This is a genomic window from Ignavibacterium sp. (genome assembly GCA_032027145.1).
GTDB lineage: Bacteria > Bacteroidota > Ignavibacteria > Ignavibacteriales > Ignavibacteriaceae > IGN3.
Window position 1 is genome coordinate 2,397,144 of the sequence record JAVSMP010000001.1, and the last position, 57,671, is coordinate 2,454,814.

Sequence of the window (57,671 nt, forward strand, 5' to 3'; positions counted from 1 at the left end):
TGAAAAAATGGTCTCTTCCACTTTTAGCAAAATTTTTTCGATAGGTCAATGGCGAATAACAAAACTTGCAACCAAAGCTACAGCCCATTGTGGGATTAAGGGTAAATGGAAAGCCATAGGGATAGATACTAGAAGGGGTTTGGGCGTTTAAAGCATTAACTGCACCTGATCTTATTGATGTTTTATGTAATGGGGGCATTAAATATTTTTTAATTTAAAGAGGAGGTCGCACCTGAGTATTCCAAAGATGGTGCATGCTCAATCTTCAACAGATTAAAGGTGCATAATTCCACCGACACTCATCTGGATTGTAATAAATTACAACCATTCATCGCCATTTCTGACAGATACGAACCTCCCTACATTATTTTAGTCTTTCGTCTAATCCTAACTCTTAACGGATTCTGATAGAACTCAACAATTTTAGCACGTCGGATTGTAGTTATTCTTTCCTCTCCAGTAATTTTATTATAGACATGCTTCACCAACCAAGCAATAACCTTATCCCTATGCTTTCTATCTTCAATAAGAAAAACCTCAACTTTATCTACAAACCCATATTTTTTTGAATTCCAGCTCTTTTTCTGATAAATTCTTTTTGCATCTCTATGATACCATCTTAAATCGATGTTTGCATTTGTTACTCGGTAAATATCTAAGTCAAAATTAAATTCAAATTTCTTAATCATATAAAATAGTCTATTGAATAAACTATACTCAAAATATTTTGGGTATCTATTACAAAAATACAATACTAATACATAACGATTGTATTAAATAATTTTGCTCATTAAATATTTTTTCATCAGCACTTGACAGCATGGTCGATAATTAATATATTATAGACAGGACAGGTCTATTGATTTTGTTCTTTCTGAAAACAGAGAAATTTACCAAAATACCACTTCTAAAACTTACCACCTGAAAAATTAAAAACAAATTATTTATAGGAATGCTCTTTCAATGAGAGGGCATTCCACCAATTCAAAGACAACTATCAGAGGTAATGAAAATGTATAAAACGAAAGATTTTTATTTGGCAGCCGTGCTGGTTTTGTATGGTTACAAAATCAAGTATCACGTAAATGAACAGAATAAGTCCGTCTTCTATTTTGAAGAAGATGAAGGACTCCGTGAATTAGTGCAGGACTACTTTTACGATAAGCTTAAAGTATCTCCTCATCAGTTTCAAAGTTCAGTCAAGACTGTGAAAGCACTGATTTACAATTAACCTCCAAATCTTTAGGAGGCACCCAAAATGAAAGATGATAAAATAAATGAAGAAGCATATAAAAAATTAAAATATTCCTATCATCCCGAAATAACATTCGAACTAACAAAAGAGGAAGGGGGAAAGAAAAATAAAGGCTGGTTACTCACCGAGACTAACTGGAAAGAAGAATCTCTCAAGGAAATGGTTAAAACTGTTTCTTACCTGCCGTCAAAACTTAAACACGGTCATAAAATAAAGAAGAATGTCGAAGAAGTATATTTTCTGACATTGGACTTTGACAAGAATGATCCTACTATAGAAGAGTTTAAGAAAAATTGGGAGAAGACACAGTTCTCCTGGTTCCTGCATACAACCGTAAATCACCAGAAAACAATTAGCGACGAAGGCGAAAGCATTCGGGCAATTGATAAATTCAGAGTTATCGTTCCGCTATCAAGACCTATTTCACTTAAAGAGCTGGATAAAATGGAAGAGTTCTGGGAAGAGAAATTTCCATTAATTGATACAACTTGTTTTGATGGTAATCGTTATTTCAAGATGAGTCCGAATGCGATTACAGAGCTGCATAATTTTTATGATATTGATGGTAATGTTGTTTTTCTGAATCCCGATGATGAACAATTACAGGTAAAGAAGAAAAAGTCCGGCAAATCCAAAAAAGAAGAGATAACAATATCCCTGGACGATGAAATATTACTCGAGGATGAGACTACAAAAATTAAAGTTCGTGATATAACTCAGAAGACAAGGATTTTTTGTCCGTTCTGTGACCATTCAACTAGAACACATCCTCATACTCAAAACGCATTCATCGATATCAATAATGCAGGACAATATTACATTTTCTGTTCAACTGAGGATACAACATACTGGCAGAAAAACACGGAAATAGATGCGGCTCGAAGTAAGTTGTTCTGGAATACATCTATTGGAGCTCCCTCTATGATTGGATTTAAATCCGCTAACGGTGATGGCTCGTTATATCTGTTCAAGAATGCGGCTGATTTTGATAATTATTGTATTCAGAATCATATTAACCCGAATATTCGGGATTATCTGCCTCGCAGGGAAATAATATTCAATCCTCAAAGACCAGAGGGCTTGAATGATGAGTTCTATAATCTGTTTGAGGATAGTGAGTATTTGAAAAAAGATTATTCTACCTTACTACCCTTACCCCTTAATCAGGTCATCGAGGAACTTCAGTTACGATGCAAGGTTATTTACGAAATACTTATAAACATATTCGGTGAGAAGAAATTTCTTGAGAGGTTCTTAAACTGGGTCGCTTACATTCTTCAGGAAAGAGAAAAAGCATATACAGCCTGGTTAATTACTTCTAAGATACAGGGAACCGGGAAGGACTTGATGTTCATTCGGATCCTGATGCCGTTGTTCGGAGAAAAACAGTCTCAATTGATGAATGGAAGTCGTATTGCAAAGAACTTTAATAAAATAGATATGAATTGTTTTCTTCGTGGATATAATGAGGTATTCAGCGCAGGTAATGTAAAAGAAAACCTTCATCGCAAGGAGATGTTAAAGGATCTGATTACGGCTCCTTATCAGAGCATAGAAATAAAAGGAGTTGATACATTTCAGACATTCAACTTTATGAACTTCATTTTATTTTCTAATTCGCAGCATCCAATAATCATTGATGATGAAGACAGAAGATTCAACGTAATCAGAAATGAAGAGGCAAAAAAAGTTAGTCAACTGGACATTTACAGAGGCCTGGAATATCTGGAACCTGACATTGAAAAAGAGCTTCCTGAATTTGCCAATATCATTTTCACTCTTGACTTTGATACAGAGCTGGCTAACATTCCGATTGAATCAGATGCGAAGGATAGGTTAAAATCATTATCCAAGGATGAGTATGAGGAATTTGCTGAGAGATTAAAAGCAATGGATGCGGATTACTTTCTTCTGGATGAGATATTTCCAGTTACAGAAAAGGAGAAATTACTTGATCAGTCAAGATCAGAAATAGCTCAGATGGTAATTGATACGATAACTTCTGATGGAGTAATTCCTGCAAGGTATATGAGCAGGATATGCAAATATCATTTTAGCCACCATCACTACAAGTCAATACTTGAGAGGTTGAAATTGAAGGGTATAGAAGAGACAACTAAGAGAATACTAACAGGACCTACGAAAGTATATGAATGTAAGTAATTACATAATCTACCACGCACAGTCAGAGATGGCTGTGCTGGTTTTGTTACCTTTGTTACCTCTGTGTTACCTTTTTGTTACCTCTGGATTGTGGGAATTTGAGCTGAAATTGAAGAAAACAGGGGTTTGTAACTTTGTAACCTGTTTTTAGAAGTCCAGAAAATAAATAAATAATAAATTTTTTTTAAGGAGAGACAAGAAAAAAAATAATTTAATTAATTTCTTTGAGCGACTTGAAAAATGAGGTTACAGAGGTTACAAGGTAACAAATTGCAAATTTAAACTAAAAACATAAGATCGTGTTACCTTTCTGTTACCTTTGTAACTTTTAGCGAGGTCTAGTACAAAGAGATATAAAAAGAATGATTAAAGCGTGGTAGGGACGTTTAATTAAACCACCAAAATACTACCGAAAAATGGAGGACTTAAGAAAATGAGGGACACTAGTTATAGTATGACACAAAAACTAATAAAAACTTTAGGAATTGCTGAAGTAGAAAAAGCCTGGATTGGCAAAGGAATGAATGCCTGGAGAGAACTAAGCGAAAGAATGAATGAGTATGTCAGTCCGTATGTTCTCAGGTATATGAGCAATAAGTATTCGTGGAAACGGATGTGCAATCCAAGATCTGCAATATATAAGGCTGTGGTTATTAAAAAGACAATGCCAGCAGCCTACTATAAACATTTAATATTCCCAACGGAGGAATTAAGAGATGGAAAAAGAAACAATTCAGAACTATCTGAATAATTATCCTGAAATAGTCTACGATGGAATAAATAGAGATTTTAGTAACCCAAATTATGAAAGAGATAGAGAACTATTATTCAATGCAACTGATGAAATTGAAAAATGTATTTATTGGTTGGTTGAGTTCTACAAGCCAAGTAAAACAATGAAAAAACCAAGCAGCACTCTGCAATTGAAATTCTATGTTGAGAAGTTCTTTGGCAAATATATTTCTAATGGTTCTTTTATTTCGGCTGTAAAAATTCTAGGATATGAGTATCACGAATTGCCGGATGATAACAGTATTTATCTATCGTTTGATAAACAGCAGAGAAAAAAATACAGAGAAAAGTTCTTTAAAGCATAGATGAGTTTTTACAAATCAATTAACCAAATCCTGGAGGTGAGCAAATGAACCAAAAAATTAAAGACAAATCAATGGACGATATCCTGAGGGATACACAGCATAACTCAAAAGCACAGGAAGTCTTTCTTAAGCTTCTTGCTAAACAGAAGAAACCAGCTAATCCTTTTGACAAGGTAAGGTCTGAGACCTGGAATCCATCAGGTGAAATTAAACCAGGGCCTGATTATGCTTAAATATATTTATACATTAGCTACACTGCTTGATTCTAAATCAAAGATCAGAAAACATTACAGCCCAGAAACTGTAATTTCTGATTTATTTGATGAAGATCTGGATGAAATAGATTTTATTAAGTCTCTATCAGAACTTGAATTGATTTATGGATTTGAAATCCCAGAGGATCTATACGATAAAACAGATTTAACTCTTGGTGAGTTTGCGGATGAGCTTTCACATATACCAGTAATCCCTGATGAACTTTATCCTGAATTCTTTGATATAAAATTTACATCAATGAAGCTGACTAAAAGATATATTGAACTGGAAAATAAAACAGATGCATATTCAGTTCGTGAAAAGAATGAGATTAGTAAAAAGTTTGATGAACTAACACTTGAGTTGAATATGCTAATGGAATATGAGAATAAGATTTATTTGATGAATTAGATCCTTAATTCCCATTTGCACAAATTATTTTATCAACTAGTAATTTCTAAAATGGAAATATCATTCACCTAAATTTTATTATTGTAAAGATTGAACTTCTACTAAGCTTAGATAAAAAATACCATTTCCATTAATCCGGATTCCAACACCCCCTGATTCAGGTTCGGTTCCATGCCCGTGAACTACCATTTTATTGTTAATATAACCTCTGAAATGAGTTCCTTCGCTTACAACTTTTATTTCAAGCCAGTCTTTATTAGTGAATTTCTCTTTTTCAAAGATTTTAATTTCGCCATTGCTTTTCCTCGATAGAGAAATTTCTCCATCTTTTAGACCGAGAAAATCATAATTGTTTTTATCCACAAAGTGATGAATCAATTCTAACTCACCAGTAAAATCATCAATATTAATTTTCGCTGTAACCTGAACACCTTTTAATTTATTATCATAAATGAAAATTGATTCAGGTACCTTATGAAACATTAAAACAGATTCAGCAGGATCAAACATTGGACTGAGTCCATCCAATGAACCTTCTATCCATTTGAATTTTTCTGATAGTACTTTAATTATTCCATTATCCGCAATTAGTTTCCAGGAACCATTTCCATTTATAGTAAAGGTTGAATCAGATATATGTTCTTTTTCTGTGGTATCATTTTTTTGTTTTTCTTGTTTGATAAGGTTTCCAGTCCCTACACCATATCCGAATACCATCTGTGCGCCGTGATCGCCTGTTTGATATAAGAAATAAATACCTAAAATACCGATAAGAACAATTGGTATAATGAAAATCTTTTTCAAAGATTTAAAAAAGATTCCGATTGACAATCTTATAATTGTGTAAATGCTAAAAAACCATAATGTAGTTTCAGCCCAATCGGCGTGTTCATTTATTGCTGAGAATGCATTAGCGGGAATTTCAATACTATCGGAAGCGGCATTGCCTGTAATAAACGCAATTACTGCCGCTATTGTTCCTAAAATATAAAGCAGAAATGCTGACTTTCTAATCCAATCGGATTTTGACAATAGCAATCCGGTAAGATCTAGCAATACTGCAAGGATTAAAAGCACAATCGGAAAATGAATAATCATCGGATGAATATTCGGTGCCCAATCAGGTAGTAATTTCATAACAACCTCCTTATTAATTTTATGACTGAAAAATAATTGCGAAATTATAAACTGAAATTTATACCTGCGCTCAAACTAAAGTCCGGACTGTAATTACTTAAACCTTTAGAACCAATTAAAGATAAAACCATTGTATAGTTTAATTTAAAATTAAATCCAAGAGATAATCGTCTCGGCGGTTCATAATTATCGAGTATAGATGTATAGGAAAGAAAATAAAGCAAAACAGAATTTCCGTTTTCAGAAATAAATTTTCCCAATCCAATTCCATAAGTAAATGGATTTTTATAATCTATTCCATCAGGATCTCCGAATTTTATAAATCCGACTTCAGCTAAAAGCACAAAAGATTCAATTGATCGTCTCACATTTGCCGAAAGACTATAATCAAATTTTCCTGTACCAATTGTTGTGCTTGCGGAAGCAGTTGGAAATTTTATACCCGGAGTAATATAAAGGTCTATAGGATTATTAATTTCATTAAGAAACTGGTATGATCCGTATATATAAAAATCACCTAAAGATATTTGCGAATTCATCATAGAACTTTGATTAACAGAATTATTCCCACCGTGCATATTACCACCTTCATTTATCATTCCTCCGTTGCTTTCACCTTCTCTGCCTGTTGGAATAATCATCATCCCGGATTGTGTAAACCCGGGACGATTTTGTGCTATCACTGGAATATAGCTGTATAAGGAGAAGTTTTCATTTTGATAACTAATTCCTCCATAAAGAAAATAAAGAGTGTTGTATTCATTATAAAAATAATTTCCGCCTGTAACCTGGAATGATGTTGATAAAATCCACCCGGAACTTCTTTCAGAGAGGTATGATTGACCATTCACTTCAACAGGTAGAATTATGACAGAAAATATTACTATAAACAATCTGGCTACGGCTTGGCGCTTCGCCAGGACGAGAGAGGTTACTAAAAAAGAATTAATAAGAGTTCTCATCTTTAATTTATTTTTCTTCCATAAGTTTTTGAGTTTCTTCCATATTACTCATCATATCTTCAAAGTTGCCCATCATCTCATCCATATTATCCATCATTTCATCCATCTTGTTTTGGAATTTTTTATTGTTCATCATTTCTTTGTTTCCCATCATATTTTGCATATGCTGAGTCACTCCTTTCATATTCACAGACATTTGATTCATAGATTCCATCATAGGCATCATATTTTCGTTCATCATACTTTGCATATGCTGTTGCTGCATATTCATCTGCATATTCTGATGCTGCTGATGCATTTCATTCATATTCTTCATCATTACGTTCATTCGTGAGGATATGTCATTCATCCTGTTCATCATATTTTGCATATTCTGCATTTGCATATTCATTCCCTGCTGCTGTCCGCCGTGCATCCCGTGATCGTGCTGAGCGATTACGTTAAGGTTAAGAACCGCCATTAACATTACAGTTGTTAAGATTATTAACTTCATTTTAATTCTCCTTAAAGTTTTAAGATTATGTTTTATTTTATATTAAGAAGAGAATAAACCATTATTTTAGAATTATTCTCATTTAGTTGTTTCGCTTTTACAAGATATAGTCGTGACTCTGATTCATCACCAATAATTTTATATAAATCGCTTAACATATAATATGCATCCGCTTCCTGTGGATAGTTTTTAATTTCAAGAAGTGCATATTTAATAGCCGTTTTTATTTTACCTTCCAGATATTGCTGGCTTGCCTTCAAAATATTTAAATGCTGTAAGTCTGGTGAGATTGCTTCTAATCCATTCAAATATTCTAACGATTTTTTAAGTCTGTTCTGATTCTGATAAATAATAACTAATCCTTTTCTTGCTTCGATTAGATTATTATCTAATCTCAACGCTTCAAAAAAATATTTTTCAGCATCGGTGTATAGATTTTGAGATAAATAAAATAATCCGAGAGTTTGGTAATTTTCACTGTTGTAAGGATTGATAGCGATTAATTTTTTCAGAGTGTTTACAGCTTTTGGAAACTCACCAATTGTTCCGTATAAAACACTCAAATTGTAAAGTGCTTGCTCATTATCAGGTTGTATATTTACCGCTTTCGCAAGAAGACTTTCTGCTTTATCAAAATTCCCGTCATTAAGATTTATAACGCCAAGACTTATTAGTGCGTCTTCATCATTTGAATCCAATTCCAATACTCTTTCATAGTAGTATTGAATCATTTGTATATTTTGTTTTGCTATAGAAATTTCAGCAAGATACTTTAATGTATTTATATCATCCGGCTTATTATTTAGTGCTAATTGAAAGTAATCTTCTGCTTTAGGAATATTTCCTTCAAAAAAATATTTAACTCCTTTATCATAAGATTGGTTGAATTCTTTTTCGGCTGCTGACTCTGAACTGTCTTGTGCTTTTATAAAAATAAAAGATAAAAGCACTTCAACGAGTATTAAAATTCTTTTCATATCATACCTCAGCATTGGTGGAATTTCTTCAATGTAATATTATTCGTTTGATTGTTCATTCTTATTAACCTTAGCGTGTATTGCTGCAAAATATTTTTCGGGATCAGCTTCAAATTTTTCTTTGCAAGGATATGAGCAAAAGTATAATATTTTGCCCTTGTAGAAATCTAAATCAGCAGCGTATTCCGGGTCTATATGAATTCCGCAAACCGGGTCACGAACAAGGAAATCTTTCTTACTTATTTTTAGCATACCAATTTTCCATCAGATAGATTAATATTTCTGGATGAGTATTTTTTAAAATCTGCATTATGAGTAACCATAATTATGCTCTTACCAGCTTGATTTAGGTGTAAAAAAATGTTCATAATATCTTCACTGGTTTTGCTGTCAAGATTGCCGGTTGGTTCATCTGTTAAAAGTATAAGCGGATCATTGATAAGTGCACGTGCGATTGCTACTCTTTGCTGTTCACCACCGCTTAATTCATTAATCAACCTCTTTCTTTTACTCTCAAGGTGAACTTTGTTTAAAATTGATGATGCAAGTTCAGCTTGCAGTTTTTTGGAGTGACCGTTTGTTGCAAGAGGAAGCTGAACATTTTCTATAACTGTTAAATATGGTATTAGCTGAAAAGATTGGAACACAATCCCGATATACTCTCTTCTAAAATCGGCAAGACTATTTGGAGAAAGATTGTAAATATCAATTTCATCAATAATAATATTGCCGTTAGTAGGTTTATTTAGTCCGCCAATCATTGTAAGCAAAGTGCTTTTGCCGGAACCGGATTCACCCATTAAAGAAATGAATTCACCTTGTTTTATTTCTAATGAAATATTGTTTACAGCCGTAACTTTTTCGTTACCGCTTTTGTATTCTTTTGTAAGATTATTTATTTGTATTAAGCTCATATCATTTCCTCACAAACTTCTGAATGCAACAGTAGGATCGAGCCTGGCTGCTTTAAGTGCGGGGAGAACACTTGCAAGCAGCCCGGCAGTTACAGCCAGTCCGGCTGATATGAATAATAAAGTATAGCTGAAATTAATTTTTATGCTGTTATCCATACTTAAAATCGGAGTAATAATTTTTGCCCCGGCAATACCGATGAAGAAACCAAAAACACCAGCAATAAAACTTGCTATTAAAACTTCAAGTAAAATGATTTTAATAATGTGCCACCTTCTGAACCCTACCGACATAAAAATTCCAATCTCTTTTGTTCTTTCATTAACTGAGGCATTAACATTTGTGAAAACTATTAAAAGGGAGATAATAAGAATTACCCCAGAGATACCAAGTGAAAAATGTTCAAAGCGATGTATCGCTGTCATTTTGGATTCGATTGATTGCTTAATGGCGGTTACTTTGGCTCTAGGTAATTTGCCGGAAGTTTGTCTTACAATTTCTTCGATTGGGCAATCGTAGCAGCGAGCAGCTATTTCAATTAAGCTTAACTCATTCTTTTTATTAAAAAGATCTTGAGATTTTTTTAGGTCAAGAAATATAAGAGCATCATCCTGCGAGCCCGTTTCCTCTAAAATTCCAGAGATTAAAAATTCTTCTCCATTAAGATTTATTTTCTGATTTAATTTTGTTCCTAAAAGTTTTGAAACTTCATTGCCAACTAAAATTTCATTCTCCTGCGAAGGATACTTGCCTTTTATTCTCCACCATTTCTTCAATCTTATTTCATCTTTAAAATTGATACCTGCAGCAACCATATTTTTTTCATTGGTTCCATTTAAAGTTATAATCTTTACAGAGTTGAAAAGCTTCGGTGCAATTACGCTTAGGTTATCTTTATTTTTTATTGTTTTAATTTTTTCTATGTCTTCCTGATTAAGATTGTTGTTTTCAAATGTTAGTCCTGTTATGGATATACCACCATAGTTAAGATTCAAACCATCACTTTGAGGTGTAATAAGCATATTAGCGCCGAATTCATCAAGATTTTCTGCAACACTTTTATTTACATTTTCTGAAACAACATACAGTGTTACAAATGATGCAACAGCCAGCAGCAACCCAATTACAAGGAAAGCCGTTCTTGATTTCCTTCTTCTTAAACTCTGCAGAGAAATGTTATATAGTTTCATCTATTTAAACTCCATTGAAGGGTACAAGGTAAAAAGTATTTCTCCTGACTTCCCATTTTTCCTCCAAAAGCGGATTTCGCTTCGCTTAACATTTCTCATTTTAATTCCTTCTGGTCCAGCTTGTTACAGCGTATTCATCTATCTGAATTTCATTTCCAACAACTTTACTTGGAACAGGGTCTGGTGGATATTTACCACACGAACCGCTTATTGCATCAAGATTATTTAAATCCCAGGTAGTACCGCAGGAGTTGCAAATTAAATTACTTCCCTGAATGTGAAAATCTTTTGAGTCGCAAGGCTCGCATAAGCTTATTGCAGTTACTACTTTACCGTCCTCTGTAAGATAAGCCAGAAGCGGAATGGAGGAGTTTGTGCCCTGGTAATCAAACTTTACAAACTTCTTTTCTTTTACAACATCAAGAGGCAAGATAATTTTCCCATTCTGTTCAAATGCAATTGAATAGAAATGATCGAACCGGGTAAACGGATAGTTTACAGCATTTGTAATTTTGGGCTGCTGGTTGATTACCGCTTCTTCCTTTGAGGGCTTTGCATTGATATAAAAAATTATTGCACTAACAAATAAAACTATTACTCCTGCCGTTATAAAACCTTTCTTATTACTACCGCTTCTTTGATTAAGAACTTTTTCTCTCTTTGAATTATCTCTATTATAAGCTACAGACGGTTTATTGTAAATTTTATGACCGCAGGAAGGGCAGAATATTACCTTTCCGTTTATTTTTTCACCGCATTGTGGACAGTAATTAATTTCATGCATATTATCACCTATATTCAAATTAGTTTAACAAATCTTTTTTCTTTTCTTCAAACTCTTGTTTATCAATTTCTCCTTTAGCATAACGCTTCTTTAACAGATCCAGCGGTGTTTCGCTGGATATATTTGGCATACTGCCACGCGAATTATTTGAATAAACAAGAATGATTACTACAGCAATTATTATTATCAGCCATAACCACCACATTCCCATAAAGCTCATATCGTGAAACATTTTTTTCTCCTTTCTTCAATCATTCTTTCTATATTTTTTTACCGCCGTATTTTTTATCTACAAAGTCAATTATATCATTCACTGAATATTTATTTTCATTAATCTTTTCATCAATAAATTTCTTTACTTCTTTAGCTCCATTCGGATGAGGGCAGTTGCAATCCTTCAGTTCGTCAATTCTGCATTGACCACATGGACAGTTAAATGCAGAGTAAATCGTATACCTGTCTGAAATCGTAGCTTTGTTATTTGACGTTGCAGGTGCTGGCGAAATAGGAGGAATTATATTATTGGAAATTTGCAATTGGTTGGGATTCCAAACCTTTGAAGCATCTACATTAAAAGCAGATGCAAACTCTGCCTTAAGCCAGCCATATTTATTTGCAACTGCCACAACTATATCCTCTGATTTCTGATTTTGTTCTAAGTAATCACGGATAAATTGTCTTTCTTCCACAGCACGACCACAAGTACATACTTCAAGCGATTCCTCATTACAGGTTCCACAGGAACAAACGAACTTTGAAGCTATCTCAAATACTTTTGCTTCAACAACAGGATTACTGCTTTTTATTTCAACGGGAATATCTTTTGTCTGAGGACGAAATATCAAATCAAATGAGGTTGCAAGTATAACTGAACCTAAAACAACTCCCACAGTTATCCACAATAATTTTAGATTTTTTAGGCCGGAAAATTTTCTTGCCTGTTTTCTTTTAAAACTGCCTTTCGATTCCCGGTGCAACTGCTTTTTGCTTTTCCCTTTTTTACCCGTGCTGGTAACAGCTTTGCTTTGTTCAGCAAAGTTTTTTCTTTGTCCAGCATTTTTATTTAATTGATGACCGCAGGAAATGCAAAACTTATTTTCTTCATCGTTTTCTGCTCCGCAATTGGGGCAGTCATTCCCGGAAGTATTTTCTGCCACTATCAATTCATCACCGCAATTTATACAGAATTTATTTTCTTCTTTATTATTTACGCCGCAGCTATTACAAATCATTTTATCATCTCACTTTAATCTCACCCCCATCTTCTCTCCGTATCAAGGAGAGGAGGGGGGAGTGATGGAAAGGTTTATTCTTTTACTTTGAAATTATGTTTAACAAGATTTTCTTTTGCTTTTTCGATAGTAACCTCTTTTAGTTTCATTCCGCAAAGCGGGCATTCACCAGCTTCATCTGATATGACATTCCAGTCCATCATATCCTGAAAAACTTTGCCATCTTTATTTTTATCAATTGCTTTAAGGTCTATTTCACCTTCTCTTACCCAGGATTCTTTATTTGTTTTGCTGGAATCCATCTTCATATTTTTATGATCTTTCATATCCATATGTTTATGACCTGATTTAGTGCTGTCCATTTCCATATGTGCTATTGTCATCGTTTCTGATTCATGACCTGAACAGCATCCCTTTGCACACTCTTTCTTTTCTTGTTTATCAGTTTGTTCCTGTGCAAGCATGAATGCACTAAAGAAAGAAACAAGTGCGATTGTGATTAAGAGTTGTTTTGACATTGTGTTACTCCTTTTGTTGATTGTGAATTATTTAATTTATTACTTTCTTGTCATCCCGAACTTGTTTCGGAATCTTCTTCTGTCATAAAGATGCTGAAACGAATAACGCCACAGCAAAGATTTTTGTTAGTTGTTTCATTGTACTTTCTTCATTATTAATGTATATGTTATTTTTTGAATTAATTATTTTAATGTACTGGATTTCTCCTTTTTAATCACATTTCCTGTAATAGCAAGTTTTATTATGCTGTTATCAGGATCATTTGTACTAACGGTAATAGTTTTATTCTGCTTGCCTGTTCTTCCTTTTGAATCAAATGATACTTCAATTTCTGTTGACTCACCGGGTTTTAGTTCGTGCTCACCAACGACTACTGCGGTGCATCCGCAAGAAGCTTTAACATCCTTTATTTTAAGGATATCATTACCTTCATTAGTAATTACAAATATTGTTGTTACAACCGAGTCCTGAACAATATTGCCATAATCATAACTCATTGGATGAATCACTGCCTTCGGTTCGAACTGCGCCCATACAAAACTTGAAGAGGCAGATATTATAATAATGAGCAAAAATATTTTTAGTGAACTGAGTTTCATAACCTATTCCTTTTTAGCTGACAAATTTTTTAATTCTAAAAATCAAAGCGCTTCAGCACCGTGCTGTTTGGTTCTAATGCTTATAGCGTCTGTAATATCGGAAACGAAAATTTTTCCGTCTCCTTTTCTACCTGTATGAGCATTCTCTAAAATTACAGTTACAAATTTTTCGAGCTCTTCATCTGAGCAAACGAGTTCTATCTTAACACTGCTGCAATATTTCTCGCAGTAATCAATAGACATTTGTGAGCGTTCGGGATCTACCCAACCTCCGATTGTAGAAACATCTATGATCGTCATTCCCTTAATACCCGCTAATTCAAGACTAGAAATTACCCTGTCTGCCATATCCGGTCTTATGTATGCTTTTATTTCTTTCATTACTTTCCCTTTTTATTATTTGCAGCAATCTTTGCCTTGAGAGGCTTTTTTGAATTTTCTAACACCAAAGAAAATAAACAGACTTATCACACCAGTTAAAACAATATATTCCATCTAAGCATCCTTTCCATTTAATTTATCTTCATAAGCTTTTGGATTTTTTAGGAATGCCTCATCGCATACTTCACAGCAAAAACCGATTATTTTATTATTATAAATAAGTTGAGTTATCGTTGAATTAATTTCCTCACCCTCAACAGGACAAAGCTCATTTTTCGGTTCAGTAATTTTTCTATCCAAAGGATTTACTTCTATTACCTTTTCATCAGAAAAAACTTCAGTGTTATTTTGCTGAGAAAAAGTTAAACCGGCTGCTACTATTAAAATTGATATTAAAGCCAAAATTTGTTTCATTTTTTTACCTCTTTAATTAACTGCAGGATTTAATTGTTCTTGTTCTTTCCACATTTTTCTGACTTCACGTCTTTTTAATGCATAGAATATTGCCGGGTAAACAGTAAGCTCCATTATAAAACTTGTAAGAATTCCACCTACCATTGGTGCAGCAATTCTTTTCATTGTATCAGAACCAACACCAACACCTATTAGGATCGGAAGCAGACCCAGCATAGTAGTTAATACAGTCATCATTTTAGGGCGGACTCTCTTAACAGCGCCTTCGAAAATTGATTCTTTCAGGTCTGCCATAGTTTTTAACAATCCATTCTTCTTAAATTTTTCGTAAGATATATCGAGATATAAAAGCATTACTACACCGGTTTCTGCATCAACGCCTAGCAAAGCTATTATACCAACCCAAACAGCAACACTAAGGTTGAATCCTGCAAGGTAAAGGAACCAAATAGCGCCCACCAGAGAAAAAGGAAGTGCAAGCAGAACAATACCTGTTTTCAACATCGATTTTGTGTTCATATAAAGAAGCACAATTACTATTAAGAGAGTTAGAGGAATAACTAACGAAAGATGAGCAGAAGCTCTTTCCATATATTCATACTGGCCGCTCCATTTAATTGAATAGCCGGGGGGAAGTGTAATATGTTTGTCTATTGCACTTTTTGCATCTTCTATAAATGAACCAATATCAGACACAGTAAGATCCACGAACACCCAGGTGTTAGGTCTTGCATTTTCAGATTTGATCATAGGAGGACCTTTAACTACTTCAATGTTGCCGAGTTCTTCTAATGGAATATTCCCGCCGCCGGGAATCGGGACCAATACTCTTTTTAAAGATTCTATATTTTCTCTATAGTCTCTCTGATACCGGAGGTTTACCGGGTACCTTTCAATCCCTTCAACCGTTTTTGTTATATTCATGCCGCCGACAGCGGACATAAACACATCCTGAACATCCTGAATATTCAATCCGTATCTTGCAATTGCTTCTCTATCAATGTTAAAGTCAACATAATTACCACCTACGGATCTTTCTGCATAAGCAGAGCGCGTGCCGGGAACTGTTTTAATAACTTCTTCAACTTGTTTACCAAGATCTTGCAGAATATTTAAATCCGGTCCTGCTATTTTAATTCCTACAGGAGTTTTAATTCCTGTAGAGAGCATATCAATTCTGGTTTTAATCGGCATTGTCCAGGCATTTGTTAAACCGGAAATTTGAACAGCATTATTTAATTCTTCAATTAATTTTTCGGGCGTCATTCCTTCACGCCATTGGTCCTTCGGTTTTAGTTGAATAGTGGTTTCAATCATTGTAAGTGGAGCCGGATCAGTAGCTGTTTCAGCACGTCCAATTTTTCCGAATACCGTTTCTACTTCGGGAAAAGATGCAATGATCTTATCAGTCTGCTGTAATATTTCTCTGGCTTTTGTAATTGATACTCCGGGTAAAGTTGTAGGCATATAGAGAAGATCGCCTTCATACAACGGCGGCATAAACTCTGATCCGATCTTTGTAAAAGGAATTATTGTGACAAGAATAACAGCAAGTGCAGTCCCCATAACCCAATATCTTCTTTTCATTACAAAGTCAACAACAGGATGATACAGTTTTACCAAAAACCTTGTAATAGGATTGTCTTCTTCTTTTCTCATTTTACCACGTACAAAATATCCGAGTAAAACCGGCACAATTGTAACGGCTAATATTGCAGCGGCACCCATTGCATAAGTTTTTGTAAAGGCTAACGGTTTAAATAGTCTTCCTTCCTGCTGCTCAAGTGTAAACACGGGAAGAAAAGAAACGGTTATAACAAGCAGTGAATAAAATATTGATGGACCTACTTCCTTTGCCGACTCCATAATTATATTCCAATGAGGCCTTTGCTTTTCTTTCGGCTTGTCCTGGTCTTCAGACATATGCGACGCAGCATTTTCAACAAGAATAATTGAGGCATCTACCATTGCCCCGATCGCAATGGCAATTCCGCCAAGTGACATAATATTCGCGTTTATTCCCTGCAGCTTCATGATTAAGAATGAAACTAAAACTGCTGTAGGAAGCGTAAATATTGCAACAAAGGAGCTTCTAAAATGAAGTAAAAAAGCAATGATAATAAGTGCAACAATTATCGTTTCTTCGGTAAGCGTCATTTTTAAATTATCTATTGCGCTATTAATTAATGTTGACCGGTCGTAAGCCGGAAGAATTTTAACATCAGGCGGCAAAGATTTTTTTAATTCTTCAAGTCGCTCTTTTACTTTATCAATAACTGCAAGAGCATTTTCACCGAATCTTATAATTATAATGCCTCCAACCGTTTCTCCCTCTCCATTCCATTCAGCAAGTCCTCTCCTTAACTCTGGACCTATGCCTATACTTGCTACATCTCTTAGATATATTGGAGAGCCGGTATTCGGGGAAACACCTATCGAAATATTTTTTAGATCTTCTTCATTCTTTATATATCCTAATCCTCTCACCATATATTCCATTTCGCCCATTTCCATCAAACGACCGCCAACATCATTGTTGCTTCGCTGAATTGCCATTTTTACTTTTTGCAGCGGAATATTGTAAGAAGCTAATTTTGTAGGATCTACATTAACCTGGTATTGCTTAACATAACCGCCAATACTTGCTACTTCTGCAACTCCCGGTATAGAAGTAAGTTCATATTTCAAAAAGAAATCTTGAATTGAACGCAGCTCCTGTAAATCTTTTTTATCGGATTGAAGCACATATTGATAAACCCATCCCAATCCGGTAGCATCGGGACCAATCTGCGGACTAACGCCATCTGGAAGCGCACCTTTCAAGCCGCTCAGGTACTCAAGTACACGGCTTCGGGCCCAGTATATATCCGTTCCATCCTCAAAAATTATATACACCATCGAATAACCGAACATTGAGTAACCTCTAACATCCTTTGCATAGGGAACAGAAAGCATTTTAGTGGTAAGGGGATAAGTAACCTGATCTTCAACAATCCGTGGTCCCTGTCCAGGGTATTCGGTTAAAATTATTACTTGAACATCGCTTAAATCGGGAAGTGCATCTATAGGCGTATTAGCCACAGCCCATATTCCTGCGAATATTAAAGCTGTAGTTAATATTATAACCATTACTTTATTATTTATTGACCATTCAATAAGTTTGGCAATAATACTTTCTTTATTTCCGGTGCCAGGTACCATCCAAAATCTCCAGTGTTTTTATTTTACTTTAAATTCGTTTTCAATTAAGTTTTTCTTTGCTTCATCAAGAGTAACTTCCTGCAACTCCATATTGCAAATAGGGCATCTACCGGGTTCATCAGAAATTACGTTCCAATCCATAACATCCTGAAAAACTTTTCCATCTTTATTTTTATCAATTGCTTTCAAATCAATTACTCCGGTTCTTATTAATGGGGAAGAATGTTCATGACCGGAATGAGATTCCATATCTTTATTCATTTCCTTATCACTTTGTTCCGGCATATCCATTTCTTCTTTATCAGCATCAGACATTGTATCAAGTTTATGTTCGGGTGTTTCTTCTTTCTCCGGTGTTTTTAATTTATCAGCACCTTTAAACTGACTAACTGCAGCTCTCAGATTACTCTCCGAATCAATTAAGAATTGAGCTGATGTTACTATCTTACTTCCTTCAGATAATCCTCTTATAACTTGATAATATCCATCTGAATAATCACCTAGAGTAATTTCCTGCGGTTTGAATTTTCCTTCACCCAATGCAAGAATTATTATATCTTTTCTTCCGCTTCTTATTACAGCATTTTCAGGTATAACCGGTTTAACTCCTAAATCTTTTCCTTTAATAACTACGTTGGCAAACATTGAAGGTTTCAGTTCGCCTTTAGTATTGGGAATATCTATTCTTATCTTTACTGTTCTGGTTTTCGTTTCAAGTGTGGGATAAATGAATGATACTTTCCCTTCATAGACTTTTCCGGGGAAGTAATTAAATCTAATCTCAGCTTTAGAGCCTTCTTTTATTTTAGAAAGTTCATACTCATAAACGTCCGCTGTTAACCATAGATTAGAAAGATTAGCAATTTTTAGGAGCGGCATACCAGCCATTATTTTCTGTCCATCCAGAATATTTTTTTCTAAAACGGTTCCGCTGCTTTGTGCATAAAGTGTAACATAAGTTTTTACTTCACGTGTCTCTTTAATTTTTTCAATGTCGCTTTCAGGTATTTCCAAAAGCTGAAGTTTTCTGACAGCATTCTTTAAAAGCTCATCGCCGCTTTCGCGAACCTCATCGAAACTTGTCTTGTTCACCGCTTTCTGATAATTAAGTGCTGTAATCAACTCCTGTTGGGCAGCAACGAGTTCAGGGGAGTATATGTCCATCAGCTTTTGACCTTTTGTAACAGGCTGACCTGTATAGTTTATGTAAAGATTTTCAACCCACCCGTTAACTCTTGTTGTAACTATATACTCTGTTTTTTCATTGGTGGTTAAGATTCCATTTGTAACAACTTCTGAGGAAAGACTTTTCTTTTCTACAAGCGCAGTTTTAACATTCATATTTTGAACAACTGTTGGATCTATTGAAACAATGCCTTCAGCGCCTGCTGCATCTTCATAAACGGGAACCAGATCCATCCCCATTTTTGATTTTCCGGGTGCATCATAAATTTCATTTGGGTCCATCGGGGCGCGCCAGTAAAGAATTTTTCTTTCTCCACTAATCGTAGATGACCCTGTTCCTTTTTTCGGAAGCAATTTCATACCGCATATAGGGCAATCCCCTGGTTCTTCGGATATTACGTCAGGATGCATTCCGCAGGTGTAAAGCTGTTTCTCAGATGTGTTTGTTGAACTATCCCCACCGTTAGATTCAATTATAAAGTACAATCCAACTGCTATTATTATAAACGCAAGTCCAATTATTATTATGATTTTCTTTTTCACTTTTATTGCTCCTGTTAAAATTCTATTCCTGTTAAAAATTCAAGTTCGTTAATTTCTTTTAGGTATTCTGATTTTAACCTGTAAAGGTTTGTCTCTACCTGGTATAATTTATTTTGTGCATCAACTACGTTGATAAAATCAATCTGTGCAACCTGATAGCTTGAAAGAGATGCAGAATAAGTCTGCTGTGCCTGGGGAAGCAAAGCTTCTTCAATCAGCTTTATTCTTTCCTGCAGAGTGTTAAGCTTTGCAATTGATGATCCAAAAGTTCCGTTTAGCATTTGTAAAGATGCCTGATATTGTTCCTCATACATATTCTGCATTGCTTCTGCTTCTTCAACTTTTGCGGTTACTTTGCCTCCATAATTAAGCGGTATGGAAAGACCAACCATAACAGAAAAGAAATCATCCAGAGGCATATTTGTTTTTTCAATTTTATCTCTGAATGAGTACTGCAATGACAAATTGAAGTTGGGATAGTAATCATATTCTGCAAGATCTTTCATCAACTCAGCTTTTTGTTTTGCTAATTGAATACCTTCGAGAAAAGGTCTGTAAGATTTAGCGAGAGAATCAAGCTTATTCTGAGTAATTTTTAAATATTCAATTGAAGGAAGGTCATTTGTATAGATAAATGATTGAGCATCTCTTAAAAGCTGTGCATTTATCATTGAAACGAGAGAATTTTCTTTGCTCTTCATCTCTTCAATTCTATCTGTAATATTTGTTATTTCAAGTTCAACTTTTAAAAGGTTCTGCTGGCTTGCCTTCGAAACGGAGTAATTAGCTCTGACAACTTCCGCTATATCTTTCAATAATATTTTGCTCTCATTTGCAACGTCAATTGCTTTTCTGACGAACACCAGTTCCCAATAATTCTGGGAGATAATCTTTTTGATTTCATTCTCTGAATCTGATATTTCTTTGGTAACAATTTCAGCATCTTTTTCAGCTACATCCGCAACAGAGCCCAGCTTGCCCGGAAATGGAAAAGCCTGGCTTAAACCGACTATTTTTCCTGTCATTGGTTCCTGTGTAAAAGAAAATGAATTAGTGGGTAAGTTCATTAACCCGAGAGTAAGCATCGGGTCGGGCAAATTTGAGTTTACTTCAATCCTGCTCTCAGATGCATTATACTTTGCTTTTAACATTTTTAATTTGGGACTAACCAGAAGTGCCTGGTTTATTAAAGAATCGAGAGAGCTATCATTTGTTTGTGAATAGGAAGAAATAATTCCTGCAAACAGAAGAAACAATACAAGAGCTTTAGTCATAAAAATTTCCTGATTTATCTTTTTTTATCCTTAAAAACTTTTAAAAAAGTAACAATTAATCCGGTCGTAAAAACCAGGTAACCCAAATACCATATCAAACCATTTTCAAACATTTATTTATCACTACTTTTCAACATTTGAAATTTCTTATGAAACTCTGATGCCAAAGAAAAAACTATGGAATTGATTTGAAAAGTGAATTTTTAGTTTTGATTTTTAAAGCGGTTTTTTAAGGAGTTTAAATATTTTTAAAGTTCTTAAAAGTTCGAGTGCTAAAATATTTTAGTTGATTTAAAAAATGCCCGGCTATGTGTGCAGCCGGCATTTTAAAAGTAAAAGACGCTTATTTAACAACATAAAGCCGTAAGATTAAACAGCTATTAAAAATGAAATTCTTAATAGCAGGAATAGGTTTTTTAACAACAATAATTGATTGTCATTATTAATTAACCTTTCATAAATAATAAGAAATCATTATATTTTCAGCCAATGAAGAGAAAGAATCTAAATATTTTTAAAAGTATTGTTGAGCGTGTCGCTGTTCGAAAAGTATTTCTGCAGATATTTGTTATTCATCTTTTGCTTGCACATGTTGTATTACAAAGTTATGTAATTTGTTTCGAAAGTGATGGACGTGTAGTGCTGGAAAGTATGGCTAACAAACAATACTGCTGTGCTACTATTATTTCGTCATCAAACAATACTAACTATTTAGAAGCAAATATTAATGAGGAATGTAATCTTTGTGAGGATGTTGCTATAACCGAAAATTGTGATGAAGAATATTCAGTTACCGTAAAGAAATACCAGCCATTAAATTCTACAATATTAATTGATTTTAACAATCTTAATGTTTCAAGTGAAGAAAAAAAATCTACTTTAATAACACAAGAAATAAACTACAAATCGACACAACTCGATTCATATAAAACTGTTCTTCTTCTGATTTAATCCTACTCTTGTTCTTACTCCACAAAATCCATTAATAAATTTTAAGACCATTTGGAGAATGTATGCGCATTATAAGTGTATTAGTTCTCTTGTTATTAAGCTTGATTGTTCAGACAGGTGCACAACAAGGGAATGATTCAATTAAAAATCAAACAGAAGAAATAACAATTACTGAAGCAGTTGAAATTGCCTTAAAAAACAATCCGAATCTGAAGGCATTTGAATATGAGTTAACTTTTCTCGAGAAACAAAAAATTCAAGCCGGGCTAATTCCCAATCCCGAAGCGAATTTTGAAGCAGAAGATTTTCTCGGCGGAAAGGAATTAAGCGGCTTCAAAGGAAGTCAATATACTCTTTCAGGCAGCCAGCTTTTTGAGCTTGGAGGAAAGAGAGGCAGCCGTTTAAATCTTGCTGAAACTGAAATTGTCTCCTCAAAGGGAGAGTATGAACTGCTAAAGCTTGATGTTATTGCCAGCGTCAAATCAACTTTCTTTTTGTTGTTTCAAATTCAAATGCAGATTGAGCAGCAAAGAAAATTTGTTGAACTCAATGAAGATATTCTGAAAACTATTTCAGAACGTGTAAAAGCAGGACGAACTTCTCCGGCTGAAGAATCAAAAGTAAAAGTTGCTTTGATTAACAGCCAGATAGAATTGCAGCGTCTGCAAAGAAGTTATTTATCGGTTCAAACAAGATTAAATTCTTTATTGGGTACAACTGGAAAAAATCTGGTACCATCTACGGATTTGTTTGAAAATCTTCTTACGCCGCCAAACAAAGAAAACGTGCTACAAGATTTAGAAAATATTCCTTCAATAAAAAACCTAAATAATGAAACTAATATCAGAAAAGCACAGCTTGAGTTGGAAGAATCACAGGCAATTCCGGATTTAACGGCAAGCTTGGGCGTAAGATATTTGAATGAACTGAAAACCAATTCATTTGTTGCCGGAGTTTCAATCCCGCTTCCTTTTTTTAGCAGGAACCAGGGAAACATCCAGGCAGCAGAAGTAAGATTAGAGCAAATAGATGCAATTAAAAATGCACGAAGGTTAAATGTAATAGCAAAATTAAATACAGCTAATAATAATCTTTTGAGTTCTTACAATAATTCGCTGCAGTTGAAGAACAACATCATCCCCGAAGCGGAGAATGCATACGAGATAACAAGACAAGGATATATACAAGGAAGATTTGCTTTTATTGATTTATTGGATGCACAGAGAACATTATTTGAAACCCAAACGCAATTCTTGCTTGAGTTGGCAGATTATTACAACGCATTGATAGAAATAGAAAACATAACAGGGAAAAATTTAATAAAATGAAAAAGTATTTTGGAGAAAAACAAATGAAACTAATAGGAATATTGTTCATAACATTATTAGTAGTTTTTGCAGCCGGATGTTCCGATGAAAAAACAGAGATTGAAGGTGTTGAAACAGAAGAACATAGCAAAGCTGAAACGCAAAATGAAAATGAAGAGCATTCGGAAGAAATTGTTCTTACAGAAGAAACAATGAAAGAATTCGGAATTGAAGTTAAAGAAGCTGGACCCGGAATAATAAAAACACACATTGATTTAACCGGTGAAATAATTGCTGAACCTTCGAGAATTTCACATATAATTCCGCGGTTTAATGGTATAGTTAAAGAAGTTTATAAAACTGTGGGCGATAAAGTAAAAAAAGGAGAAACTCTTGCCTTAATAGAAAGCAATGAAAGTTTAACCACCTATGAGGTTCAATCATTGATAAGCGGAACAATAATAGAAATGCATATGACACAGGGTGAACTGATTGGAAATGAAGCACACGCTTTTACAATTGCAGATCTTGATAGAGTCTGGGCTAATTTTAATATTTATCAAAAAGATCTTGGAAAAATCAGAGGCGGGCAGAGAGCGCTTGTTTCGGTTGGTTCAATGGATATTGAAGAGACGGGAACCATTTCCTATGTGAGTCCTATTGTTGATGAAAAAACAAGAACAGCCACCGCAAGAGTAATATTGAATAATCAATCCGGTAAATGGCTGCCAGGGATGTTCGTGACTGCAAAAGTATATGCAAGCGAAAAAAAATTTCCGATAGTAGTTGAAAAAACAGCATTGCAAACTTTAGAAGAACAGATAGTTGTTTTTGTAAAAGATGAAGATGGCGGATTCAAGCCTCAAGTTGTAAAAACAGGTAATGAAAATGATGATAATATTGAAATTATTAGTGGATTAAAAGCTGGCGATCAATATGTATCTAAAAATTCATTCATACTCAAAGCCGAGATATTGAAAGAATCTTTCGGCGGCGGACACGGACATTAAAAGGAGATGAAATGAATAAAATAATAGATTTTGTATTAAAGAACAGACTTCTGATTCTTGTTTTAGGAATAATAATAATGGCTGCTGGTTATTTAAGTTATAAGCAGCTTCCAATAGATGCTTTCCCGGATGTTTCACCTTCACTTGTTCAGGTTTTTACAGTTACAGAAGGATTAGCGCCGGAAGAAGTTGAAAAATATGTTACTTATCCTATTGAAGTAACAATGAACGGTCTGCCAAATCTTGAAACCATAAGATCTGTTTCAAATTTCGGCTTATCGGTTGTGAATATATATTTCAAGGATGGAACCGATATTTATTTTGCAAGGCAATTAGTAAACGAGAGACTTACTGAAGCAAGAGAACAGATACCGGAAGGTTTTGGTGATCCGCAGATGGGACCAATATCAACCGGAATGGGCTTGGTTTTGTTTTATTATCTTGATGATACTACCGGCACATATACACTTGAAGAATTAAGAACAATACAAGACTGGCTGATAAAATACCAGCTTCAAACAGTTCCCGGTGTTACAGAAGTGCTTGGTATTGGCGGATATGAAAAACAGTTTCAGGTTGCTATAGATCCGAATGCACTACTGCGCTATGATGTGACTATAAATGAAATTGTTGAGAAGATAAAAGCAAATAATTTAAATGTTGGTGCACAATTTATTGAAAAGGATGCTGAAGAATTTGTTGTCCGGTCTGTCGGGCTAACACAAAAAATTGAAGACATTGAAAACATTATAATAAAAGCTGAAGATGGAATACCCATTTATCTTTCCCAGTTGGCGGATGTTGAAATAGGTGGTGCAATCAGGCGGGGTGTTCAAACAAGGAATGGAATTGGTGAAGTAGTTTCGGGTATGGTAGTGAAATTGTACGGAACAAACTCTTCTACTGTAATTAGCGCGGTTGAACAAAAGCTTGCTGAAATAAATAAAATACTTCCGGAAGGAATAAAAATAGTTCCTTACTACGAACAAAAATCACTTGTAGAATCTGCAGTTACAACGGTAACAAATGCATTATGGCAGGGAATAATTTTAGTAGTAATTATTCTGATGATTTTTATGGGATCTCTGCGCCCAAGCATAGTGGTTGCACTGTCAATACCCTTTGCTATTCTTTTTGCGTTTATTGGGATGAGCTACTTTAATATTTCAATAAACCTTATGTCCTTCGGCGGGCTGGCTATTGCCATTGGAATGATGGTGGATGCGACAATTGTTTTGGTGGAAAATATTGACCGGCTGAAACGAGAATCTGGTAAAGAAGAAAACTTCATTCATATTATATCTGTAGCAGGTAAAGAAGTAATCCGTCCAATTACTTTCGCAATAATCATTATTATTGTTGTCTTTATTCCGCTGTTTACACTTCAGGGTGTTGAAGGAAAAACATTCAGTCCCCTTGCATATACCATTGCACTTGCGATGCTGGGGTCATTAATATTTGCCGTACTAATTGCTCCGGTTCTTTCTTCTTATTTAATGAGAAGAACAAAAAAAGAAATCAACAGCAATAAAGAACAAAAAGAATTATGGATTGTATTACAACTGCAAAAAGTATATGAACCGGTTGTAAGATTTTTTGTGCGAAGAAGAATAATTGCAGTAATGCTGGCTTCATTAATATTATTATTCGGAATAATAATTTTTCCTCAGCTTGGCTCCGAGTTTACGCCAACCTTGCAGGAAGGAACTATTGTAATGAGGATGTCAATGGCTCCGTCAATATCGTTAACTGAAAGCACAAGATTAACATTGATTGCCGAAAGAAGATTAATGAAAATACAGGAAGTAGCAGGAGCAGTTACAAGAATTGGCAGAGGTGAAGTGGGTGCTCATACGGACCCAATAAATAGTGCGGAAATGTATGTACTTCTTAAGCCCAAAGAACAATGGCGGCGCGATATGAGTCAGGGTGAATTAGAAGAAATTATTCGTGAAGAATTTGGAGAAATACCGGGCGCGCTTGTTAACTTCACTCAGCCGATTCAGATGACTGTTGATGAACTTCTCGAAGGTGTAAGAGCAGAATTGGCTATCAAATTATTTGGCGGTGACCTTGAAGTTTTAAAGAATGAAGCAGAAAAAATTGCTTCGGTTATCAGAACTGTAAAAGGAGCCGAAGATGTTCAGGTTGACCAGGTAACGGGTGCACCGCAGTTAAAAATTGTGATAAACAGACATAGCATAGCCCGTTACGGAATTAATGTTGAAGATGTGCAGCAGGTAATTAGAACAGCGGTAGGCGGAGAAACTGCAGGACAAATATTTGAAGAAATAAGAAGATTCGATATACTAGTCCGATTCACACCCGAAGCAAGATTAACGGCAAGCGACATTGGTAAAATACTTATTAAAGCACCAAATGGGACAAATGTGCCGCTAAGTCAGCTTGCTGAAATAGAAGAAGTAATAGGACCGAGACAAATAACCAGAGAAAATAACCAGCGGTTTATAACTATACAGGCAAATGTTGTTGGTAGAGATATAGGTTCATTTGTTGAAGAAGGACAGCAAGTAATCGAATCAAACGTGAAGCTGCCAGCCGGCTATCTTGTAACGTGGGGCGGACAGTTCAGACTTCAGCAGGAAGCAAATAAAAGATTTGCAGTAGTTATTCCGATCACGTTACTTCTGATATTTTTATTACTCTTTTTCAATTTTGGATCCGTTAAAAACTCACTGCTTATTCTTTTGAATATTCCGCTTGCGTTAATCGGCGGTGTAGTAGGGCTCTGGATAACAGGACAAAATCTTTCTGTTCCTTCCTCGGTTGGCTTTATTGCGTTATTTGGCGTCGCATTAGAAAACGGAATGATACTCGTTACTTATTTTAATCAACTGATGAGAGAAGGTTTAAAAATAGATGAAGCGTCGGTTAAAGGAGCTTTGTTAAGAGTAAGACCGGTTTTAATGACCGCGCTTACAACCGCTCTTGGTTTAATTCCATTATTGTTTGCGGCAGGTACAGGGAGTGAAGTTCAAAGACCTCTTGCAACCGTGGTAGTTGGTGGATTGTTTACTTCAACTATACTTACTCTATTAGTTTTGCCCGCTTTATACAAATGGTTTTCAATAAAATTCAGCGAACGTGAAATGTAAAACTTGTAGAGATGACATCTTTCTAAAAGATGTCATCTCGCTTAACTAAAAAATATGGAGAATAATTATGAAAGAAATAAAAGCAATTATAAGAGATTTTAAACTCGATGCGGTAATAACTGAGCTTAAAAAAATAGAAGGATTGCCCGGTATTACAATTTCGGAAATAAAAGGATTTGGTAAATCAAAAGCCAGAAATGCACAGGATAAAATCAGTGAAGGGTTACACGAGTTTGTGCCAAGAGTTAAAATAGAATTGGTTGTTCATAATGATATTGTTGATCAAGTGATAGATGTAATTCAAAGAACGGCTCATACGGGAAATCCGGGAGATGGAAAAATATTTGTAATTGAAGTTAGTAACGTTGTTAAGATAAGAACAAATGAGAGAGGCGCAGTAGCGATTTGATGGAAGATGTTTGATGGGAAATGGATTGTGGGATTGGATTTACAGTTAAAATGGAATATTAGAATGAGATGAAGTTGTGAAAGAATATTTCTCAAAAAATATTGTTTTTGTTTGTTGGTTCTTTACGGTCTTAAACTCTTGCTTAATCGCACAAAGTATGAATGGATCCGCAAAAAAAACAATAGGAAAGGAAAATCTTTTAGATCAGATTTTTGACGAATCTGAAATGGAGAATATCCACAAGTATTATGAAGAAGTTATTGAAATTGACAGCACAAATTATGATGCACTAACTAACCTTGGAGTAATTTATCAACGAGCTGCGGATTTGGAAAAATCGCTCGGGTATTTTAAGAAAGCTGTAAAGTTCAATCCTCAAAAAGCAAGAGCATACCATAACCTTGGCATTCTGAACAGTATAATGGGACGGCTTGATGAAGCAGTTATTAATCTTAACAAAGCAGCGGAGCTTGATTCGACCAGTCCAAACTCAATCCGTCAATTGGGAATTATTTATTTGCAGAACAAAATGTTCAACGAAGCGCTTGAATCTTTTAACCGTGCTTTGAAGAGAGATAATAAAGATACTGAAAGTTATTTGGGAAAATCTCTTGCTTACTGGCTGCTTAAAGATTATGATAAGGTACTTGCTGTGGTAAATGAAATGCAATCATTTGATTTACGTTTCAATCGAATGGAACTGCTGCTTGCTGATGTTTATTTTAAGAAAAATGATTATGAGAAGGCAATGAAATATGCAAAGATTGATGAGGTTGAGAACTCATCTCAGGCAGAAGGTCATTACTTGCTTGGTGTTCTTTATGAAATTAGCGGAGAGAAAGACAAAGCAGAATTTGAATTTGAAGAGGCATCTGCAATTACGCAGCAAAATCCTCAAGCAAGTTTGGAGTTAAGTATCAATATTTTTTTCAATGCTGAAGTAAAATGAACAGATGAGAGTGAAGATGATGAGTAAGGTATTAAAAATGATTTCTCCTATGATGAACAGAATAGCAGGAAGTAAAGGGGAAAAAATATTAAGCGGAACCGTTTTATTAGCAATAGCGATTAGTCTTGTTCACTTCTTAACTTTCTCCCAGGAAGAAATTTATCTTGATTTTCTGCATCAGCTTTTATCGAAGTTATATTTTTTACCGGTTCTTTTAGCTGCATTATTTTTAGGTATAAAAGGAGCAATAAAGCTGGCACTGGTCGTTTCATTATTATATCTGCCGCACTCTTTAAATACAGGACTTTTTTCAAAGTTATATATTGCAGAAAATCTTTCTGAGTTAATATTAATCTGGACAGTAGGAATAATAGCCGGAGTGTTGATAGATAGATTAAAAAAAGTTCAAGCTGAAAAAGCCCGGCTGGCTGCGTTAGAAAAAATATCAACCGTAATAAACGTTGTTAATAACGGTATAATGAATGATTATTCTGCTTGTGAAGGGTTAACGAAATCTTTGAAAAGTATTTATAATAATGGTGATGGAAATTCTTTTACGGTAAAATTGTTATCGGAAAAATTAGAGCGTTTGGGTTCACACATATCGCACCTATCTAACCTTGTTGCGCCTAAACCGATGAAAAAAGTTAGATATAATCTTTTTCATCTGACTAAAAAATGTATGAATGAAATTATACAGAATAATCCCGGTTATAATTTTTCTTTTAAGAGTGAACCAAAACTGCCGCCGGTTTATATGGATGTTAGGCAAATTGAATTTGCCTTGAAGCAAATATTACAAAGCTTCATAGAACAAAGCCCGGCGAAAAAGGAACTTATAATATCAGCAGCAATAAACAATGAAATGGTTGAAATATCTTTAACTCTGAATGGAAAGAAAACGACTCAAAAAAATAATGGGACGGAAGTATTTGATTTAATAGCTAATCCGGAGAAGGGATACACTTTTGCACTTGCATCTTCAATTATACACGCTCATAGCGGAAATGTAAAATTTGAAACCGGTGAAAGCGGCATCAGGTCAATCTATTTAAATATGCCGGTAAATTGAAATATGATTATTTAGAATAAAAAATTTTAGGTGAATCAATGAAAAAATTATCAATATTAATTTTGCCCGCAATTTTTATAGTGGTTATCACAATAATGTATTTTACATATTTTGCCAAAACCGGTGAAATAGGTTCATTCGATAAATTCAGCCCGGGAAGTGAGATAAACCAGGGGATAAATGTATTTGTTGTTAAAGCCAAAGGGTTTGAAAGAGACGCTAACGGAAATATCATTTCTTTTTATGCCGCGGATAAAAACAATGTTGAGATAAAAGTTACTTCTCACGAACCAATTCCGCCGGAAATTGCAGATGCAGAAGTTGTAGAATTGCTTGGGCATATGCACGAAAATACTCTTACCGCTGCAAAGATTGCAATTGTAAAATGAAGGGCTATGATATGACTGGTTTATCACAAATAATATTAGGCGCTTTTTTACTCAGCATAGTTCACGCTTCTATTCCGAATCATTGGATTCCTTTGGTTGCTCTCTCCAAATCGGAAAAGTGGAATGAAAAATCAACGATGGGCATTACTGCAATTGCTGGATTATCACACACGCTTAGCACAATAATTATCGGAATCATAATTGGATTTTTGGGGTACAAACTATCGGATTCTTACTCTTTCATTGTTGGAGTAATCGCTCCAAGCTTGCTGATACTACTTGGAATAATTTATCTTATATTGAGCTTTAGAGAAAATAAACATTACCATCATCACTCTCACGAAATTCATATTGATGATGTTAATCCCGAAGGGACAAGAAAGAAAACTACCGCTGCAATAATTCTTACTTTGGTAATCTCGATGTTTTTTTCTCCTTGTCTGGAAATAGAAGCGTATTATTTTGTTGCAGGCAAGCTCGGCTGGGAAGGAATAATTTCAGTATCGATAATCTATACTGTAATTACTATTGCCGGAATGCTTCTGCTTGTGTGGCTTGGAATGAAAGGCGTAAGAAAAATTAAATCGCATTTTCTCGAACACCACGAAAAAACAATAACTGGAGTTTTGTTAATCGTTCTTGGAATAACTGGATATTTTATTAGATAGAAAACGAGAATTAAAAGGTAACTTATTATGAAAAAATATCAACTTAAAAATATTGACTGCGCATCGTGTGCGGCAAAGATTGAAGAAGGGCTTTCAAAGATGCCCGAAGTTAAATTTGTTTCTGTGAATTTTGCAAACTCGACTTTACAGATTGATGCACCGGATTTAGAAGAAGTAAAACAAAAGATTAAAGAGATCGAACCGGAAGTGGAAGTAGTTGAACCGACTGATGACCTTACACCGCCGGCTAAAAGGTTTGCAATAAAAGATGAACTTGCCGAGAACAAAAACGAATTGATAAAAATCTTTTTTGCACTTCTTCTGCTTTCCGTCGGGCTAATCTTCGAAGAAGAAATTCATAACACTCCTTATCATTTTGCAGAATATCTGGTTTTTATTTCTGCTTATCTGATAAGCGGCTGGGGTGTTTTAAAGGGTGCTGCAAGAAGTATTGCAAAAGGAAAAGTTTTCAACGAGCTTTTTCTTATGTCAATTGCAACGCTTGGCGCAATTGCAATTGATGAAATGGCTGAAGCAGTTGCCGTTATGTTGTTTTTTGTAGTCGGGGAATTGTTCCAGAATATTGCCGTTAACCGCTCACGAAAGTCAGTGAAAGCATTATTGGAGATAAGACCGGATTATGCGAACATAAAAATAAATGGAGATGTTAAAAGAGTTTCGCCAACGGAAGTTCATCCCGGACAAATAATTCTTGTGAAGCCCGGAGAGAAAATTCCTTTGGACGGAAATATTATCGAAGGAAATTCTTTTGTTGATACTTCGGCACTCACTGGGGAATCTGTTCCCCGTTCTGTAAAAGAAAGCGAAACAGTTTTAGCGGGAATGATTAATAAAAGCGGACTGCTTACAATTAAAGTAACAAAAGAATTTGGCGAGTCTTCAATTACAAAAATTTTAGAGCTGGTTGAAAATGCAAGCAGTAAAAAAGCAGAGACAGAAAAATTCATCACTACATTTGCCCGCTATTACACTCCAGTAGTTGTATTTGGAGCCTTGCTTCTTGCTGTTATTCCACCGTTGTTTTTTGCCGGACAAACATTTACTGACTGGATTTACAGAGCGTTGGTAGTGCTTGTAATTTCTTGCCCTTGTGCTTTAGTGATAAGCATTCCGCTCGGATATTTTGGCGGGATTGGTGGCGCTTCACGAAGAGGGATCCTTGTTAAAGGTTCCAATTTTTTGGATGCGCTCACAAAAATTAAGACCGTCGTATTTGATAAAACCGGAACGTTAACGAAAGGTGAATTCAAAGTTGCGGAAATAGTTTCTGCCAACGGATTCAAGGAAGAAGCCATTCTGAAATATGCTGCTTATGCAGAAGCGAACTCGAGTCATCCGATTGCTAAATCAATATTGGAAGCTTATCAGAATGAAATTCAGCAAAATGAAATAAGCGATGTAAAAGAAATATCCGGTCACGGCATTCAGGCAAAAGTAAACGGAGACGAAATTTTGATTGGAAATGATAAGCTGCTTCATCTTGAAAATATCGAACACGACAAATGTGATGTTGAAGGAACTGTTGTTCACGTAACGGTAAATAAAAAATATGCCGGCTATATCGTAATATCAGATTCATTAAAAGATGAAGCTGCAGAAGCAATTACTGCGCTGAACAAATTAAAAGTAGATACCGTTATGCTAACCGGAGATAACAAAAGCGCTGCTGAAGTCTTTGCAATAAAGCTTGGTATCAAAGAATATTATTCAGAGCTGCTGCCGGAAAACAAAGTTGAACATATTGAAAAGCTAATTGACTCAGCAAAAGATGGAAAAGTCGCATTCGTTGGTGATGGAATAAATGATGCGCCGGTAATTGCCCGTGCCGATGTTGGAATTGCAATGGGTGCTCTCGGCTCCGATGCAGCAGTTGAAACCGCAGACGTAGTTTTGATGACCGATTCACCAATGCAGGTTGTAAAGTCAATTGAAGTTGCAAAGCGGACGAGAACTATCGTCTGGCAAAACATTGGTTTTGCAATGGGAGTGAAATTATTCTTCATTCTTCTCGGCGCATTTGGAATTGCAACAATGTGGGAAGCGGTGTTCGGCGATATGGGTGTTGCGATTATTGCAATATTGAATGCTATGAGAGTGATGAAATAAAATTTGATTGAAATTATTCTTTAATAAGCATCTTATATCTGCATTCCAATGGCAATTCCCACTTCCGCTGGTGCAGAGTTACAAAGACCCCTTGCAACTGTGGCTATCGGTGGATTGATGACATCAATCCTGCTTACACCTTTGCTCATTTCATCAATTTATAGCTGGTTCGAAAATAGAAAAGTTGAGGTTAATTATCTATTGGAATAAATTGAATATATTTAAATAGATAAAAAATGGAACACAATCATTCACATAGCCATCAGTCGATAAATTACAACAAAGCTTTCATAATTGGAATTACACTGAATGTAATTTACATCTTAGTCGAAGTTTTCTATGGTTTGATGATCAACTCGATGGCATTACTTGCAGATGCCGGACATATATGTGGTCTTTCGGACCAGAGATTTATTCTGATGCCATTTCAGTCGTAACATCAAGTCCAAAACTATCGTATTATTAGAAAGAAATATTGCCTGAAGTTGGGATTGTTCATACTACTTTCGAAGTGCATAAATGTCAACATTAGAAATTATTGTGGGGACTTATCATCAAACGGTGACAGCTTATAGTTTTCAATTTTGCTGTAAAGAGTCGGTAGCGAAATGCCCAAAATTTTGTATGCTTTGTTTTTATCCCACTGAACGGCATCGAGTACTTTTTTAATATGATTTTTTTCATTTTCAGCAAGTGTGATAAATTGAACTTCATCCTTAATTTCACCCGGTTCGGGCTTTCTTAAAAGTATATTTTCCTTGTTAAGAATATCATCACTTGAGAGAACAACTGCCTGCATTAAGGTGTTTTCCAATTCTCTTACATTCCCTACCCAGTAATGATTTTTTAACATCTCCATTACATCTTCAGGTACTTTAGTAACATTTTTATGAAGTTCATTATTAATCTTTGCAAGAAAATGGCTAACCAAAAAAGGTACATCATCCAGACGTTCACGGAGAGGTGGAAGGTTAATTGATACTACTTTTAATCTAAAATATAAATCCTCTCTAAATTCTCCATCGCTTACAAGTGCGTTTAAATCTTTATTAGTAGCTGCAATTATTCTTGCTTTTATCGGGATTAAAGTTTCTCCTCCAACACGTTCAAATTCTTTTTGCTGTAAAACTCTTAATAACTGAACTTGCAGATTAGGAGATATTTCAGAAATTTCATCAAGGAAAATTGTACCTTCACCGGCAAGTTCAAATTTACCTTTTTTATCGCGTATGGAACCGGTGAAAGCTCCTTTTACGTGACCGAATAATTCACTTTCGAGAAGGGATTCAGTTAAAGCTGTACAGTTAACGGGAACAAAGGGTTTATCCTTAGTAATGCCGCTGTAATGAATTGCCCTTGCAACAAGCTCTTTTCCTGTACCGCTTTCACCTTCGAGAAGAACTGTTACTCGGCTTGTTGTAGTCTGCCCTATCTTTTTATAAACATCTTTCATAACTGAAGATTTACCAATAAGGGTATTCTCTGACTGATATTCTTCAGTTTCAACAGTAATAAATGAAGTGAGCTGCTCGCTCATTTTTTTATTTTCAAGAGCACGGCTAATAGTAATTTTCAGCTTATCTATCTCAAGCGGTTTCTCAATGTAATCATAAGCACCTTGCTGCATTGCTTTAACCGTACTGCTCATATCATCAAAAGCGGTAATCATAATAACGTGAATGTGCGAATCAATTTCTTTTACTTTCTTTAAAACTTCAAATCCATCTGCCTTTGGCATTTTAATATCGGTTATCACTAAATCCGGAATTTCCTTTTGTGCAATTTCAATTCCTTCAGAACCATTAGAAGCTGAATAGACATTAAAGTTCAGTTTCTTTAAATAATTTGTTAATGTTTTTCTTATTGATTCATCATCATCAATAACAAGTATTTTGAAGCTGCTATTTTCTTTATTTAATTCACTCATAGCTGTTCTATTGTACAAAATTATTTTTTTCTGTTTTATTTAATTCATTTAATGGAAACACAATTTCAAATATAGTTTCACCTGGTTTTGAGGAGACCAAATTTATTTTTCCTTTATGCTGTTCAACAATTTTCTGTGTTATTGATAATCCAAGACCGGTGCCTGAAGTTTTTGTAGTGTAAAATGGTTCAAACACTTTTATATCATCACTTATACCGGTGCCGCTGTCTATAACTAGAATCTGAACATTATTTTTATCTTCATCAATAAATGATTTCAATTCTATTTTACCATTGCTGCTAATGGCTTCAATCGAATTATCAATTAAGTTTAAAAATACCTGCGTTAATCTTTGCCTGTCAGCCATCAAATCAATTTTACCTAAGTTATTAAGTAAAGAAATGTTTTTACTTTTTAATTTACTATTAAGCTGGTGCTTAATCTTTTCGACCAAATCAAATAAATTAAATTCAGAAATATCTAATTCCATTTGCCTGGAAAACTGCAAAACATCTTTAACTAAATTGTTAAGCTGGTTAATTTCGGTTTGAATAATCGCAATATTTTCTTTTTCATCTTTGTTTAACTTTAATTCTGCAGCAATGATATCTGTATTCATTTTAATAGAAGTTAAAGGAGTTTTTATTTCGTGGGCAAGTACTGCAGCCATTTTACCAAGTGCTGCAAGCTTTTCTGATTTGACCAACTGTTCTTCCAGCTTCTTTTGTTCTGTTATATCAACCTCGATAAATAAATATCCATTAAACTTGCTGCCCGTTGAAGATGGCGTAACGTATATTAAAAGAATCTTATTGTCATAATTCAACTCTCCTCTGAATTTTGAATAAAGCTGAAGTTCATTTTTTATCATAGTGAAATATTCATTTAATTCACCTTTAAATTGAACGTCAACTAAATATTCATCTATTATTTTCTCCCTGTCGGTTTTAACTATTTGACAAAACTGGTGATTGGCTTCTATTATTCTGAAATCTTCATTAACAATAGCAATTGCGGCAGAAGATTCCTCAAAAGCATTCAGCAATAAAGAAATCCTCTCTTCTTTGCTCCTCAATTCAGAGGAATTATTTTTTAATGTTTCAGACATATTATTAAAAGCTTCTGTTAATTCACCGAACTCATCATTAGAAGAAAACTCAATCTTTATGCCATAGCTGCCTTTTTCTATTTCGTGGGCTTTATTCTTCAACATCTTTAAAGGATTTGAAATGATTTTAACAATAACAAAGGCAATGATTATGCTTACAACAACTCCACCAAATACACTAATAATAAATAACCTGTACAGCTCACGGTTACTCTCCGGCTGGAAAATAAATCTCATTAAAGGGACTTGCACCAACAAAATAATAATAGGTACAAGAACAGAAGCGCTAAGTATAATTTTTTTTGATATGCTGAAGTTATGTATCCTTTGCATTGAAGCCCGGAACATATCATATCTGTTTACGGCTACTGTTGTAAAGAGAATAACTCCGGCTAAAAAAGAAAGCGGACTGATTTCCACTAAGTAATAAAAACCGAGATACCAGGGAAGGAATAAACCAAATATAAAAGATGCAAGATTTGTTATGATTAAACCTAAGAACAGCAAAAGAATTTGTTTCTTCTGAATCGAATTTTCTTCCGTGTTATACCTTTTAATCAACCAGTAAAAGTTTATTGCAACAAGCAAAGCATACCATAATAAAAATACCGGATAAAGTGAAGAATATTTAACAGTGAATGAATGCTCGTGAGCGTGTGATTCTTCAATGAAATATCCGGTCCATAATAAACCCAAAAGAATAACAGAGGGAATTATTATGAGCATACTCTTAATAACACCAATTCTGCGGGGTTCGGGAAAGTTCCACGTAAAAAAAGTAACTGCCACAATAATCATCAGCAGAAACGAATGGCAGGAGTTATCAAGTATTGTAACATTCGATGAATGCATTATCAAAAAATGAAATGCGTGAGATATTAAGTAGCCAATCACTAAAAGCAGAATCAAAATGAACAACCGGCTTTTAACAGACTCACGATTTCTCGAATATATAATTACTATTAATCCTATGGCGGCAAGCAATGTGGATGCAAGAAAAATAGTCTGAGTTAAATCAAGGTCGAAGATTGAGTGGGTTAACAGTAATGCTATGTAAGTAAATATAAAAGTCATTATTAAAATCTTTAAATATTTTTAAACTTCTTAAATCTTTTTTTCTTCAATCGTTGCTTTAACGTTAATTTAACAAAAATGATTTAGGGCACACATCTTGTCTTTTTCTAATTAGAACATTTTAAAAATAAAACATTACGGTGCAAAAGTGAATAACAAAAGCAATTCTTTGAGGGATCCTGTTTGCGGTAGAAAGATAAATCCAAACAAAGCTTATGCTAAGATAAAATACGGGAAAGAAACATATTACCTTTGCTGCCCGCTTTGCCAGTCTGAATTCGAGAAAGATCCCAAAAAGTTTATTAACAATATAATTAAATGACAATGGAGATTAATTAGCTATGAAAAAGTTAGAACCATATCCGATAGCAAGTGCATTGTTTTACATCTTTACGGTTTTTTACGTGGTGTGCATTGGTGTTAAGCTTATTCTTGGAAGTCTTGGTATTGATGGCTTCTGGCATATGCACAAAATATGGGAGATAATTCTTCCCTGGTTCGGTGGATTAGATTCATTAAGCATTATAATTGGTTTGCTTGAAGTTTCTCTCGGCTCATATTTAATTGGCTATATTGTTGTTCCCGCCTATAATCTTTTAGCAAGAAAAAAAGTAAGTGAGCATAAGATAGAAGTAAAACCAGTTATTGTAAGATTTAAAACTCTATTCTTAACATTTGTTGTTTATGTTTCTATTCTTTTTACCCTTTGCTTAATATATGATTTAATTGTTCCCGCTGAATATCAAATGCTTGGTTTATGGAAGCTGCTTATTCCCGGCTTTACAGGATTAAATTTTATCAGCTATCTGGTTGGCATTGGAGCTATACTGATTTACAGTGCATACACTGCATTCATCTTTTCTAAAACACTAAACTTTTTTGAAAAATCCGAATTAAAAAAATCTGAGAAAGAACTTGCTTCCCAAGATAATTCTTCAGTTGAAGTGTCGAGAGGAAAGAAGTATGACGAAAAATATTTTGGAGTTGCAACCGGAGTATTTGCAGCGGCTATTTTTATTCTTGCAGCAATAAAGATGATTTTTGGTGGAGAAGATTATTCTGTACTAATCAAACCGTTCATTCCATTTTTTAATTCTGTTAGCCTAATCAATACTATTGGAGGAATTGCAGTTTCGTTTTTATGGGGCTGGGTGATGGGTTATTTCTTTATGGTTTTTTACCACTGGTTTGATAAAAGAGTCAGTCCTAAGCAAATAAATGATTAAGGATAACTAAAATGACAAAAGAGGTAAAACCATACTGGATAATATTTCTTCTCTCCCTTTCTGCTTTAAGCTTTGAAATAATACTTGCAAGAATATTTTCTTACGTGCTTGCATATCATTTTGTTCTTATAATTATTGCTTTTGCAATACTCGCCCTTGCTTTAGGACAGCTTTATGCTTCACGCCTGGCAGCAAAAAACTCTTTATCTTATAATAAATATTTTATTGTTCTCCAATTATTATTTCCGGTAAGCATTTCTGCAATTTTTATTTTACCTTCTATTGAAAGCGTCGGAAGCGGCTCGGTTGGTTTAATCATTTATATTCTTCTTGCAGGCGTTACTTTCTTTTTAGTAGGAATTATTACTGCTTTAATATTTCAAGCCAACGGAGAAAAAAGCAGAACACTTTATGCGTTTGATATGATAGGTGCTGCCGGAGGTTCTTTGCTTGGTTTATTTTTACTAAACACATTTAGCATTGTTCAATCTCTCGCAATAATTCTGATTATCTTTTCAATTGCTTCCATTCTTTCCATTCCGCTTGTTAAAAGAAAAGGATTTATTCTAACAACAGCTTCCATAGTACTCGCGTCTCTTTACCTGATTTTATTAACTCCCGATATTGAAATAAATATTGCCACATCATCTGAAAAAGATTTACTGCGATTAAAGAGCAATCCTTCAGTTAAAACAACTACTATTGAAAGTAAATGGAATTCATTTGGAAGAACCGACCTTGTAAAATTTATCTATCCCGATTCCACAACTTCAATGTCAATGTTTATTGATGGTGCTGCGGGAACACAAGTAGTAAACATTTCTGAATTAGAAAAAGATAAAGAAAAATTGTTTCATACCTTGATGCATTCAAATATGTTTTTTGAGTTTAATTTTCTAAAAGATAATGAAAAAGATTCTGCCTTAATTATTGGTCCTGGCGGAGGTATTGATATTGCCGCTGCTTATTTCGGTAAAACAAAGCAGATAGATGCGGTAGAAGTGAATCCCACCTTTGTTGATTTTATGAAGAAATACAACAAAACTACCTTTGCTGGAAAACCTAACATCAATGTAATTGTTGGTGAAGGAAGAAATTTTGTAAGAAATACAAAAAACAAATATGATTTAATATTTCTTACTATCCCTATTACTAAAGGTGGACGCTCAACCGATTTTGTCAACCTTACAGAGAACTATTTATTTACACAGGAAGCCTTAAAAGATTATTTGCATATACTAACCGAAGAAGGAAGAATAGTTTTTACTACGCACAACAGGGAAGAAACTTACAAGATTATCTCAAATTATCTGGATTTGCAAAATAAATCCGGTATAACTAATCCCGAAGCTTCCAATTACTTTTATGTCGCAGACCAGGGAATGATGCCTTTGCTTGTTATTAAGAAAACACCTTTCAATAAAGATAAAATTGAGCAGCGGCATTTTATTTCGCATCAAGCCGGATTTGACAGAGGTGTTTCATTCTTTCCATTTTCGAAACAAGTTAAAATTGACACTATAGTTTATGGGCAAAAAGTTGAATGGAGTATGTTTGATAATGTTCTTTATGATGTTTCAAATAATAAATACAGCTTTCACGATCTAACTGAGAAAGCATCAATAAATCTTCACCCGGTTACAGATAATTCTCCCTTCTTTTTTAATTATGAATTAGGGCTGCCAGACAATTTAAATGTGTTGGTTTTTGCTGGAATTATTTTGTTGGTTCTATCTCTTTATATGTTTAAAAAGGATTGGGGATTGAGCATCAACACTCATAAAGAAACTGAACTTAGCAGGAAAAATTTAAGAACCTTAACCATTATATCTTTTCTGCTCGGTTTTACTTACATACTTAGTGAATCGTATCTCTTCCAGGCAATGAATCTACAGTTAAATAATCCTTTAAAATCATTTTCGTTGCTGTTGTTTGCATTTTTAATTGGGAATGGAGCTGGCAGCTATCTTTCCAACTTAATAAAACAAAGTCATCTCAGAATAATAGGATTGGCTGTTATTGGAATAATTTTAATTCTTGCTGTTGAGGCATTTTTAATATTACCAAATTTAGAACCAAGAGTTCCTGAATTTTATTTGTTTCTGCTTGTCTTTATCCCGGCAATAATAATTGGAGTACCATTCCCTTTGCTTTTAGCAGAAATGAATGAACATAAAATAAAAAATGGTATAGCGGTTTTATTAAGTGTATCGGGAATCGCAGGATTTATCGGCTCAATTTTCACAATTGCAATTGCAATACTTGCAGGGTATAATTTTGTTGTTTATACAGCATTATTTTTATACATAATTCTGATTGTAACGACATTAGCATTCAAAATGGTTTCACCTAAACTTGAAACTCATTAACAGAAATCTCTGTTATATCACAGGAAGAATCCAATAGCAAAATTTCAGGTTTGCAGTAGGTCATACTTAAGATATTTAATAGAATTTAAATTCTTTAAAAATCATACAAGAGTAACCTTCCATTATTCTAAAAAATCTAACATTTCTTTTGGCTTAGCTTTTGGAACTATTAAATCTAATCAAGAAAGGAGACTTAAAATGCTTTGGTTAATAATAACAACTATAGTGATTTTCTTAGGTGTTTATTTTTACTTTAACTTAAGAAAACCTAAACCACAACCCGTAGTGCATAATCAGAATCAAGGTCATAGTCATAAAAATGGACACGGCTGCTGTAAATAATCTATGTATTGTAATAAATATGAGATCATTTATTAAGCGAAAATAATTTAAAGGAATTACGATATGGAAAGAGGAATAGAACATTCAGGTGCTTGGGCGCTTGCACTGATTTTCATTGTTATAGCATCCTGGCTGTTATATAAATATCTCGCTCCGAAAACGTGGCGGGAGTGGACAGGAGCAGGACTGATTCAAGCGTTTATAATTGCATTATATGCAGAGATGTACGGCTTTCCACTTACAATATACCTACTTGTCAGATTCTTTGGATTAGATCGTACTTACTTAAATGCAAATCTGTGGTCCACTTTGTTGGGTGTTGGTGAAACTGGTATGATGATCTCTATGATAGCCGGTTATATTTTACTCTTTTTGGGCTTTGGTATTTTTCTGCAAGGATGGCGGGAACTTTACAAAGCTCATCAGGAAAACCGGCTTGCAACCAGTGGATTATACAGTATAGTTAGACATCCTCAATATACTGGATTATTTATCGCGCTTTTCGGGGAAGGTGTTGTTCATTGGCCAACATTATTCTCCGTAGGATTGTTTCCTATTATTATATATGCGTATTACCGGCTCGCCCGAAAGGAAGAACAGAAGACAATTGAAAAGTTTGGAGAAGCATATCCCGAATACAAGCAAAATGTGCCGATGTTTATTCCGGTAAAAGGAAAATGGCAGCAGCTTTTTGAGCGTTCAAATGTAACACCGAATTAAATACTGGAAGAGTAAAATGAATATAGATAAAATAGCTTATAAAGACCGCAGTGAATTCTTAAGAGGATTTGCAGCAATAATCAGAAAAAATAATTGCGGGAATGAAGATGAACAAACAATGTTTTTAACAATCGGAAAATATTTTGGCTTTGAAATGGAGTTCCTTGAATATTCTTTAGGACATCTTATGGTAAATAAATACATCCTCGAAGAACCAGCAATTTTTTCTACTAAACCCATTGCAGAATTTTTTATCAATGATGTTGCTAAAATATTATCGCATACAAATTCAATGACAGATGCTTCTAAAGATTGGCTGATGAAAACTGCTGAAGGTAATAAAGTTGATTTTGTTTTGTAATGGATTGAAATCACAAATAGATCAATTAAAAATAGAAAGGAAAAACATTATGACACACGACCCTGTATGCGGAATGGAAATAAAAGATATTTCCAAAGCGGAAAAGTACGAATACAAAGGCAAGACGTACTACTTCTGCAGTGCACTTTGTATGGTTCAGTTTCAGAACAATCCTGAAAAGTATATTAAAAAAGACGATGGAAATGAGCATAAACATCACCATCACTAAAAGTTTGATGCAGACAAAATAAAATTCATACATCCATACAAACATTCAATCATTCAATCATCCAAAGTATGAATGTATGAGTGTATGATTTTATGTTATTTAAACTTAAAAAAATTGTTTATGAACAGTAACAAAAATATAACAATTGTGGGTGCCGGTCCGGGTGGCTTAACAGCAGCGATTTCTCTGGCTAAAAATGGCTACGATGTTAATTTATTTGAACAAAACAATGATGTAGGATTAAGATTTAACGGTGATTTCCAGGGGCTGGAGAATTGGTCTGATGAAGAAGATACGTTGAAAGTATTAAGCCGGATCGGCATCAAAATTAATTTCTTGTGTCATCCTTATTCGGGAAGCGATGGCTTATTTTATGGACCAAAACTTCAAAAGATTCAGGTAAAAACATCCCGTTCGCTTTTCTATTTAGTTGAAAGAGGGTCAAACGGAAATTCACTTGATCAGGGATTAAGAAGGCAAGCTGAAGATGCGGGGGTGAATATTCTTTGGGGCAGGAAATTAGATTCAGTAGATAGTCAAGCTGCAATAGTTGGCACAGGACCAAAAGCAGCAGATGCAATTGCAAAAGGGATGGTGTTTAAAACATCACTCAAAAATCAGTTTATAGGTTTCATTAACAATAAAATTGCACCAAAAGCTTATGCTTACCTATTAGTAAACAATGGAAAAGCAACGTTTGCGACCTGTATGTTTGAAGATTTTAAGAATGAAAAGTTATACTATGATAGAGCGCTGCGTGTATTAAATTCAGTAATAGACATTGATATTGTTGAACCAAAGGAGTTTGGTGGGTTTGTTAACTTCTTCAATGAGCCTAAAATTTCTAAAGATAACAGGATATTATATGTTGGTGAAAATGCCGGATTCCAGGATGCACTTTGGGGATTTGGAATTAAGTATGCAATGCTTTCCGGTTATTATGCCGCAAGAAGCATTATTGAAAGAAATAATTATGATGAGCTTTGCAAAGCATATCTTTATCCAAAACTTCAAACTTCTCTGGCAAACAGATGGCTGTTTGCTCACTTATACAATAAGGGATATTCATATTTGCTTAAAAAAATGGAAGCTCTTGATGATGTTATTCCCGCTTTAAGAAAACATTACAATACTTCGTTCAGCAAAAGATTAATTTATCCGATTGCACAGAGATGGTATAAAACAAGATTGATAGATAAACAGTGTATGCACGAGCACTGCGATTGCGTTTGGTGCCGGCACGGTAAGCTTGCGCACGCATCATCAGATATAGGTTAGTTGGAATCGGAGATTATAAAATGAAAAAAAATGATAATAATAGAACAAGAAGAAATTTTCTTAAATTCTTTCTTGGCGGAAGCTTTACAGCATTTGCTTTTTCCGTTATGTACCCGGTTGTGAAGTTTTTAATCCCACCTAAATCTTCTGAGCCAATCCCAACCTCAGTGATAGCTGGTACAGTAGGAGAACTAAAACCAAACAGCGGAAAAATCTTTCGTTTCGGTAATAAACCCGGAATTCTTATAAATACACCGCAAGGAGAATTACGGGCATTTACTGCAATATGTACTCACTTAGAATGCACTGTACAATATCGGGATGATTTTCAGCATATTTGGTGTGCTTGCCACAATGGGCATTATAATTTAAATGGAATTAATATATCGGGACCGCCGCCAAGACCATTAACTCAGTACAATGTAAGTTTAAAAGGAGATCAGATTTTTGTATCAAAAGTGAGTTAGAAAAGATAATAATGAATTTCAGTTAGTTTGATAAAGGAGATGAGAAAATGTCTGAAACATTAATATACATAATCATATTTGCAGCAATAATGTTTTTTATGCATAGAGGGCACGGCGCTCACGGCGGCGGTGGAATGGGCGGCTGCGGTGGGCATTCACATGGTTCGCATAAAGAACACAGACAGCAAAATGATGAATCACAACAAGAAAGAAATGAGAAAAAAGAACAGGGACATCAGCATTATTATCAAAACTAATGAGCATGATAAAATTGTCAAGCACATCTATTTTATTATTTTACCAATATGCGTTGATGTTTAAAAAAATAAAGAATAACTGAAGTTTAGATTGAATTTTTAAATGTATTGATATAGAATGAAAGAAATTAATAACACTCAGGTTATAAGACATAGATATAATAGATATTCAAAATTCTATGATTTTTTTGAATTGCCTATGGAAATATTTTTGGGTAAATGGAGGAAAGATCTAGTAGCACATTGCAGCGGTAAAGTGCTGGAAGTCGGAGTAGGTACCGGGAAAAATATCAAATATTATCCTGATAATATTGACTTAACAGCAATTGATTTTAGCGAGGGAATGCTTTCGAAAGCAATAAAAAAATATAGTAACAGACCAAACACAAAATTTATGCAAACAGATATTCAGGCGACTAACTTTGAAGCCGATACTTTCGATACAGTTATTGCCTCTTATGTTTTTTGTTCTGTCCCGGATCCTATTAAAGGGCTGAGAGAAATTAAACGAATCTGCAAAGATGATGGGAAAATAATTCTATTAGAACACGTCAGAAGTGATACCAAAATAATTGGAGCACTGATGGATTTACTTAACCCTTTGACTTTAAGGCTGTTTGGTTTTAACATAAATCGAAATACCCAAAATAATATAGTTAATTGCGGGTTTCATTCTTACCAGGTTAGATATTTATGGTATGATATTCTTAGAATGTTCATTATACATAACAAGAAATAAATTTCAATATAAAATCGGAGAAAAAAATGACTTACTATTTTAGTAAAATTGTAAAAGATAGTTTTGAGAGCACACTTCACAAAACAGAACTTGCTCTTAAACAGGAGGGTTTCGGTATCTTAACTGAAATTGATGTGCAGGAGACCTTAAAGAAAAAATTAGATGTTGATTTTAGGAAATACAAAATTCTTGGTGCCTGTAATCCACCTTATGCTTACAAAGCACTACAAGCAGAAGATAAGATCGGAACGATGCTGCCTTGTAATGTAATTGTAATCGAACAATCGGAAAACAAAACAGAAGTGGCTGCAGTTGATCCGGTATCATCGATGCAAGCTGTGGATAATGTTAATCTTTCTTCAATTGCACAAGAAATAAGAACAAAGCTAAAAAAAGCCGTTGATAGTCTTGCTTAAACATAGAATCAAACCTGGACAAAAGTAGAAATAGAAATAAATATTGGTTAAATACAAATTGTTTCAGATTTAAGATATGCGAATAACCAAAATTATTTTCATCTAAACGCTTAACATATTTAAATATTTTTAAATATCTTAAATTTCCAAAGCTGAAAACCTTTGTTATCTGCCATAATAACAACTTTTTAATGGCATCTCAATTGTCATATTTAAAACGACAATCAATAAACTAAAATTAAAAGGTGATAAAATGCTTAAAAAAAATTTGATCGCAGTATTTATTCTTGGTTTTCTTTTCACATTTGCGACTTCGATAAATGCACAGGAAAAACCGATAGAAAAGAAAGAAAGCAAAATGATGATGCAGGATGAAAATATGCAGAAATGCATGGACAAAATTGCTGACGACAGCACTATGCGAATGCAGATGATGGATAAAATGATGGAACATACGCAAGGTGATTCAACAGGAATGATGCAGATGTGCAAGATGATGATGAATAATCCTGAAATGCATAAGATGATGATGAAGATGATGCACGGTGAAGGAATGATGGAGGGAATGATGAAACACGATATGATGAAGGATTCGACAAAGAACAAATCAAAACACGAATCTCATCACCAGAAAAACAAATAACAGATTAATGAAAGGAAGTTGATAAAATGGTACACGATCCTGTATGCGGAATGGAGGTGAAGACACCCTCGGAATATTATATTGATCTGGACGGTAAACGATATGAATTCTGTTCTGAAAACTGTCAGAATAAATTTGCCCTCGATCCGAACAGTTACATTGAAAAGATGAATAAAGTTGAGCCGTCATATAGAACAACTAGTGATGGAATAGAGAAACTTACTTTACCAATAAATGGTTTGCACTGCACTTCGTGTGTAAATACAATTGAAAAAGAAGTAAAGAAGTTGCCTGGTATTAGAGTAGCTCGTGTTAATTATGCAACAGAGATGGCACACGTTGAATATATGAACGGTGAGACAAATACTGAAGAGATAATCGGGGCAATTAAAAAAGCCGGCTATCAGACAGGACAATCAACTCTGAAAATAGGAATAAGAGGAATGTATTGCGGATCGTGTGTCTCAAAAATTGAAAAAGAGCTGAAACAGAAAAGCGGTGTTATTTCTGCAAGTGTTGATATAGCAACTGAATCTGCAATTATAAATTACATTCCCGGTCTGGTATGTATTAATGAAATAAAAAATGTAATAGAAAAACTTGGTTATAAAACTTTTGATACCGCAAGTGTTAAAATGGAAAAAGCAGAAGAAAAGGAAAAGACTACCGCCGAACCCGTTGATGAAAACCAGCTTGCACGTGAAAAAGAATATAAAACTTTGATGAGTAAATTTATTTTTGCTGCTATTCTTTCCTTACCTGCAATTCTTTTCAGCTATCCAGATTTATGGGGATTACCGGAACAATTTCAAAAAGGAACTGAGCTGCTTACTTACATTTGGATAGGGCTTGGCTTATTAAGCTTGCCGGTTATGTTTTGGTCGGGTTCGCAATTTTATACAGGGGCGTGGGCTGCTTTCAAAAACAGATCGGCAAATATGCACACATTAATTGCAACCGGAATTTCTGCCGCTTGGCTCTATTCTGCAGTCGCTGTTTTATTTCCCGGAATATTTCCTTCTGAAGAATTAGCCGATGTCTTTTTTGATGTTGTGTTTGTAGTTGTTGCTCTAGTTGTTCTTGGGATGGCATTGGAAATAAGAGCAAAAGGAAAAAGTTCAGAAGCTATTAAAAAGTTAATCGGGCTTCAGGCAAAAACTGCAAGAGTTCTGCGTGATGGAAAAGAACTAGATATTCCTATTGAAGAAGTTGTTCTTGATGATATAATAATTGTAAGACCTGGCGAAAAAATACCGGTTGACGGAGAGATTACAGCTGGTTCTTCAACAGTTGATGAGTCAATGATTACGGGAGAATCAATACCGGTTGAGAAACATATTGGCGATGAAGTAATTGGTGCATCTATAAACAAAACCGGTTCATTCAAATTTAAGGCAACAAAAGTTGGAAAGGATACTGCTCTTGCTCAGATTATTCAGATGGTTGAACAAGCCCAAAGTTCAAAGGCCCCAATCCAGAGAGTGGTGGATAATGTTTCCGGGTATTTTGTTCCAACAGTAATGATTCTTGCGATTCTTTCATTTGTTATCTGGTATGTATTTGGTCCTGTTCCGCAATTAATTTATGCTTTAATCGTTTTTGTTACAGTTCTTGTAATTGCCTGCCCGTGTGCACTTGGACTAGCAACACCAATTTCATTAATGGTTGGAGTTGGTAAAGGAGCAGAGAACGGAATTCTAATCAGAAGTGGTGAGGCATTAGAAACTGCACAAAAATTAGATTCAATAGTTTTAGATAAAACAGGAACTATAACAGAAGGAAAACCATCGCTTACTGATGTAATTACTTCTAATGGTTTTAAAGAAGATGAAGTGTTAGCACTTAGTGCAAGTGTTGAAAGATTTTCGGAACATCCTTTGGCAGAGGCAATTGTGAAAGGAGCGGATGATAAAAATCTAACGCTCAATGATCCGAAGGAATTTAATGCAGTTCCCGGCCACGGAGTTGAAGCAAATGTTAATGGAAGGAAAATATTTCTTGGCAACTTAAAGATGATGAAAAAATTTTCTGTAGATCTTGGTGAACTGGAAGAAAAAAGTATAAAACTTGCTGATGATGGTAAAACACCAATGTTTATTGCAATAGATGATAAAGCTGCTGGAATTATTGCTGTTGCAGATACCATTAAACCGGATTCAAAAGAAGCGATTGCATTACTTAAAAAAATGGGATTGGAAGTAGTAATGATAACCGGCGATAATACAAGGACTGCAAATGCAATCGGCAGGCAGGTTGGTATTGATAGAGTTCTCGCGGAAGTTTTGCCGGAAGATAAAGCGTTCAATGTTCAGAAACTGCAAAATGAAGGAAAGATAGTTGCTATGGTTGGTGACGGAATAAATGATGCACCAGCATTAGCTCAGGCAGATATTGGTTTGGCTATCGGAACCGGAACTGACGTTGCAATCGAAGCATCTGATATTACTTTAATTAAAGGAAGTCTTAAAGGTGTTGTGCTTGCAATTCAGCTTTCAAAAGCTACGATGAAAAATATAAAAGAAAATCTTTTCGGTGCATTCTTTTACAACGGACTGGGAATACCTATCGCAGCCGGGTTGCTTTATCCGTTTTTGGGATTGTTACTCTCACCACTTATTGCAGGTGCTGCTATGGCATTTAGTTCTGTAACTGTTGTAACAAATGCAAATCGTTTAAGAAGATTTAAACCAAAATTGAAGTAAGGAGAATAAAAATGGCGCTTGATCAAATATTAGTAATAATTGGTGGACTTGGATTATCAATCTGGGTTGCCTGGTATTTCTGGTTCTCAGAAAAGAAAGCTGTAAAAGTCCAATCTGTAGAAGGCGGAATTCAGGAAGCAGTGATAAAAGTGAAAGGTGGATACACACCTGATGTTCTAATTTTTGAAACAGGCAAACCAATTAAATTAAATTTCATAAGAGAAGAAACTGCTGCCTGCACAGAAGAAGTCGTTTTTTCGGATTTCAATAAAAGAGCAACACTTACACCATACAAAACTATTCCGGTTGAATTGAAAATTGATAAACCAGGTGAATATGGTTTTCAGTGTGGAATGGGGATGGTAAAGGGCAAATTGATTGTGCAATGAAATTCTTTTGCAGTCCTTCTCTATAAAAAGGAGATGATAAAATGAATCAAAAAAATTTTATACGTGATGTTGTTTGCGGGATGTACCTAATAACTACTGAAGGATGTAAGGTAAGTGAAGTAAATGGTGAGAAATACTATTTCTGTTGTGAGACTTGTAAAGAGGAGTTCGATAAAAATATGGATAAGTATATTGATAGCATTCCTGAAAACAAAAAGGGTGAGAAAAATCCTAATAAAGTTGATTGGGAAAGAGACCCTGTGTGTGGCGAAAGAATTAATATAGACGATGCAAAAGGTATGAGTATTTATAAAAACGAGAAATATTATTTCTGTTGTGTAACCTGCAAAAAAGTTTTTGATAATAATCCTGCTGCATATGCAGATAAAGAAGAAGGATACTTTGATCCGAATAATCCAAATGATTTTTTAGATGGAAGGTTCAGAATACTCTAAAAAGTGAGAAGTTAAAATGGATACTACCGGAATTAATAGCTTTGAAGATATTGTTAAACTTGTAAGAAGATCAAATTTTTTTTGTGAGAAGGATGCCATTACCCTAAAAAATACCTTATTGACAGAAATAAAAATAAATAGCATTGATTTGCCATTCAGATTAAAGTGTTTTGCTCATAAACAAGGTATTGTATCTTTGGAAAAATTATTAAATACTAAATTAAGTAAAATCATACGCTGCAGAAATATTGGAATAAGAACAATTGTAGAATCACGAAAAATAATTATAGATCATTTAGACAATATGAGAGACTTTTTTAGAAATTTAGAATTTGAAGGTAACATTGTGGTTACATATTTTCCCTTCATTAAGGGATTTTTTAGAACCACAAGATTAAACTTCAATTTTGTCTATAAAGATTTATCTTGTATCGAAATACCAAAGAAAATCAATGAGTACATCAATGAAAAGAAAAAACTCAAGATCATTTATGATCTATTAAACATTAATTATGACGAACTTAAGAAAGAAAAGAATATCGGTCACAAAACATTAGGAAAATTACAGAGTAATTTAGTTAGCTTATTAAGTTTAGAAAGGGTCATTTTCCTTGGTAAACCTAAAAAGTATGAATTAATTACAATCCCTAAAGTAAATTCACCGCTTCCCTTAAATTCTGTTTCAGCAAGTGTGATTAAATTTGTGTAGTAATCAAATTTTCATGCCCTAACAATTCTTTGACCACATATAAGGAAACTCCTCTTTGAACCAACAACGAAGCAAAAGAATGACGCAAAGAAAATGAATTTTATCATTCAATCCAATTGCACGAATAACTTTCTGAAATTTTTGAGCTATAAGGAGGCTTACCCTCCTTATTCCAGATCAAGATTGGTGTACAGCTTGATATCATTAAAATTTCCAAAGTTATTTTTTATTCTGAACTTTCTAACTTCATCTGGCAGTCCAAGTTCAATAGCTATTCTTCTACCTGATTCAAGAGTTATCTCTGCATAATAGGTTTCAACTTGCAGGTTAATTTCATTCAGCAGAATGATAACATATTCATTATCTTCAGTCCAGCTTATTTCATTTGATGAACTGCAGCTGATGAAGAGTAAAAACACTAATGCAAATAAATATTTCATTGCAACTCCTTTGTAAATAAATAAAAATGCCAGACAAGTTGCCTGGCATTAAAGTTTGAACAGTCTGAACAAGTCCTTCAGTTTAGTGAGAACTCTCTTTTTTTTAGCTCTGTTTCATAGAACTCGATTATTGGTTCTTCACCTTTCTTTCGTATATCTAGATTGATGATTATTATTTTGATATTCTTTGTTTCAGTTTTAATCTCTGTAATTCTGCCGTTTTCAATGAACACATAGATTTCTTCTGGCATATTTTACTCCCTAATTGTATCCGTTGGGAGTGATTTTACTTCTTGCAATAAACAGAGTTATTGCTATCCTGTTCACATCAACCATACCATTAAGCTGCTCTTGAATCTTCAGTGCATCCTGATAGGACGACAACATCGCATCGAAGTAATTGTCTTTCTGTACCTGATGGTTGTTATTGGTTGGTATCTGCTGTTTAATCTTAACGTCATACTTCGTTACGATCTTTGTTCCTTTCTGCTCGGCAAGTTTGGTTATCTCAAATCTGTCACCCTTCTTCAAGGTCTTGATCTGTTCGTTTACTTCTTCAGGTGCAAAGAACAGGACTTCCTCACCGCTCTGTTCTTTCAGTGTGTACATCCAGTAAGGACCATATCTGCTTTGTCCTGAAATCGGTTCATCAAACAACAGCTCTAAGGTCTGGCTCTTGTTCAGTTCGAGCTCCAGTTTCTTTCTTTCTGCCATTACTTTCTTCTCCGTTTAGTTTATAGCTAAATTCTTCTTTGCCTTCGATCAGTTTTATTCCAGCAGGAACAGGTTTTGTTTTAATGTAAGCTTTGATCTTATTCAGATCAGGCTTAACCTGCTCAGGAACAACTGTTAACATCTCGGGTTTTGCTTTCTTTAGGAACAGCTCAAGATCCTCGATCTCAACTTTATCAGGTTTCTTATGCATCTTAAGTGTTCCGTTCGGAAGAGCGATTGTCTTTTCTCCTCTTTCCCTGATAAATGCCTCAAGCTTAAGCTCAAGCCATTTAATGCGTTCCTGAAGCTGTGTGTTCTTATGAAGAACGAAGTTGTTGATCATAGAACATTCCTTCTCAGCTTCGTGGAAGTTGTACTCAATCTGTGAACTGAGCTTCTTTACAGCAAGAAGCAGCAGATCAAAGTATGCCTCTGTCTGCTGTTCTTCTTTCTGTTCTGCCTGCTGAATAAGTTCATCGAGAAAATTTATTTCCAAAGCCATTTTCCTTTCCATCGTTTAAGAATTACAACCGTCACCAGTTCAAAAACTATTCTACCTGCCAGCTTTGCGTATCCTATTACTTTTTTTCTATCCACTCGCATTTTATTTGCTACCTTTCTCATCGTTTCTTTCTAAAAAATTTTTAACTTAAAAATCCTCAACCGCAAAAAGCGATTAAGGATAAGCGAATTCTTCCAGACGAAAATATTCCAGGAACATTTGTTTTAATTTGCTGATGATGGTTCTTACGGCTTGATATGTGGTGTGAAGGATTTCAGCAATGTCTTTTGCTTTGTATCCTTGAATCAGGTGGGTTAGTATGGTATGCTCCCGTGTGGTTAATGTTGCTTGCCAGTTCTTAAAGTCCACGTTGAATGACATCTGTTCTTCAACTGCTTCTTTTCTCCAAGGCTTATTTGTCATCCATTCATCAAACTCAACAATTTCAGTTTCAACATCAGGTCTTCTTCTATAGAAAGAAAGTGGATCAATAGTAGATGTACCTCCGTAACCTTTTTTGCAGAAGCTTCTCTGGTCAACTTCCTTTGCTCTCTGAGTAATAAAGCACTTGTAATCCTGTTTCTTAATTTCCTTCTCGGATGCTTTATCACGGATGAACTTTTCATAGCTCTGGCAAACTAGTTCTTGAATTTTATCTTTTCGTCTTGGATCATATCGCATCACCGCCCAATATGCTTGATCAGCTACTATCGGGTATAGCTCTTCCCAGGACAATAAGAACTCCTACTGTAATTATTTGGTAAGTCATTACAGGATTCTTATACCGAAAATTTATTGAAATTTTTTAATTTGATTTAAGAAATTCCGGCCTTCAGGTTTTTAGGCCTGCTTTGAAAATTCTCAAATAAAATACTTCACTTAGATTAGACTAATTGTTATTTTAAACAGTAATGATTGGAAAGTTGCTGACACTATGAGCAAGTCCTGCAAAGAATCCTTCCTAAGCGCCGAGTTGGTGGGTAAGGCAAATAATTTTAACAAACTTATTTTTATCTGGAAAGGTTCATATGCTTTTCGATAATCTTACCGAAATAAAATCAGCTGGTTTCTTTGGCTTCGAAGAAATCCAATCCCTTATGAATAATAACTGTACAAATGTCCCAGAGAGAAAAGGAATTTATTTCGTATTAACAGATGAGCTAAACCCTGAATTTCTTTCGCAGAGCGTTGGCGGACATTTCAAAGGTAAAAATCCTACTGTATCAGTCCCAGATCTCCAAAGTAAGTGGGTAGAAAAAACTTTGGTGGTCTACATTGGACAAGCTGGTGGAGGCGCTTCTGACGCAACTCTCAAAAAACGATTGAGACAATTTATGAAATTTGGACAAGGACAGCCGGTAGGCCATTGGGGAGGGCGTTTAATCTGGCAACTAAAGAACAATCGAAAATTAAAAATCTGTTGGAAGACATTGATCACCGAGGATCCAAGAGAAGTAGAGAAAAATCTAATTCAACAATTTGAAAATCATTATTACAAAAAACCATTTGCAAATATTGCTGGTTAAAGATCTACTGCCGAAGTAAGGATTAAAATGAACGTTTTCAAAATTCACTCAGATATAATCAACGAATACTCAGAATACATTTCTAGTTTCATCGATATTGCTGATGAGAGAATTAAGGGTGAGGTGGAACAGTATTTTAATTCCCATAAATTATGGCCGCAACCCCTTATTCATTTTAACCCATCATATGCATTGGGTGATTCTGTTAGCGAGCTTTGTAATAAAAAAATAATAAATCAGCAGCTTGAAAATATTTTTAGTGGTTATAGTTTATACAGACATCAGGCAGATGCAATAAAATTAGGAGTTCGGGACAAATCCTTCATAGTTACTTCAGGTACAGGCTCGGGTAAATCGCTCACTTACATAGCCACAATTTTTAATTATTTATTTAACGACCCTTCACAGGATGGTATCAAAGCATTGATAGTTTATCCTATGAATGCACTGATTAATTCTCAGACTGAAGAGTTTAATAAGTATAAAGAGATTTACGAGGCAAAAACCAAACAACAATTTCCAATAACTTATAAACAATACACCGGCCAGGAAAGTAAAGACGAAAAAGAAAAAATTGTTAAAGATCCTCCAGATATAATTCTGACCAATTATATGATGTTGGAATTAATAATGACCAGATTTGGCGAGAGACAATTAAGGGAATCCCTGATTGATAAAGTGAAATTTGTGGTGTTTGATGAATTGCACACTTACAGAGGTCGGCAGGGAGCTGATGTTTCTTTGTTGATTAGAAGAATTAAATCATTGACAAGAAATAATCTTGTTTTTATGGGTACTTCTGCAACTATGGTTTCAGGGGAATCGTATGATGAACAAAAATCAAAGGTTGCTGAAGTAGCAAGTAAGATATTTGGTGAACCATTTACGACCGAACAAATCATTAATGAAACTTTAATATCCGGATTCCCGCAAAAGAATTTACCTACGAAAACGGAACTGGCTGAAGTTGTTTCAGGTAAAGATGAATTCAAGCCGATCAGTGAGGATTTATTTAATAATCCACTTACTTTATGGATTGAGAAAAATTGTGCAATAGACGACACCAAAGAGGAAGTTCTTAGAAGAAAACCACTTACTCAGCAGGATATTGCATCCAAATTGTCAGAGTTTACTAATGTTGAAGTTAATCTTTGTGAGAAAAGGATTGTCGAGCTTTTAAAAGCGGTTAATGTATATAATTCAAATAAATCTAAAGATGATCCTGCAATACTTCCATTTAAGATTCATCAGTTCATTTCGCAGACTGGAAGTGTGTATGTTACTTTAGATAATCCGGATGAGCGTGATATATCACTTGATTATACTCCCTATAAACTGGATGATCAAAGAAAACAAAAACCATTTTTCAATCTTGTTTTTAGCAGAATTTCCGGCTATGAATTTGTTTGTGCCAGGAAGGATTATTCATCAAGTAAGTTAATACCAAGAGAATTCACAGATCGGGATATCGATGATCTTGATGACGATCTAGATATTGGATATTTGATATTTGATGAATCCAATGAACTCTGGCAGCCGGAAGATATTGCAAAGCTCCCGGATACCTGGTTAAATATAAGACGCAATGGTGATATTTCTATTAAGAAGAATTACAAAAACAGCATCCCTCAGAAAATATATTTCGATGAATATGGTAGTTTTTCAGAAACCGATTCATCACTACCTCTGTCCGGTTGGTATATTTCATTTCCATTATTATTTGATCCTACCTGTGGTGTTTTCTATGATAAGAAAACTAATGAATCTACTAAGCTTTCAAAATTAGGTGTTGAAGGTCGAAGTACTTCAACCTCGGTACTCTCAATATCTATGATTAAAGCTTTGCATAATGATGGAGTTGGTTATACAGAACAAAAACTTTTAAGTTTTACTGATAACAGGCAGGATGCAGCACTCCAGGCTGGGCATTTTAACGATTATTATAAAATAGGAAGAATCAGATCGGCCATTTATCAAGCACTTGTAAACGAACCCGAAAATAAGCTTGACTATTCTAATATCGCTAGAAAAGTTTTTGCTGAATTAAACTTACCCCAATCAGAATTTGCAACACAACCTTCATCAGGTGATTATCCGGCTCAAACCAGGGAGAATGAAGAAGCATTCATAAATATGCTTACCTATCGGATACTTTATGATCTTAAAAGAGGTTGGCGAGTCACACTTCCTAATCTTGAGCAATGTGGATTATTAACTATTGATTATAAATACCTTGATGAAACAATTGAAAGAGGGAGGTTCAAAGACGAAATTAGATTAACACAGAATCTGAGTTTTGATGATAGACTGGAATTTATAATACAGGTTTTAGATTACTTCAGGAAGAATTATGTTTTGAAACATAACATACTTGAAAAAAATGAGATCAGCAGATTAAAAAATGTCATAAGAGAAAAAGTAAAATCCTCCTGGGGATTGAATAAAAGAGAAGATATTCCTTTACCAGCATATGCCAGATTAGAAGCAATAAATTCTTATGCTGATATTTTTACTATTAGTCTTGGATTGCAGAGTTATTTTGGTAAGTATATCAGACTCACTGCCAAGCAGAATAATTTGTTGGTAGATTCAAAAAACTATGCTGATTTAGTTTATGAGTTATTGGATGAACTAGCGAAAGCAGGATATCTATCAAAAGTTGAGATCAACTCAGCAGGTAAGAAGATCCCACTGTATCAGTTAAATGTAAGTCAAATTCTTTGGAGTAAAGGTGATGGCGAAAATGTAAGGGCTGATAAAGTAAGACTGTTCTCTTATAAACAATACAGACCAAACGTTAATCAGTTTTTTAAGAAATTTTATGAGATGCCATTTAATGAATTTAAGAATATGGTATCCTATGAACATACTGCTCAGATAAAAAATGAGGACAGGATTGTTAGAGAAAACGGTTTCAGAAAAGGCGATATAAGCTTACTATGCTGTTCGCCAACGATGGAGTTGGGTATCGATATAGCAACCCTGAATATAGTTCATATGAGAAACGTTCCTCCAAATCCCGCAAACTACGCGCAAAGAGGAGGTAGAGCAGGCAGAAGCGGGCAAGCTGCATTGATATTCACGTTTTGTTCTAATTTCTCGCCGCACGATCAACATTATTTTGCCAATCCAACAGATATGGTATCCGGAGTTGTACAAGCACCGAGACTTGATTTGCTGAATGAAGAACTTCTTAAAACACATCTTCATAGTTTATATATGGCAGAGGTAGGATTAGATGCAATTGATAAATCAATGGAACTGATAGTTGATATAGATGATCTGGCTAAATTACCTGTAAGGAACTCAATCAGGGATCACATTACTATTAATGAAGAAAGAAGAGAAATAGTATTTAATAATTTCAAAAATGCTATAAAAGATTTTGAACCAGTTCTACTTGCTCAACATACCTGGTATAATGATGACTGGATTAGAAGAGAAGTCAGAAACACACCTGAGAAATTTGATCGTGCATTGGATAGATGGCGTGAATTATATAAATCAGCAAGCAGACAGATAATTAAAGCTCAGGAAATTATTACGAATCCAAACTTCACGAATGATTCTAAAGAAAAAAGAGCTGCTTATGCTGAGCAGAAACAAGCCAACAAGCAAATAGATCTCCTATTAAATAGAAAAGCTGATGGTGGGAAGAGTTTCTCAGAGTTCTATCCCTACAGATATCTTGCATCAGAAGGATTCTTCCCGGGTTATAACTTTACACGGTTACCAGTCAGAGCTTATGTTGCGGAAAGTGATGAAGATGGTGAGTATATCTCAAGATCAAGATTTTTAGCTCTGAGAGAGTTTGGACCAACAAACATAATTTATCATAACAGTTCAAAGTATAGAATTAACCAATTGATATTGAATGAAGCAGAATCTAAAATTCAAAAAATCAAGGTAAGCAAAGGATCTGGCTATGCTTTAACCGGTGAGGACTACTCACGTGAGAGTTGCCCGTTTACTGATAAACCACTTAAAACATCTGACGATGTAACGATATACACTGATCTGCTACCAATGAGTGATATGAGAACCTATGAAATTGATAGAATCTCCTGCGAAGAAGAGGAAAGATTATCAATGGGTT

General features: G+C 34.7%; 63 protein-coding genes (2 of these 63 cut by a window edge). 36 read left to right on the forward strand and 27 right to left on the reverse strand.

Annotation, left to right across the window (positions count from 1 at the left end):
- Together ROY99_10045 and ROY99_10050 are read right to left on the reverse strand one after the other, a co-directional pair.
- A protein-coding gene (locus ROY99_10045) for a DUF3631 domain-containing protein (GenBank protein MDT3696718.1) crosses the window boundary here: on the reverse strand, positions 1 to 199 show its start. The gene continues 4,544 nt to the left of window position 1, outside the view; 199 of the gene's 4,743 nt are visible here — the first part of the coding sequence; its start codon is at positions 197 to 199; its stop codon lies off the left edge, out of view.
- A gap of 160 nt (positions 200 to 359) precedes the next feature.
- Positions 360 to 689 carry a hypothetical protein gene (locus ROY99_10050; protein ID MDT3696719.1) on the reverse strand — a complete coding sequence of 110 codons (330 nt, stop codon included), beginning with the start codon at positions 687 to 689 and terminating at the stop codon, positions 360 to 362.
- A 323-nt stretch (positions 690 to 1,012) separates the two neighbouring features.
- On the opposite strand from ROY99_10050, the gene ROY99_10055 reads away from it, so the two are divergent.
- The 6 genes from ROY99_10055 to ROY99_10080 all read left to right on the forward strand — a co-directional run bounded on the left by ROY99_10055 (position 1,013) and on the right by ROY99_10080 (position 5,181).
- Positions 1,013 to 1,231, forward strand: a complete 219-nt coding sequence (locus ROY99_10055) for a DUF5659 domain-containing protein (protein MDT3696720.1) — start codon at positions 1,013 to 1,015, stop codon at positions 1,229 to 1,231.
- A 27-nt stretch (positions 1,232 to 1,258) separates the two neighbouring features.
- Entirely contained in the window at positions 1,259 to 3,418 is a 2,160-nt protein-coding gene (locus ROY99_10060; GenBank protein MDT3696721.1) for a DUF5906 domain-containing protein, read from the forward strand.
- Between the two features lie 433 nt (positions 3,419 to 3,851).
- Positions 3,852 to 4,169: a hypothetical protein gene (locus ROY99_10065; GenBank protein ID MDT3696722.1), complete on the forward strand. Its 318-nt coding sequence runs from the start codon at positions 3,852 to 3,854 to the stop codon at positions 4,167 to 4,169.
- A complete protein-coding gene (locus tag ROY99_10070) occupies positions 4,135 to 4,515 on the forward strand; it encodes a hypothetical protein (GenBank protein ID MDT3696723.1) in 381 nt (126 codons plus the stop codon). Before ROY99_10065 ends, ROY99_10070 begins: the two co-directional genes overlap by 35 nt.
- 44 nt (positions 4,516 to 4,559) lie before the next feature.
- A complete protein-coding gene (locus ROY99_10075) occupies positions 4,560 to 4,748 on the forward strand; it encodes a hypothetical protein (GenBank protein ID MDT3696724.1) in 189 nt (62 codons plus the stop codon).
- Complete coding sequence (locus tag ROY99_10080; protein ID MDT3696725.1) at positions 4,741 to 5,181, forward strand: hypothetical protein; 441 nt, start codon at positions 4,741 to 4,743, stop codon at positions 5,179 to 5,181. Before ROY99_10075 ends, ROY99_10080 begins: the two co-directional genes overlap by 8 nt.
- 78 nt (positions 5,182 to 5,259) lie before the next feature.
- On the opposite strand, the gene ROY99_10085 is transcribed toward ROY99_10080, so the two are convergent.
- From ROY99_10085 to ROY99_10165, 17 genes are all read right to left on the reverse strand, one after another.
- The gene (locus tag ROY99_10085) at positions 5,260 to 6,318 is read right to left on the reverse strand and encodes a DUF2231 domain-containing protein (protein ID MDT3696726.1); all 1,059 of its coding nucleotides are present in this window, start codon (positions 6,316 to 6,318) and stop codon (positions 5,260 to 5,262) included.
- A 44-nt stretch (positions 6,319 to 6,362) separates the two neighbouring features.
- Positions 6,363 to 7,280, reverse strand: a complete 918-nt coding sequence (locus ROY99_10090) for a hypothetical protein (protein ID MDT3696727.1) — start codon at positions 7,278 to 7,280, stop codon at positions 6,363 to 6,365.
- Positions 7,281 to 7,287: 7 nt separating this feature from the next.
- Positions 7,288 to 7,773 (reverse strand): hypothetical protein, encoded by a 486-nt coding sequence (locus tag ROY99_10095; GenBank protein MDT3696728.1) that lies wholly within the window; start codon positions 7,771 to 7,773, stop codon positions 7,288 to 7,290.
- Between the two features lie 32 nt (positions 7,774 to 7,805).
- Complete coding sequence (locus ROY99_10100) at positions 7,806 to 8,750, reverse strand: tetratricopeptide repeat protein (protein MDT3696729.1); 945 nt, start codon at positions 8,748 to 8,750, stop codon at positions 7,806 to 7,808.
- A gap of 39 nt (positions 8,751 to 8,789) precedes the next feature.
- Positions 8,790 to 9,002, reverse strand: coding sequence for a YHS domain-containing protein (locus ROY99_10105; protein ID MDT3696730.1), 213 nt, complete (start codon positions 9,000 to 9,002; stop codon positions 8,790 to 8,792).
- Positions 8,996 to 9,664, reverse strand: a complete 669-nt coding sequence (locus tag ROY99_10110; GenBank protein MDT3696731.1) for an ABC transporter ATP-binding protein — start codon at positions 9,662 to 9,664, stop codon at positions 8,996 to 8,998. Before ROY99_10110 ends, ROY99_10105 begins: the two co-directional genes overlap by 7 nt.
- Positions 9,665 to 9,673: 9 nt before the next feature.
- A complete protein-coding gene (locus ROY99_10115; GenBank protein MDT3696732.1) occupies positions 9,674 to 10,852 on the reverse strand; it encodes an ABC transporter permease in 1,179 nt (392 codons plus the stop codon).
- A 100-nt stretch (positions 10,853 to 10,952) separates the two neighbouring features.
- Positions 10,953 to 11,636, reverse strand: a complete 684-nt coding sequence (locus tag ROY99_10120) for a Fe-S-containing protein (GenBank protein MDT3696733.1) — start codon at positions 11,634 to 11,636, stop codon at positions 10,953 to 10,955.
- A gap of 19 nt (positions 11,637 to 11,655) precedes the next feature.
- Positions 11,656 to 11,868 (reverse strand): SHOCT domain-containing protein, encoded by a 213-nt coding sequence (locus ROY99_10125; GenBank protein ID MDT3696734.1) that lies wholly within the window; start codon positions 11,866 to 11,868, stop codon positions 11,656 to 11,658.
- 28 nt (positions 11,869 to 11,896) lie between these two features.
- Positions 11,897 to 12,868 carry a zinc ribbon domain-containing protein gene (locus ROY99_10130; protein MDT3696735.1) on the reverse strand — a complete coding sequence of 324 codons (972 nt, stop codon included), beginning with the start codon at positions 12,866 to 12,868 and terminating at the stop codon, positions 11,897 to 11,899.
- Between the two features lie 74 nt (positions 12,869 to 12,942).
- A complete protein-coding gene (locus tag ROY99_10135; GenBank protein MDT3696736.1) occupies positions 12,943 to 13,386 on the reverse strand; it encodes a heavy metal-binding domain-containing protein in 444 nt (147 codons plus the stop codon).
- 183 nt (positions 13,387 to 13,569) lie between these two features.
- On the reverse strand, positions 13,570 to 13,986 hold the full coding sequence (locus tag ROY99_10140; protein ID MDT3696737.1) for a DUF1573 domain-containing protein: 417 nt from the start codon (positions 13,984 to 13,986) through the stop codon (positions 13,570 to 13,572).
- A 42-nt stretch (positions 13,987 to 14,028) separates the two neighbouring features.
- On the reverse strand, positions 14,029 to 14,367 hold the full coding sequence (locus ROY99_10145; protein MDT3696738.1) for a P-II family nitrogen regulator: 339 nt from the start codon (positions 14,365 to 14,367) through the stop codon (positions 14,029 to 14,031).
- Positions 14,368 to 14,481: 114 nt separating this feature from the next.
- Complete coding sequence (locus ROY99_10150) at positions 14,482 to 14,781, reverse strand: hypothetical protein (GenBank protein ID MDT3696739.1); 300 nt, start codon at positions 14,779 to 14,781, stop codon at positions 14,482 to 14,484.
- Between the two features lie 12 nt (positions 14,782 to 14,793).
- On the reverse strand, positions 14,794 to 17,982 hold the full coding sequence (locus ROY99_10155; GenBank protein ID MDT3696740.1) for a CusA/CzcA family heavy metal efflux RND transporter: 3,189 nt from the start codon (positions 17,980 to 17,982) through the stop codon (positions 14,794 to 14,796).
- A gap of 18 nt (positions 17,983 to 18,000) precedes the next feature.
- Positions 18,001 to 19,710 (reverse strand): efflux RND transporter periplasmic adaptor subunit, encoded by a 1,710-nt coding sequence (locus tag ROY99_10160; GenBank protein MDT3696741.1) that lies wholly within the window; start codon positions 19,708 to 19,710, stop codon positions 18,001 to 18,003.
- Positions 19,711 to 19,724: 14 nt separating this feature from the next.
- Entirely contained in the window at positions 19,725 to 20,984 is a 1,260-nt protein-coding gene (locus ROY99_10165) for a TolC family protein (protein ID MDT3696742.1), read from the reverse strand.
- Positions 20,985 to 21,473: 489 nt separating this feature from the next.
- Between ROY99_10165 and ROY99_10170 the strand changes: the two genes are divergently transcribed.
- The 12 genes from ROY99_10170 (at position 21,474) to ROY99_10225 (ending at position 33,419) form a co-directional block, all read left to right on the forward strand.
- Entirely contained in the window at positions 21,474 to 21,935 is a 462-nt protein-coding gene (locus ROY99_10170) for a hypothetical protein (protein MDT3696743.1), read from the forward strand.
- A gap of 62 nt (positions 21,936 to 21,997) precedes the next feature.
- Positions 21,998 to 23,263: a TolC family protein gene (locus ROY99_10175; protein ID MDT3696744.1), complete on the forward strand. Its 1,266-nt coding sequence runs from the start codon at positions 21,998 to 22,000 to the stop codon at positions 23,261 to 23,263.
- Positions 23,260 to 24,252 carry an efflux RND transporter periplasmic adaptor subunit gene (locus ROY99_10180; GenBank protein MDT3696745.1) on the forward strand — a complete coding sequence of 331 codons (993 nt, stop codon included), beginning with the start codon at positions 23,260 to 23,262 and terminating at the stop codon, positions 24,250 to 24,252. The genes ROY99_10175 and ROY99_10180 overlap by 4 nt, the downstream gene beginning before the upstream one ends.
- A gap of 11 nt (positions 24,253 to 24,263) precedes the next feature.
- Positions 24,264 to 27,368 carry a CusA/CzcA family heavy metal efflux RND transporter gene (locus ROY99_10185; protein ID MDT3696746.1) on the forward strand — a complete coding sequence of 1,035 codons (3,105 nt, stop codon included), beginning with the start codon at positions 24,264 to 24,266 and terminating at the stop codon, positions 27,366 to 27,368.
- Positions 27,369 to 27,435: 67 nt separating this feature from the next.
- Positions 27,436 to 27,777, forward strand: coding sequence for a P-II family nitrogen regulator (locus ROY99_10190; protein MDT3696747.1), 342 nt, complete (start codon positions 27,436 to 27,438; stop codon positions 27,775 to 27,777).
- Positions 27,778 to 27,934: 157 nt separating this feature from the next.
- On the forward strand, positions 27,935 to 28,726 hold the full coding sequence (locus ROY99_10195; GenBank protein ID MDT3696748.1) for a tetratricopeptide repeat protein: 792 nt from the start codon (positions 27,935 to 27,937) through the stop codon (positions 28,724 to 28,726).
- A 19-nt stretch (positions 28,727 to 28,745) separates the two neighbouring features.
- Positions 28,746 to 29,798: a hypothetical protein gene (locus tag ROY99_10200; GenBank protein ID MDT3696749.1), complete on the forward strand. Its 1,053-nt coding sequence runs from the start codon at positions 28,746 to 28,748 to the stop codon at positions 29,796 to 29,798.
- A gap of 38 nt (positions 29,799 to 29,836) precedes the next feature.
- On the forward strand, positions 29,837 to 30,187 hold the full coding sequence (locus ROY99_10205; protein MDT3696750.1) for a hypothetical protein: 351 nt from the start codon (positions 29,837 to 29,839) through the stop codon (positions 30,185 to 30,187).
- Complete coding sequence (locus ROY99_10210; GenBank protein ID MDT3696751.1) at positions 30,184 to 30,855, forward strand: hypothetical protein; 672 nt, start codon at positions 30,184 to 30,186, stop codon at positions 30,853 to 30,855. The genes ROY99_10205 and ROY99_10210 overlap by 4 nt, the downstream gene beginning before the upstream one ends.
- Positions 30,856 to 30,882: 27 nt before the next feature.
- Positions 30,883 to 32,982: a heavy metal translocating P-type ATPase gene (locus ROY99_10215; protein ID MDT3696752.1), complete on the forward strand. Its 2,100-nt coding sequence runs from the start codon at positions 30,883 to 30,885 to the stop codon at positions 32,980 to 32,982.
- Positions 32,983 to 33,030: 48 nt separating this feature from the next.
- A complete protein-coding gene (locus ROY99_10220; protein MDT3696753.1) occupies positions 33,031 to 33,192 on the forward strand; it encodes an efflux RND transporter permease subunit in 162 nt (53 codons plus the stop codon).
- A gap of 26 nt (positions 33,193 to 33,218) precedes the next feature.
- Positions 33,219 to 33,419 carry a hypothetical protein gene (locus ROY99_10225; GenBank protein ID MDT3696754.1) on the forward strand — a complete coding sequence of 67 codons (201 nt, stop codon included), beginning with the start codon at positions 33,219 to 33,221 and terminating at the stop codon, positions 33,417 to 33,419.
- Between the two features lie 98 nt (positions 33,420 to 33,517).
- On the opposite strand, the gene ROY99_10230 is transcribed toward ROY99_10225, so the two are convergent.
- Positions 33,518 to 34,909 carry a sigma-54 dependent transcriptional regulator gene (locus ROY99_10230; GenBank protein ID MDT3696755.1) on the reverse strand — a complete coding sequence of 464 codons (1,392 nt, stop codon included), beginning with the start codon at positions 34,907 to 34,909 and terminating at the stop codon, positions 33,518 to 33,520.
- A 7-nt stretch (positions 34,910 to 34,916) separates the two neighbouring features.
- Positions 34,917 to 37,091 (reverse strand): ATP-binding protein, encoded by a 2,175-nt coding sequence (locus ROY99_10235; GenBank protein MDT3696756.1) that lies wholly within the window; start codon positions 37,089 to 37,091, stop codon positions 34,917 to 34,919.
- Between the two features lie 341 nt (positions 37,092 to 37,432).
- On the opposite strand from ROY99_10235, the gene ROY99_10240 reads away from it, so the two are divergent.
- The 16 genes from ROY99_10240 to ROY99_10315 all read left to right on the forward strand — a co-directional run bounded on the left by ROY99_10240 (position 37,433) and on the right by ROY99_10315 (position 50,393).
- Complete coding sequence (locus ROY99_10240) at positions 37,433 to 38,317, forward strand: hypothetical protein (GenBank protein MDT3696757.1); 885 nt, start codon at positions 37,433 to 37,435, stop codon at positions 38,315 to 38,317.
- An 11-nt stretch (positions 38,318 to 38,328) separates the two neighbouring features.
- Entirely contained in the window at positions 38,329 to 40,686 is a 2,358-nt protein-coding gene (locus ROY99_10245; GenBank protein MDT3696758.1) for a hypothetical protein, read from the forward strand.
- Between the two features lie 198 nt (positions 40,687 to 40,884).
- On the forward strand, positions 40,885 to 41,028 hold the full coding sequence (locus ROY99_10250) for a hypothetical protein (GenBank protein ID MDT3696759.1): 144 nt from the start codon (positions 40,885 to 40,887) through the stop codon (positions 41,026 to 41,028).
- Positions 41,029 to 41,091: 63 nt separating this feature from the next.
- Positions 41,092 to 41,748: an isoprenylcysteine carboxylmethyltransferase family protein gene (locus ROY99_10255; GenBank protein ID MDT3696760.1), complete on the forward strand. Its 657-nt coding sequence runs from the start codon at positions 41,092 to 41,094 to the stop codon at positions 41,746 to 41,748.
- 16 nt (positions 41,749 to 41,764) lie between these two features.
- Positions 41,765 to 42,109, forward strand: coding sequence for a hypothetical protein (locus ROY99_10260; GenBank protein MDT3696761.1), 345 nt, complete (start codon positions 41,765 to 41,767; stop codon positions 42,107 to 42,109).
- Positions 42,110 to 42,158: 49 nt separating this feature from the next.
- Positions 42,159 to 42,338, forward strand: coding sequence for a YHS domain-containing protein (locus tag ROY99_10265; GenBank protein ID MDT3696762.1), 180 nt, complete (start codon positions 42,159 to 42,161; stop codon positions 42,336 to 42,338).
- 120 nt (positions 42,339 to 42,458) lie between these two features.
- A complete protein-coding gene (locus ROY99_10270; GenBank protein MDT3696763.1) occupies positions 42,459 to 43,616 on the forward strand; it encodes an NAD(P)/FAD-dependent oxidoreductase in 1,158 nt (385 codons plus the stop codon).
- 20 nt (positions 43,617 to 43,636) lie between these two features.
- Positions 43,637 to 44,083 (forward strand): Rieske 2Fe-2S domain-containing protein, encoded by a 447-nt coding sequence (locus ROY99_10275; GenBank protein ID MDT3696764.1) that lies wholly within the window; start codon positions 43,637 to 43,639, stop codon positions 44,081 to 44,083.
- Between the two features lie 47 nt (positions 44,084 to 44,130).
- On the forward strand, positions 44,131 to 44,340 hold the full coding sequence (locus ROY99_10280; GenBank protein ID MDT3696765.1) for a hypothetical protein: 210 nt from the start codon (positions 44,131 to 44,133) through the stop codon (positions 44,338 to 44,340).
- 118 nt (positions 44,341 to 44,458) lie between these two features.
- Positions 44,459 to 45,079 carry a class I SAM-dependent methyltransferase gene (locus tag ROY99_10285; protein ID MDT3696766.1) on the forward strand — a complete coding sequence of 207 codons (621 nt, stop codon included), beginning with the start codon at positions 44,459 to 44,461 and terminating at the stop codon, positions 45,077 to 45,079.
- Positions 45,080 to 45,105: 26 nt separating this feature from the next.
- Positions 45,106 to 45,495 (forward strand): DUF302 domain-containing protein, encoded by a 390-nt coding sequence (locus tag ROY99_10290; GenBank protein MDT3696767.1) that lies wholly within the window; start codon positions 45,106 to 45,108, stop codon positions 45,493 to 45,495.
- Positions 45,496 to 45,748: 253 nt separating this feature from the next.
- Entirely contained in the window at positions 45,749 to 46,138 is a 390-nt protein-coding gene (locus tag ROY99_10295) for a hypothetical protein (protein MDT3696768.1), read from the forward strand.
- Positions 46,139 to 46,164: 26 nt separating this feature from the next.
- Entirely contained in the window at positions 46,165 to 48,840 is a 2,676-nt protein-coding gene (locus tag ROY99_10300) for a heavy metal translocating P-type ATPase (GenBank protein MDT3696769.1), read from the forward strand.
- A gap of 11 nt (positions 48,841 to 48,851) precedes the next feature.
- Complete coding sequence (locus tag ROY99_10305; protein ID MDT3696770.1) at positions 48,852 to 49,229, forward strand: cupredoxin domain-containing protein; 378 nt, start codon at positions 48,852 to 48,854, stop codon at positions 49,227 to 49,229.
- A gap of 41 nt (positions 49,230 to 49,270) precedes the next feature.
- Positions 49,271 to 49,684: a YHS domain-containing protein gene (locus ROY99_10310; protein MDT3696771.1), complete on the forward strand. Its 414-nt coding sequence runs from the start codon at positions 49,271 to 49,273 to the stop codon at positions 49,682 to 49,684.
- Positions 49,685 to 49,700: 16 nt separating this feature from the next.
- Positions 49,701 to 50,393 carry a hypothetical protein gene (locus tag ROY99_10315; GenBank protein ID MDT3696772.1) on the forward strand — a complete coding sequence of 231 codons (693 nt, stop codon included), beginning with the start codon at positions 49,701 to 49,703 and terminating at the stop codon, positions 50,391 to 50,393.
- Between the two features lie 167 nt (positions 50,394 to 50,560).
- Here ROY99_10315 and ROY99_10320 read toward each other — a convergent pair whose 3' ends face one another.
- The 6 genes from ROY99_10320 to ROY99_10345 form a co-directional block, all read right to left on the reverse strand.
- Complete coding sequence (locus tag ROY99_10320; protein MDT3696773.1) at positions 50,561 to 50,833, reverse strand: hypothetical protein; 273 nt, start codon at positions 50,831 to 50,833, stop codon at positions 50,561 to 50,563.
- Between the two features lie 77 nt (positions 50,834 to 50,910).
- Positions 50,911 to 51,084 carry a hypothetical protein gene (locus ROY99_10325; GenBank protein ID MDT3696774.1) on the reverse strand — a complete coding sequence of 58 codons (174 nt, stop codon included), beginning with the start codon at positions 51,082 to 51,084 and terminating at the stop codon, positions 50,911 to 50,913.
- A 10-nt stretch (positions 51,085 to 51,094) separates the two neighbouring features.
- Entirely contained in the window at positions 51,095 to 51,490 is a 396-nt protein-coding gene (locus ROY99_10330) for a hypothetical protein (protein ID MDT3696775.1), read from the reverse strand.
- Positions 51,483 to 52,049: a host-nuclease inhibitor Gam family protein gene (locus tag ROY99_10335; protein MDT3696776.1), complete on the reverse strand. Its 567-nt coding sequence runs from the start codon at positions 52,047 to 52,049 to the stop codon at positions 51,483 to 51,485. The genes ROY99_10330 and ROY99_10335 overlap by 8 nt, the downstream gene beginning before the upstream one ends.
- Complete coding sequence (locus tag ROY99_10340; GenBank protein ID MDT3696777.1) at positions 52,034 to 52,171, reverse strand: hypothetical protein; 138 nt, start codon at positions 52,169 to 52,171, stop codon at positions 52,034 to 52,036. The genes ROY99_10335 and ROY99_10340 overlap by 16 nt, the downstream gene beginning before the upstream one ends.
- 52 nt (positions 52,172 to 52,223) lie before the next feature.
- A complete protein-coding gene (locus ROY99_10345; protein ID MDT3696778.1) occupies positions 52,224 to 52,784 on the reverse strand; it encodes a LuxR C-terminal-related transcriptional regulator in 561 nt (186 codons plus the stop codon).
- Positions 52,785 to 53,077: 293 nt separating this feature from the next.
- Between ROY99_10345 and ROY99_10350 the strand changes: the two genes are divergently transcribed.
- Together ROY99_10350 and ROY99_10355 are read left to right on the forward strand one after the other, a co-directional pair.
- Positions 53,078 to 53,575: a hypothetical protein gene (locus ROY99_10350; protein MDT3696779.1), complete on the forward strand. Its 498-nt coding sequence runs from the start codon at positions 53,078 to 53,080 to the stop codon at positions 53,573 to 53,575.
- Positions 53,576 to 53,602: 27 nt separating this feature from the next.
- Positions 53,603 to 57,671 carry the 5' portion of a DEAD/DEAH box helicase gene (locus ROY99_10355; protein ID MDT3696780.1) on the forward strand. The gene runs 1,052 nt beyond the window's last position, so the window shows 4,069 of its 5,121 coding nt (coding positions 1-4,069); it begins with the start codon at positions 53,603 to 53,605; the stop codon falls past the right edge of the window.

What these genes read in the sequence shown, in the direction of transcription:
- ROY99_10050 (MDT3696719.1), bottom strand. Translation starts at nt 689, where the DNA reads ATGATTAAGAAATTTGAATTTAATTTTGACTTAGATATTTACCGAGTA.
- ROY99_10055 (MDT3696720.1), top strand. Translation starts at nt 1,013, where the DNA reads ATGTATAAAACGAAAGATTTTTATTTGGCAGCCGTGCTGGTTTTGTAT.
- ROY99_10060 (MDT3696721.1), top strand. Translation starts at nt 1,259, where the DNA reads ATGAAAGATGATAAAATAAATGAAGAAGCATATAAAAAATTAAAATAT.
- ROY99_10065 (MDT3696722.1), top strand. Translation starts at nt 3,852, where the DNA reads ATGAGGGACACTAGTTATAGTATGACACAAAAACTAATAAAAACTTTA.
- ROY99_10070 (MDT3696723.1), top strand. Translation starts at nt 4,135, where the DNA reads ATGGAAAAAGAAACAATTCAGAACTATCTGAATAATTATCCTGAAATA.
- ROY99_10075 (MDT3696724.1), top strand. Translation starts at nt 4,560, where the DNA reads ATGAACCAAAAAATTAAAGACAAATCAATGGACGATATCCTGAGGGAT.
- ROY99_10080 (MDT3696725.1), top strand. Translation starts at nt 4,741, where the DNA reads ATGCTTAAATATATTTATACATTAGCTACACTGCTTGATTCTAAATCA.
- ROY99_10085 (MDT3696726.1), bottom strand. Translation starts at nt 6,318, where the DNA reads ATGAAATTACTACCTGATTGGGCACCGAATATTCATCCGATGATTATT.
- ROY99_10090 (MDT3696727.1), bottom strand. Translation starts at nt 7,280, where the DNA reads ATGAGAACTCTTATTAATTCTTTTTTAGTAACCTCTCTCGTCCTGGCG.
- ROY99_10095 (MDT3696728.1), bottom strand. Translation starts at nt 7,773, where the DNA reads ATGAAGTTAATAATCTTAACAACTGTAATGTTAATGGCGGTTCTTAAC.
- ROY99_10100 (MDT3696729.1), bottom strand. Translation starts at nt 8,750, where the DNA reads ATGAAAAGAATTTTAATACTCGTTGAAGTGCTTTTATCTTTTATTTTT.
- ROY99_10105 (MDT3696730.1), bottom strand. Translation starts at nt 9,002, where the DNA reads ATGCTAAAAATAAGTAAGAAAGATTTCCTTGTTCGTGACCCGGTTTGC.
- ROY99_10110 (MDT3696731.1), bottom strand. Translation starts at nt 9,664, where the DNA reads ATGAGCTTAATACAAATAAATAATCTTACAAAAGAATACAAAAGCGGT.
- ROY99_10115 (MDT3696732.1), bottom strand. Translation starts at nt 10,852, where the DNA reads ATGAAACTATATAACATTTCTCTGCAGAGTTTAAGAAGAAGGAAATCA.
- ROY99_10120 (MDT3696733.1), bottom strand. Translation starts at nt 11,636, where the DNA reads ATGCATGAAATTAATTACTGTCCACAATGCGGTGAAAAAATAAACGGA.
- ROY99_10125 (MDT3696734.1), bottom strand. Translation starts at nt 11,868, where the DNA reads ATGTTTCACGATATGAGCTTTATGGGAATGTGGTGGTTATGGCTGATA.
- ROY99_10130 (MDT3696735.1), bottom strand. Translation starts at nt 12,868, where the DNA reads ATGATTTGTAATAGCTGCGGCGTAAATAATAAAGAAGAAAATAAATTC.
- ROY99_10135 (MDT3696736.1), bottom strand. Translation starts at nt 13,386, where the DNA reads ATGTCAAAACAACTCTTAATCACAATCGCACTTGTTTCTTTCTTTAGT.
- ROY99_10140 (MDT3696737.1), bottom strand. Translation starts at nt 13,986, where the DNA reads ATGAAACTCAGTTCACTAAAAATATTTTTGCTCATTATTATAATATCT.
- ROY99_10145 (MDT3696738.1), bottom strand. Translation starts at nt 14,367, where the DNA reads ATGAAAGAAATAAAAGCATACATAAGACCGGATATGGCAGACAGGGTA.
- ROY99_10150 (MDT3696739.1), bottom strand. Translation starts at nt 14,781, where the DNA reads ATGAAACAAATTTTGGCTTTAATATCAATTTTAATAGTAGCAGCCGGT.
- ROY99_10155 (MDT3696740.1), bottom strand. Translation starts at nt 17,982, where the DNA reads ATGGTACCTGGCACCGGAAATAAAGAAAGTATTATTGCCAAACTTATT.
- ROY99_10165 (MDT3696742.1), bottom strand. Translation starts at nt 20,984, where the DNA reads ATGACTAAAGCTCTTGTATTGTTTCTTCTGTTTGCAGGAATTATTTCT.
- ROY99_10170 (MDT3696743.1), top strand. Translation starts at nt 21,474, where the DNA reads ATGAAGAGAAAGAATCTAAATATTTTTAAAAGTATTGTTGAGCGTGTC.
- ROY99_10175 (MDT3696744.1), top strand. Translation starts at nt 21,998, where the DNA reads ATGCGCATTATAAGTGTATTAGTTCTCTTGTTATTAAGCTTGATTGTT.
- ROY99_10180 (MDT3696745.1), top strand. Translation starts at nt 23,260, where the DNA reads ATGAAAAAGTATTTTGGAGAAAAACAAATGAAACTAATAGGAATATTG.
- ROY99_10185 (MDT3696746.1), top strand. Translation starts at nt 24,264, where the DNA reads ATGAATAAAATAATAGATTTTGTATTAAAGAACAGACTTCTGATTCTT.
- ROY99_10190 (MDT3696747.1), top strand. Translation starts at nt 27,436, where the DNA reads ATGAAAGAAATAAAAGCAATTATAAGAGATTTTAAACTCGATGCGGTA.
- ROY99_10195 (MDT3696748.1), top strand. Translation starts at nt 27,935, where the DNA reads ATGAATGGATCCGCAAAAAAAACAATAGGAAAGGAAAATCTTTTAGAT.
- ROY99_10200 (MDT3696749.1), top strand. Translation starts at nt 28,746, where the DNA reads ATGAGTAAGGTATTAAAAATGATTTCTCCTATGATGAACAGAATAGCA.
- ROY99_10205 (MDT3696750.1), top strand. Translation starts at nt 29,837, where the DNA reads ATGAAAAAATTATCAATATTAATTTTGCCCGCAATTTTTATAGTGGTT.
- ROY99_10210 (MDT3696751.1), top strand. Translation starts at nt 30,184, where the DNA reads ATGAAGGGCTATGATATGACTGGTTTATCACAAATAATATTAGGCGCT.
- ROY99_10215 (MDT3696752.1), top strand. Translation starts at nt 30,883, where the DNA reads ATGAAAAAATATCAACTTAAAAATATTGACTGCGCATCGTGTGCGGCA.
- ROY99_10220 (MDT3696753.1), top strand. Translation starts at nt 33,031, where the DNA reads ATGGCAATTCCCACTTCCGCTGGTGCAGAGTTACAAAGACCCCTTGCA.
- ROY99_10225 (MDT3696754.1), top strand. Translation starts at nt 33,219, where the DNA reads ATGGAACACAATCATTCACATAGCCATCAGTCGATAAATTACAACAAA.
- ROY99_10230 (MDT3696755.1), bottom strand. Translation starts at nt 34,909, where the DNA reads ATGAGTGAATTAAATAAAGAAAATAGCAGCTTCAAAATACTTGTTATT.
- ROY99_10235 (MDT3696756.1), bottom strand. Translation starts at nt 37,091, where the DNA reads ATGACTTTTATATTTACTTACATAGCATTACTGTTAACCCACTCAATC.
- ROY99_10240 (MDT3696757.1), top strand. Translation starts at nt 37,433, where the DNA reads ATGAAAAAGTTAGAACCATATCCGATAGCAAGTGCATTGTTTTACATC.
- ROY99_10245 (MDT3696758.1), top strand. Translation starts at nt 38,329, where the DNA reads ATGACAAAAGAGGTAAAACCATACTGGATAATATTTCTTCTCTCCCTT.
- ROY99_10250 (MDT3696759.1), top strand. Translation starts at nt 40,885, where the DNA reads ATGCTTTGGTTAATAATAACAACTATAGTGATTTTCTTAGGTGTTTAT.
- ROY99_10255 (MDT3696760.1), top strand. Translation starts at nt 41,092, where the DNA reads ATGGAAAGAGGAATAGAACATTCAGGTGCTTGGGCGCTTGCACTGATT.
- ROY99_10260 (MDT3696761.1), top strand. Translation starts at nt 41,765, where the DNA reads ATGAATATAGATAAAATAGCTTATAAAGACCGCAGTGAATTCTTAAGA.
- ROY99_10265 (MDT3696762.1), top strand. Translation starts at nt 42,159, where the DNA reads ATGACACACGACCCTGTATGCGGAATGGAAATAAAAGATATTTCCAAA.
- ROY99_10270 (MDT3696763.1), top strand. Translation starts at nt 42,459, where the DNA reads ATGAACAGTAACAAAAATATAACAATTGTGGGTGCCGGTCCGGGTGGC.
- ROY99_10275 (MDT3696764.1), top strand. Translation starts at nt 43,637, where the DNA reads ATGAAAAAAAATGATAATAATAGAACAAGAAGAAATTTTCTTAAATTC.
- ROY99_10280 (MDT3696765.1), top strand. Translation starts at nt 44,131, where the DNA reads ATGTCTGAAACATTAATATACATAATCATATTTGCAGCAATAATGTTT.
- ROY99_10285 (MDT3696766.1), top strand. Translation starts at nt 44,459, where the DNA reads ATGAAAGAAATTAATAACACTCAGGTTATAAGACATAGATATAATAGA.
- ROY99_10290 (MDT3696767.1), top strand. Translation starts at nt 45,106, where the DNA reads ATGACTTACTATTTTAGTAAAATTGTAAAAGATAGTTTTGAGAGCACA.
- ROY99_10295 (MDT3696768.1), top strand. Translation starts at nt 45,749, where the DNA reads ATGCTTAAAAAAAATTTGATCGCAGTATTTATTCTTGGTTTTCTTTTC.
- ROY99_10300 (MDT3696769.1), top strand. Translation starts at nt 46,165, where the DNA reads ATGGTACACGATCCTGTATGCGGAATGGAGGTGAAGACACCCTCGGAA.
- ROY99_10305 (MDT3696770.1), top strand. Translation starts at nt 48,852, where the DNA reads ATGGCGCTTGATCAAATATTAGTAATAATTGGTGGACTTGGATTATCA.
- ROY99_10310 (MDT3696771.1), top strand. Translation starts at nt 49,271, where the DNA reads ATGAATCAAAAAAATTTTATACGTGATGTTGTTTGCGGGATGTACCTA.
- ROY99_10315 (MDT3696772.1), top strand. Translation starts at nt 49,701, where the DNA reads ATGGATACTACCGGAATTAATAGCTTTGAAGATATTGTTAAACTTGTA.
- ROY99_10320 (MDT3696773.1), bottom strand. Translation starts at nt 50,833, where the DNA reads ATGAAATATTTATTTGCATTAGTGTTTTTACTCTTCATCAGCTGCAGT.
- ROY99_10325 (MDT3696774.1), bottom strand. Translation starts at nt 51,084, where the DNA reads ATGCCAGAAGAAATCTATGTGTTCATTGAAAACGGCAGAATTACAGAG.
- ROY99_10335 (MDT3696776.1), bottom strand. Translation starts at nt 52,049, where the DNA reads ATGGCTTTGGAAATAAATTTTCTCGATGAACTTATTCAGCAGGCAGAA.
- ROY99_10340 (MDT3696777.1), bottom strand. Translation starts at nt 52,171, where the DNA reads ATGAGAAAGGTAGCAAATAAAATGCGAGTGGATAGAAAAAAAGTAATA.
- ROY99_10350 (MDT3696779.1), top strand. Translation starts at nt 53,078, where the DNA reads ATGCTTTTCGATAATCTTACCGAAATAAAATCAGCTGGTTTCTTTGGC.